Raw genomic sequence first — 44,219 nt, forward strand, 5'->3', positions numbered from 1 at the left:
CCCCTGCCGCCCCCGCGCCACCGGCGACGTCCGCCGGAGCGTGCTGTCCCGGGCGCAGTTGAGGGCGTGCGGGGTCTCCCCCGCGCGGGCCGCCGCGCGGTGCGGGGCCGACGGGCCGTGGCAGCGGACCCTGCCCGGTGTGTACGTCCTGCACCGGCGGCCGCTCACCGGCGACGAACGGCTGCGCGCCGCCCTGCTGTACGCCGGACGGCCGCCGGCCCCCGGCCGTCGGGGCGCGCCGGGCGGGGACCCGGGGGCCGGGTACGGCGAGGCGGTGGTCACCGGATTCGCCGCGCTCGCCCTGCACGGGTTCGCGGTCGCGCCGCCGCCCGGGGAGTGGTCCGGGATCGACGTGCTGGTGCCGCGCACCCGGCGGCTGCGCCCGGTCGGGTACGTGCGCCCGGTGCGTTCCGCGGCCGCGCCGCCGCCCGGGTGGGTGCGCGGTCTGCCCGTCGCCCCCGTGGAGCGGGCGCTCGCGGACGCGGTCGCCGGGCTCCGGGACCCGGCGGCCGTGCACCGCCTGCTCGTCGGGGCGGTCCGCGGCGGACACTGCGAACCGGGCGCCGCGGTGGACGAGTTGGGCCGGGCCGGGCTGCTGGGCCGTCCTCCCGTGGCGCGGGCCGCGGACGCGCTCCTCGCCGAGGACCGAGCCATGGCCGAAAGTCGACTTTACGACTTGGCGATCGACCACGATCTGCCGCAGCCCCTGTGGAACGTGTGGCTCCGCCTGCCCGGCGGTCCGGACCTCGGTGCCGTGGACGCCTACTGGCCCGAGCGGGCGGTCGCCGTGGAACTCGTCGCCGGTGCCCCGGGGCGCGGCGGGCCGGGCGCCGACGGCCGACGCCGGACGGAACGCGAGGCCCGACGGGCCGCGCACGCCGCCGAGCGGGAGCATCTGGAGCGGCTCGGGATCACCGTCGTCCGCCTCGCGCCGGAGGGGCTCCGCGACGCGGGGCAGCGGCAGGCGACCGTGGTGCGCACGGCACTGATGGCGGCAGCCGACCGGGAACCGGCGGCGCGCGTGGTGGTCCTGCCGCACCGATAGCCCGCCCGGGTGGCCGGGAGCGGAACCGTACATGGCGGAAACACGACCCACGGGCACCACTTATCCACCACTTCGTCCCTGATGGCACATCGGCACCAGTGGCGGGATTCTGCCATGTCCACATCTCACCACCCTCAACTCTCCACAAACCCCTGTCATTTACGAAAGGGTGAGCGGTCATCCGGTACCGAATTCCGGACTCTCTCTTCTCTATGCAGGGATGCTGATGACCACCGAGTCCCCCAGTTACATACCCGGGGCGAGACGTGCGGCCCGAGTGGCGGCCGCAGCCGGCCTGGTGGCCGCGCTGGCCGCCACCGGCGTCACCCCCGTCTTCGCCGCCGACGCACCCGACCCCGCCCCCGTCAAGGCCGCCGCCGAGGGCGCCACCGCCGACAAGCTCGGCGCGGCGGACGCCGACGTTCTGGCCAAGGCCAAGGCCAAGGGCGAGAAGAACGTCACGATGATGGTCGCCACCAAGCCCGGTGCGACCGAGCAGGTCACCAAGCAGCTCGACGCCGTCAAGGGGTCCGTGCTGGGACGTGCGTACGACAAGCTCGGCTACGTGCGGGCCACCGTGCCCACCGCGTCCGCCGACGCGGCCATCCGGGCGGCGGCCAAGCTGTCGTCCGTCCACGGCATCGATCTCAAGCAGGAGATCAAGCTGGACGACCCGACGCCCGCCGCCGACCGCGCGGCCGGTGCCAAGTCCCGGGTCAAGGCCACCGGTTCCTACCCGGCGCCGGGCAAGAAGACCCCGGCGAAGAACCCGTACAACCCGTCCTTCGAGACGGGCGCGGTCGACTTCGTCGAGCAGCACCCGAAGGCCGACGGCCGCGGGATCACCATCGGTGTCATCGACTCGGGCGTCGACCTCGGCCACCCGGCGCTGCAGAAGACCACCACGGGCGAGCGCAAGATCGTCGACTGGGTGACCGCCACCGACCCGGTGAGCGACGGCGACGGCACCTGGCTGCGGATGACGGACGCGGTGTCCGGCCCGACGTTCACCTACAAGGGCCTCACGTACAAGGCCCCCGAGGGGGACTACCGGATCAAGCTGTTCGCCGAGGCCGCCACCAAGGGCGGCGACATGGCGGGCGACCTGAACCGCGACGGCGACACCACCGACGTCTGGGCCGTGCTCTACGACCCGGTCACCGGCACCACCCGCGTCGACCTGAACGGCAACGCGGACTTCTCCGACGACACCGTCCTCAAGCCGTACAAGGAGAAGCACCAGGTCTCCTACTTCGGCAAGGACGACCCGCGGACCGACGTCGCCGAGCGCATCCCGTTCGTCGTCGAGACGCGCCAGGACGTCGTGTACAACGCCGCCGGCGACACCTCCGACTACGTCAACATCGGTGTCATCGAGAGCGAGCACGGCACCCACGTCGCGGGCATCACCGCCGCGAACGGCCTGTTCGGCGGCGAGATGAACGGCGCCGCGCCCGGCGCGAAGATCGTCTCCTCGCGCGCCTGCACCTGGTCCGGCGGCTGCACCAACATCGCGCTCACCGAGGGCATGATCGACCTCGTCGTGAACCGCGGCGTCGACGTCGTCAACATGTCGATCGGCGGCCTGCCGCCGCTCAACGACGGCAACAACGCCCGCTCGGAGCTGTACAAGCGGCTCATCGACATCTACGGCGTCCAGCTGGTCATCTCGGCCGGCAACGACGGTCCGGGCGTCAACACCATCGGTGACCCCGGTCTCGCCGACCACGTCATCTCCGTCGGTGCGTCGATCTCCAAGGAGACGTGGGCCGCCAACTACGGCTCGAACGTCACCAAGAAGTACGACATGCTGCCCTTCTCCTCGCGCGGTCCGCGTGAGGACGGCGGCTTCGCGCCGATCCTGACGGCCCCCGGCGCGTCCATCAACACCACCCAGACCTGGCTGCCCGGCGGCCCGGTCAAGGAGGCGGGCTACTCGCTTCCCGCGGGCTACTCCATGCTGCAGGGCACCTCGATGTCCTCGCCGCAGGCCGCGGGCGCGACCGCGCTGCTGCTGTCCGCCGCGAAGCAGCAGGGCATCGAGCTGCCGCCGGCCGACCTGCGGACCGCGCTGACCAGCACCGCCACCCACATCAAGGGTGTGCCCGCGCACGCCCAGGGCTCCGGTCTGATCGACATCGTCGGCGCCTGGAAGCAGATCGTGAAGCAGGGCTCCCCGGCGCACGAGTACACGGTGAAGGCCCCGGTCGACACCGCGATCGACTTCGCGCTGAAGACCCCCGGCTTCGGCACCGGTCTGTACGACCGCGAGGGCGGCCTGAAGACCGGTCAGAAGAAGACGTACGACGTCACGATCACCCGCACCACGGGCCCGGACAAGAACGTCAAGCACAAGCTGTCGTGGAAGAACAACGACGGCACCTTCAAGCTGCTCGGCTCGAAGACCGTCTCCCTGCCGCTCGACAAGCCGGTGACCGTCAAGGTCCAGGCGAAGCCGGGCAGCGCGGGCGTGCACAGCGCGATCCTGAAGGTGGACGACTCCAGGACCACCGGTGTGGACCAGCAGATCCTCACCACGGTGGTCGTGTCCAAGGAGCTCGTGAAGCCCGCCTACACGTTCAAGTCGTCCGGCTCGGTGCAGCGCAACAGCAGCGACTCGTACTTCGTGACCGTGCCGGAGGGCGCCAAGACCCTCGAGGTCTCGCTGGGCGCGCTGCGCTCGGGCAGCCAGACCCGCTTCATCTCCATCCACCCGTACGGCGTGCAGGTGGAGGACAGCTCCACGATCTACTGCTACCCGAACTACGAGAACCCGTCCAACACCTGCCGTCCGGACGTGCGCTCGTACAAGGACCCGCAGCCGGGCGTCTGGGAGATCGAGGTCGAGGCGCGGCGCACGTCGCCGCTGCTGGACAACCCGTACAAGCTGGACGTCTCGCTGCTCGGCGCGACCTTCGACCCCGCGGTGCAGACCATCGCCGAGGCGAAGGTCGGCACGCCGGCCGCAGTGAACTGGAAGGTCACCAACGAAGCGGGTGACCTGGAGGGCCGTCTGAAGGGCGGTTCGCTGGGCTCGGCCAAGGTCGACAAGCCGTCGATCAAGACGGGTGATGCCCAGGAGTACACGGTCACCATCGGTGAGGGCGTCGAGAAGCTGGACGTCGCCATCGGCGGCACCTCGGACGCCAACGCCGACCTGGACCTGTACGTCTACCAGGGCGACGAGGAGGTCGGTGCCTCCACCACGGCCGGCTCCGAGGAGGCGGTCAGCCTGGTGAAGCCCGCCGCGGGCACGTACACCGTCGTGATCGACGGCTACAGCGTCCCGGCCGGCACCACCACGTACGACTACCGCGACGTGTACTACTCGGCGTCGCTCGGCACGATCGAGGTCGACGAGTCGAAGGCCGTGAACCTGGCCAACGGCGCCTCGGCGCAGATCGACGCCAAGGTCTCGGTCGGCGGGGCCGCCCCCGAGGGCCGGCAGTTCTTCGGCGAGGTCAGCCTGGTGAACGGCCGCGGCACCGCCGCGGGCACCGGCAGCGTCGTGATCGAGAAGGTCACGCCGTAACGGTCACCGTGTGATCCGTGCGACACGCACGGCAGTGGGGCGGGCGCCCATCGGGGCTCCCGCCCCACTGCCGTGTCCGCCCGGCCGGGCGGTCGCTGTCCGAACCCCGGACAATGGATTGGACAAAGGAGCCGTGGACATACGCATCATGGATGCGGCAACCGTGCCAGTTCGTACGTTCGAAGGAGTCCCTGTGAAGGTCGGAATCGTCGGCGCCACCGGTCAGGTCGGCACAGTCATGCGCAGGATTCTGGCCGAGCGCGAGTTCCCGGCCGACGAACTGCGGCTCTTCGCCTCCGCCCGCTCCGCGGGCTCCACGATCGAGTGGCAGGGCCGGGAGATCACCGTCGAGGACGCCGCCGCGGCCGACTACACCGGTCTGGACATCGTGCTGTTCTCGGCCGGTGGCGCGACCTCGAAGGCACTCGCCGAGAAGGTCGCCTCGCAGGGCGCCGTGGTGATCGACAACTCCTCCGCCTGGCGCCGTGACCCCGAGGTCCCGCTGGTGGTCTCCGAGGTCAACCCGCACGCCGTCGCGAACCGTCCCAAGGGCATCATCGCCAACCCGAACTGCACCACGATGGCCGCCATGCCCGTGCTGCGCCCGCTGCACGACGAGGCCGGCCTCCAGTCGCTGGTCGTCGCCACCTACCAGGCCGTGTCCGGCTCCGGCCTGGCCGGCGTCGCCGAGCTGCACGGCCAGGTGACCGAGGTCGCCGCCGAGGCCGACGCGCTCACCCACGACGGCGAGGCCGTGAAGTTCCCCGAGCCGGGCGTCTACAAGCGTCCGATCGCCTTCAACGTGCTGCCGCTGGCCGGCTCGATCGTCGACGACGGCTCCTTCGAGACCGACGAGGAGCAGAAGCTCCGCAACGAGTCCCGCAAGATCCTGGAGATCCCGGAGCTGAAGGTGTCCGGCACCTGCGTCCGGGTGCCGGTCTTCTCCGGCCACTCCCTCCAGATCAACGCCCGCTTCGCCCGCCCGATCGGGGTGGAGCGCGCCCACGAGCTGCTGAAGGACGCCCCCGGCGTCGAGCTCTCCGAGATCCCCACCCCGCTCCAGGCGGCCGGCAAGGACGCCTCGTTCGTCGGCCGCATCCGGGTCGACGAGACCGTCGAGAACGGCCTCGCGCTCTTCGTCTCCAACGACAACCTGCGCAAGGGCGCCGCGCTGAACGCGGTGCAGATCGCGGAGCTGGTCGCGGCGGAGCTGAAGGGCTGACGCCGGACGCGTGGAAGGGCGGCCACCGGGTGCGGTTGCCGCCCTTTCGCATGCGTTCGTCCGGGTGCGCTCAGAGGGCGAGGTGGCGTCGCAGCGCGGCGTCGATCTCGGCCATGCGCCGGCGGGGGACGGTGCCGATCCGCTTCAGCACACGTTCCGGGGTGACGGCCCGGACCTGCTCGCACTGGGCCTTCGAGTCCTTCGGCAGACGGCACTCGTCGGCCCTGAGCAGGACCTGGAACGTGAGGACACGGGCGGTGTTCGACGTCAGGGGCACCACGGTGACGACGCCCCTGCCGTTGAGCTCGACCGACTGGTTGGCGGCGTTGTTGGACACGATCACGGCCGGCCTGACCTTGTTGGCCTCGCTCCCCCTGGCCGGCTCCAGATCGATCAGGTGGATGTCCCCCCTACGCATCCGCGATTCCGTCCCCGAGCGTGCGGTCCCAGAGCTCGGCGTCCTCGCTCGCGTCCCACTCCTCGAACGCCTCCGTGTACTCCGCCTCCAGTCCGGCGGCGCGCAGCAGCTCGATCGCGGCGTGGATCACCGCGGACCGGGAGTCGGCGTCGGTCTTCGTGGCGTACTCGTCGAGGAAGGCGACATCCTCCTGCGGCAGGCTCACACTGATCTTCATACCATTGATGCTACCGCCGGTGGCACCCGTATGGCCACTCCATCGGGGCCTGCGACGTGGAAGGATGACCGAAAACGTCACATACCAAGGAGATGACCGCGTGCCTGGCACGAATCTGACCCGCGAAGAGGCACAGGAGCGGGCGCGCCTGCTGACCGTGGACGCGTACGAGATCGATCTCGACCTCTCCGGAGCGCAGGAGGGCGGCACCTACCGGTCCGTGACCACCGTGCGCTTCGACTCCGCCGAAGCCGGTGCGGAGACGTTCATCGACCTGGTCGCGCCCGCCGTGCACGAGGTCGAGCTGAACGGGAAGTCGCTCGACGTCGCGGCCGTGTTCCGCGACTCCCGCATCGCGCTCCCGCACCTGGTCGCGGGCTCCAACGAGCTGAAGGTCGTCGCCGACTGCGCGTACACCAACACCGGCGAGGGCCTGCACCGCTTCGTCGACCCGGTCGACCAGCAGGCGTACCTCTACACCCAGTTCGAGGTGCCGGACGCCCGCCGGGTCTTCGCGAGCTTCGAGCAGCCCGACCTGAAGGCGACCTTCCGGTTCACCGTGAAGGCTCCGTCCGGCTGGACCGTGATCTCGAACTCGCCGACGCCCGAGCCGAAGGACGACGTCTGGTCCTTCGAGCCCACGCCGCGCATCTCGACGTACATCACGGCCCTGATCGTCGGCCCGTACCACTCGGTGCACAGCAGCTACGAGAAGGACGGCCAGTCCGTGCCGCTCGGCATCTACTGCCGTCCGTCGCTGGCCGAGTTCCTCGACGCGGACGCGGTCTTCGACGTCACGCGGCAGGGCTTCGACTGGTTCCAGGAGAAGTTCGACTACGCCTACCCGTTCGCCAAGTACGACCAGCTCTTCGTCCCGGAGTTCAACGCGGGCGCGATGGAGAACGCGGGCGCGGTCACCATCCGCGACCAGTACGTGTTCCGGTCGAAGGTGACGGACGCGGCGTACGAGACGCGGGCCGAGACCATCCTGCACGAGCTGGCCCACATGTGGTTCGGCGACCTCGTCACCATGGAGTGGTGGAACGACCTGTGGCTGAACGAGTCGTTCGCCACGTACACCTCGATCGCCTGCCAGGCGTACGCCGAGGGCTCGAAGTGGCCGCACTCCTGGACCACGTTCGCCAACTCCATGAAGACCTGGGCCTACCGCCAGGACCAGCTGCCGTCCACGCACCCGATCATGGCCGACATCCGTGACCTGGACGACGTGCTGGTCAACTTCGACGGCATCACGTACGCCAAGGGCGCCTCGGTCCTGAAGCAGCTGGTGGCGTACGTCGGCATGGAGGAGTTCTTCAAGGGCGTCCAGGCGTACTTCAAGGCGCACGCCTTCGGCAACACCCGGCTTTCGGACCTGCTGGGCGCGCTGGAGGAGACCTCCGGCCGCGACCTGAAGACCTGGTCGAAGGCATGGCTGGAGACCGCGGGCATCAACATCCTGCGCCCGGAGATCGGGACGGACGGGAACGGTCACGTCACGTCCTTCGCGGTCCTCCAGGAGGCCCCGGCCCTCCCCGCCGGTGCCAAGGGCGAGCCGACGCTGCGCCCGCACCGCATCGCCATCGGCTGCTACGACCTCGACGCCGCCGGCAAGCTGGTCCGCACGGACCGGATCGAGCTGGACGTCGACGGCCCGCGCACCGAGGTCCCGTTCCCGGCCGGCACCGCCCGCCCCGCCGTGATCCTGCTCAACGACGACGACCTGTCGTACGCGAAGGTCCGGCTCGACGAGGAGTCGCTGCGCGTCGTCACCGAGCACCTGGGCGACTTCACCGAGTCCCTGCCCCGGGCCCTGTGCTGGGCCTCCGCCTGGGACATGACCCGGGACGGCGAGCTGGCGACCCGGGACTACCTCGAACTGGTGCTCTCCGGGATCGGCAAGGAGTCGGACATCGGCGTCGTCCAGTCGCTGCACCGTCAGGTGAAGCTGGCGCTGGACCTGTACGCGGCGCCGGAGTGGCGCGAGGCCGGGCTGAGCCGGTGGACCGAGGCGACGCTGGCGCACCTGCGCGCGGCGGAGCCGGGCAGCGACCACCAGCTGGCCTGGGCCCGTGCCTTCGCGGCGACCGCCCGCACCCCGCAGCAGACGGATCTGCTGCAGGCGCTGCTGGACGGCCGGGAGGCGATCGAGGGCCTGGCCGTCGACACGGAGCTGCGCTGGGCGTTCGTCGAACGGCTCGCCGCGACCGGCCTCATGGAGGAGGACGGGATCGCCGCCGAGTACGAGCGGGACCGGACGGCGGCGGGCGAGCGCCACGCGGCGACCGCCCGTGCGGCCCGCCCCACCGAGGAGGCGAAGGCGGAGGCGTGGGCCTCGATCATCGAGTCCGACAAGCTGCCGAACTCCCTCCAGGAGGCGGTCATCGCCGGTTTCGTCCAGTCCGACCAGCGCGAACTGCTGGCCCCGTACACGGAGAAGTTCTTCGCGTCGGTCAAGGGCGTCTGGGACTCGCGCAGCCATGAGATGGCGCAGCAGATCGCGATCGGGCTCTACCCGTCCTTCCAGGTCGCGCAGGACACCCTGGACGCCACGGACGCCTGGCTGTCCTCGGCCGAGCCGAGCGCTGCCCTGCACCGGCTGATGTCGGAGTCCCGTTCGGGCGTGGAGCGCGCGCTCCGGGCCCGGGCGGCGGACGCGGCGGCGGCCACGGCGTAACGACCGTCGGCCGGTCGGCCACCCGCCCCGGACCGCTCGCCGGTCCGGGGCACCGCACGGTCCGGGGCACCCGGCCGGTCACTCCCCCGTGGAACCCGGCCGGGTGCCGCCGGGGTGGAGACCCGCCCGTCGGACGGGCGCCGTCGCGCAGCCGTCCGACGGGCGGGAGCGGGGGGCACGGAGCCGGGTCAGGCGCTCGACTCCTCGTGCCGGCGGGTCAGTTCGGCCGCGCCCGTCTCCGTCAGGCTGCCGTGCAGGCGCATCCGGGCGACGCCGCCGTCCGGGAAGGCGTCGAGCCGGACGTGGGTGACCACCGCCCGGGCCCGGAGCGGGAAGCGGTGCAGCGCGTCGGGCTGGAGCCGGGTGCGGGGGATGATCTCGAACCACTCGCCGGTCTCGCCGTTGCGGCCCTGGAGGGCGATCCAGCCGGCCGAGTTGCCCTTGAGGTAGGCCGTGTCGATCTCGACCGCGCGGACCGCTCCCTGGGCGGGGAGGCGGAAGCGGACCCAGTCGTTGGTGTCGCGGACCCGGCGGCGCCGGTTCTCCCAGCCGTCGTCCATCTTGCGCGAGGTGCCGGGCAGGATGATCTGGGTCGGCGAGGAGTAGAAGCGGTCCGACGCGTCCTCGTAGCTGCCGCCGTTCAGGACCGAGATCAGGTCGAACGTGCCGAGCGCGGCGAGCCAGGACGGATCGGGGACGACCTCGCCGTGGACGCGGAGGCGGGCGATGCCGCCGTCGGGGTGCTGGCACAGCCGTACGTGGGTGTAGCGGCGTCCGCCGGTGATCTCGAAGCCGTTGGCGGCGTGGCCGCGCACGGGGGTCGGCGGGACGATCTCCTCCCACTTCACGTCGTCGGCGAGGAGTTCCTCGGGGCCGGGGGTGCCCTCGACCGAGGTCGCCTGGATCGACACGCGCTGCGGGTAGTTGCCGCGGAAGTGGGCGGTGTCGACGACGATGCCGCGGATGATGCCGGGGGCGCCGAGCCGGATCAGGGCCCAGTCGTGCTCGTCCGGGGCGGGGAAGGGGTGGTCGGCGTCGGCGCCGCGCCTGCGGCGGGTCTCCCAGCCGTCCATGATCTTGCCCTTGTGGCCGAAGCGCTCGGGGTCGAAGACCGCGCGCTCCCGGAGCAGGAGGTTCTCCCGCTGGGCGAAGAACTCGTCGTTGGCGGCGATCACGCCCGCGCCGAGACGGCGGTCGGCGAGGTCGACGAGCTCGGTGAAGGGGAGGTCCGTGGTGCGGTAGTCGGCGTACGGGTCGCCGCCGCCGTACGGGGCCGCGTCGTTGGCGTGGGGATCGTCGTGGTGGTTCTCATCCTGGTCGAAGGTCATGCCCCCACTGTCGCGGCGAACGAACCATCAGGTCCATCGAATGTTTTTGCATCGTCTATTCAGTTGAAGTGAACGATTCGGCCGCCGCGGTGAGCGCCGCCAGGACCCGGGCCACCCCGGGGCCCCGTTCGGCGCCGTGCCGCACAGCCGCCGCCACGTGGCGGCGCGGCTGGTCGGCGTCGAGCGCGCGCATCACCACACCGTCCCGGACGCACCGCTGCGCCGAGGCCATGCGCGGGACCAGCGCGACGCCCATGCCCGCCTCGACCATGGCCAGGATCGCCGTCCAGCCGGAGGCGCTGTGCGCCTGTTCGGGCACGAATCCGGCGGCCTCGCACGCGGCGGTCGTGATCTGCGACCAGGGGCCCGAGCCGCCGAAGATCCACGGGTCGCCGGAGAGGTCCGCCAGGCGGAGGGCGGGCGCGGCGGCGAGGCGGTGGTCCGCGGGCAGCGCCACGTCCAGGCGGTCCGCGAGCAGGGGCAGCACGGTGAACCGGGGGTCGCGGGCGGTCGGGGCGTGCGCGGCGAGGGACAGCGCGAGGTCCACCTCGCCCGCGGCCAGGAGCTCGTACGCCTGCGCGGCCTCCGCCTCCCGCACCCGGACGCCGGGCCCCGGGCGGTCCTCGGCGCGCAGCCGCCGGACGGCGGGGACGACGAGGGCGGGCACCGCCGTGGAGAACGCCGCGATCCGCACCTCGCCGGCCTCACCGCGCAGATAGCCGGTCAGTTCGGCATCGGCGCGCTCCAGTTGGGCGAAGACGGCCTCGGTGTGGCGCAGGACGAGGTGGGCGGCGTCGGTGAGGCGGACCCGTCGGCCCCGGGCCTCCAGGAGCGGTACGCCGAGCTGCCTGGACAGGTTGGACAGTTGCTGCGAGACCGCGGACGGGGTCATCAGCAGGGCCTCCGCGGTGGCGGTGACCGTGCCCCGGTCGCGCAGGGTGCGCAGGATGCGGAGCTTCTTGAGGTCCCACTCGGTCATGGCCGAAACCTACCCGGCGCCCCACGGGCGGCACCGCGCCCGATCGGCCGGGGTCCGCACCGTGTTCCGGACACGCGTGTGCGCCGCGCGGTACGAGTACCCGCGGCGCACACGGAGGAGCGGGGGTGCCGGGTCCGGCCGCCGGGCCGCCGTACGGGGCGGTCCGTCGGCGTCCGAGACGGCCCGGACCTGCGGGTCCTAGGCCTGCTTCCTGGACTTGTCGAGGACCATGACCAGGCCCGTGATGACCAGGAACAGCACGATGGGTGCCACGACGTAGAGGCCGATGGTCTCCATCGCGCTCAGGCCGGGTCCCGGGTCGTCACCGTCGTCGCGGGTGAGCGCGAGCGCGGGGGACGACATGAGCAGCATCATCAGCGTCGTTCCGGCCGCGACGGCACCGGCGCGCATAGCGTTCTTCTTGTCCACGGTGCAAACGTAGCGAACGCCCTGGACGGGCGCGCGCCCGGGGGTGCCGTACGGGGTCGCGGACCGGCCCCGGGACCGGCGCGGGGTTCGGCGCGGGGCCGCTTTCCGGCCGGGCCCGCAGGTTTCCCGGGCCCTGCACGCTCGTTCCCCGGCCCTGGTACCGGGGCCGGGGCCGTCGCGGATTCGGCGGATTCATTCGCGGGCGGGCCCGTGCGGGGGGCGCGGCCCCTTCCGCAGGGGCGCGAGGACCTCCATCAGCCGGTGCAGCCGGGGCGCTGCGGCCAGTTCCTCCAGGGTGACCGGGTTTCCCTCCGCGTCGGCGACGGGCAGGCGCCAGTTGGGGTACTGGTCCCAGGTGCCGGGGAGGTTCTGCGGGCGGCGGTCGCCCAGCGCGTCGGGGAGCCAGACGCCGACCAGCCGGGCGGGGGTGCGCAGCAGGAAGCGGTGGACGGCGCGGACGGCGCCCTCCTCGTCGCTCTCGCCCTCGGGCAGCAGACCGAGGCGGGAGAGGTGTCCGAGCCATTCGGCGGTGTCGGTCGCGTCCGCCGCCGCCTCCACCGCCAGGGGGCGGGTGAGCAGGCCGAGGCGGTGGCGCAGCGTCACGTGGTCGCCGGCCAGCCGGGCGGCGGTGGACGGCAGGTCGTGGGTGGTGACCGTGGCCAGGCAGTCCTCGCGCCACCGCTCGGGGGCCAGGGGGCGGCCGGTGTCCGCCCAGTCCCGTTCGAACCAGAGCACGGAGGTGCCGAGGACGCCGCGCCGGGCCAGGGCCTCGCGGACCCCCGGTTCGACGGTGCCGAGGTCCTCCCCCAGGACGACCGCGCCGGCCCGGTGCGCCTCCAGGACGAGGACGGCGAGCATCGCCTCCGCGTCGTGGCCGACGTAGGTGCCCTCGGTGGGCGGGCGGCCCTCGGGCACCCACCAGAGCCGGAACAGGCCCATGACGTGGTCGATGCGCAGCGCGCCCGCGTGGGCGAGGAGCCCGCGCAGCAGTCCGCGGTACGGGGCGTAGCCGGAGGCGGCGAGGGCGTCGGGGCGCCAGGGCGGCAGGCCCCAGTCCTGGCCCCGGGCGTTGAAGGCGTCCGGGGGCGCGCCGACGGACATGCCGTGCGCGAGGGCGTCCTGCTGGGCCCAGCTGTCGGAGCCGCCGGGGTGCACACCGACGGCGAGGTCGTGGACGACGCCGACCGACATGCCCGCGTCCAGGGCGGCGCGCTGGGCCCCGGCGAGCTGGTCGTCGGTCAGCCAGGCGAGCCGGCAGTGGAAGTCGACCCGGTCCAGGAGTTCGCCGCGGGCGCGGGCGGTCTCCCGGGAGCGGGGGTCGCGGAGCGCGGCGGGCCAGGCGTGCCAGTCGGGACCGTGCACCTCGGCGAGGGCGCACCACAGGGCGTGGTCCTCCAGGGCCCGTCCCTGTTCGGCCAGGAAGTCGCAGTACGCGGCGCGGCGGCCCGGGGTGAGGGGCACCTCCCGTACCAGTTCGAGCGCTCGGCGCTTGAGTTCCCAGACGGCGTCGCGGTCGATCAGGGCGCCCTTGTACAGGACCGTGTCGGTGAGCGAGGCGGCGCTCTGGCGCAGGTCGTCGAGGGCACCGCGGTCGGCCACGTACCCGTACTCGGGGATGTCCTCGACGCGCAGGTGGACGGGGTCGGGGAAGCGCCGCGACGAGGGGCGGTACGGGGACGGGTCGGTGGGGTCGCCGGGCACGGCGGCGTGCAGCGGGTTGACCTGGACGAACCCGGCGCCGAGGGCCCGCCCGGACCAGGCCGCGAGATCGGCGAGGTCCCCGAGGTCGCCCATGCCCCAGGAGCGGGCGGAGAGCAGGGAGTAGAGCTGGACCAGGAAGCCGTGGCCGCGGGCGGGCGGGCGGGGCGGCCCGCGGCCACGGCTTCCTGGTCCAGCTCTACTCCCTGCTCTCCGCCCGCTCCTGGGGCATGGGCGACCTCGGGGACCTCGCCGATCTCGCGGCCTGGTCCGGGCGGGCCCTCGGCGCCCGGGGCGGGGCGACGACGAGCGTGCAGGCGGCGATACGGCCGCCCGGCGCGCGCACGGCCAGCCGGTGCACCCCGAGCGGCGGCTCCGTCCACCAGGCGGGCGTCACCGGCTGGTCCGTCCCGGCGTCATCCGCCCCGGCGGCCGATCGCGAACCGGCCGGTCGCGAAACGGCCGACCGCGGAACAGCCGGTTGAGAACCGGCCGGTCGCGAACCGACCGACTGCGAACCGGCCGGTTGCGAAACGACCGATCGCAGAACGGCTGACTGCGAAGCGGCCGGATCCGCTCGCCCGGCCGGATCCGTTCGCCCGGCCGGGACGTGCGTGCGCGGGACCGGGGGCGATCCGGGGTCCTCCAGTCGGATGTCGAGCGTGGTGCCGGGCGGCAGGGCGGTCAGGGCGGGCGGCAGCGGCTCCCCGGCCCACACCACCACGGTCGGCGGGAGCAGCCGGGAACGGGCCGCCGACTCGGCGGCGGCGAGCGATTCCCGTACCGCTTCGGGTGTGGTGGCGTCCACGCCGAGCGCGGCGAGCACGGCGACGACCGTGCCGTCGGGGACGGGGACCGCCGGTCCGGCGGACGGGGAGTGGGAGGTGGCGACGCCGTGCAGTGCGGCGAGCCGGGTCAAGCCCATGCGGACTCCTGGGGACTACGGGCCCCACACGCCGCCGGAGGTGGCCGGCTCGCTGGTCAGCGGAGCGTTGACGGCGAGCGGGGGTTCGCTGGTCAGGGGGGTGACGTCGGCGAGCGGCGGCTCGCTGGTCAGGGGTATCGCGTCACCGAGCGGCGGCTCGCTGGTCAGCGGTCCGGGGCCGGCGTCCGGGGCCGGATCGGTCGGCGGGACGGCGGCGGGGGAAGGGACCTGTCCGGAGAGGGCGGAGAGCAGAAGCTGCGCGGCGGCGGGCATGGCGGCCTCCTGGCCGTGGGGGAAGCAGGACACGGCAGGCCTACCCAGTGGGCTCTGCCACAGACGTAGGCGTTACCACAACGAGTTCAACGTGCTCCGGGTCACATTCCGTTCCCCCGGGGCCGTTTCCCCGTAAGTTGTTCGCCGTTTTCGGCCATCCGGCGTCATCCTTGAGGCCGTCCGCCCCCGGCCGACCACCCCTCACCCCAACCGCCGTACCGGGCATTTCCGGCACAACAACCACGCGCATTGACACCCTCGCACGCGGGTGGTGGGCTCGGAGCCCATCGGCGGGAACGAGGTGAGGAGAGCCATGCGGCTCACACGCAGGGGGCAGGCGACGGCCATCGCGGTGGCCGTGTTCGGCGGGCTGCTCTCCGCCCAGGCCCCGGCCGCCGTCGCGGCCCCTCCGGGGCCCGGCTCCTCCCCCGCCGCCACCACGCCCGACCGCGCGGACGGGACGCCGCCCGCCGTGTGGCCCCGGCCGCAGTCCGTCGAGGCCGCGGGCCGGTCCGTGCCGCTCACCTCCGAGGCCACCCTCGTCGCCGACGCGCACGCCGATCCGTACGCGGTCGACGCGTTGCGCCAGGTCCTGCGGGACGCGGGCGTGCGGACCGTCCACGAGTCCCTGCCCGGCCGCGGCCCGGTCGTCCGGCTGGGCGGCGGGAGCGCCCGGGACGCGCTGCGCGCCCTGCGCGCCCCCGCCCGCGGCGATCTGCCCTCCGGCGGCTACCGGATCGCGGTCGGCCGGACCGGGGGCCGGGACACCGTCGCCCTGGACGGCGTCGGCGAGGACGGCCTCTTCCACGGCGTGCAGACGCTGCGTCAGCTGATCCGGGACGGCGGCGTCGCCGGGGTGACCGTCCGGGACTGGCCGGCCACCGCCGTGCGCGGCATGGCCGAGGGCTTCTACGGGCAGCCGTGGTCCCGCGCGGAGCGGCTGGCGCAGATCGACTTCATGGGGCGCACGAAGCAGAACAGGTACCTGTACGCGGCGGGCGACGACCCGTACCGGCAGGCTCGCTGGCGGGACCCGTACCCGGCCGACCGGCGCGCCGACTTCCGGGCGCTGGCCGAGCGGGCGCGGGCGGCGCACGTGACGCTCGGCTGGGCCGTCTCGCCCGGCCAGGCCATGTGCATGTCGTCGTCCGCCGACGTGCGGGCGCTGACGAAGAAGCTCGACGCGATGTGGGCGCTGGGGGTGCGGGCCTTCCAGCTCCAGTTCCAGGACGTCAGCTACAGCGAGTGGCACTGCGACGCCGACGCCGACGCCTTCGGCCGGGGCCCCGAGGCCGCGGCCCGGGCGCAGGCGCGCGTGGCGAGCGCGGTGGCCCGGCACCTCGCGGACCGTCACCCGGACGCGCCGCCGCTGTCCGTGATGCCGACGGAGTTCTACCAGGACGGGGCGACCGAGTACCGCACGGCGCTCGCCGAGGAGCTGGACGACCGGGTCCAGGTGGCCTGGACCGGCGTCGGGGTCGTGCCGCGGACCATCACCGGCGGGGAACTGGCCGGGGCCCGCGCCGCGTTCCGGCACCCGCTGGTCACGCTGGACAACTACCCGGTCAACGACTACGCCCAGGACCGGCTCTTCCTCGGCCCGTACACCGGCCGGGACCCGGCGGTGGCGACCGGTTCCGCGGCGCTGATCGCCAACGCGATGGAGCAGTCCTCCGCCTCCCGCATCCCGCTGTTCACCGCCGCCGACTTCGCCTGGAACCCGCGGGGCTACCGGCCGCAGGAGTCCTGGCGGGCGGCGATCGACGACCTGGCGGGCGGCGACGCGCGCACCGGGGACGCGCTGCGCGCGCTGGCCGGGAACAGCGCCGCGTCCGTGCTGGGCGGTGACGAGTCGGCGTATCTGCGGCCGCTGCTGGCCGCGTTCTGGAAGTCCCGCACCGGCGAGGACGCCGCGGCGCGGGACGAGGCGGCCCGCGAGCTGCGGGCGGCGTTCACCGTGATGCGCCGGGCCCCGGAGCGGCTGGCGGACGTGGCGGACGGACGGCTGGGCGAGGAAGTGCGGCCGTGGAGCGAGCAGTTGTCCCGGTACGGCCGGGCGGGCGAGCTGGCCGTCGATCTGCTGGGCGCCCAGTCGCGCGGTGACGGCGCCGCCGCGTGGCGGGCGTCGCTGGCGCTGGAGCCGGTGCACAAGGCCGTGAAGGCGGGCGGCGCGACGGTCGGCAAGGGGGTCCTCGGGCCGTTCCTGGACCGGGTGCGCCGGGAGGCGGACGCCTGGACGGGCGCGGACCGCGACGCCGGTACGGTCTCGCGGACGTCGGACGGCTACACGGTCCGGCTAAACCGGCCCCGCCCGGTGGAGACGGTGACGGCGATGACCGCGCCGGGCAGCGGCTCGGTGGCCGGCGCGAAGCTGGAGGCCCATGTGCCCGGCGAGGGCTGGCGCACGCTCGGCACGCTGTCGGAGACCGGCTGGACCCAGACGACGGCCGAGGGGCTGCGGACCGACGCGATCCGGATCAGCCGCCCCGCGGAGGTCCCGGTGACGCCCTCCGTCGTCACGGGCTCCCTGCCGCCGTTCGTGCCCGGGAACCGGGCGGGCGACGGGGACGGCGGGAACACGTCGTCCCGGCCCCTGGACGTGCGGGCGCTCGTGCCCTGGTTCGGGGACGAGCCCGCCGCCCGGCTCGCTCTCGCGCGCGGCGAGACGGACGCCGTGATCGGCGGCGGCCCGCAGCGGGTCGAGGCGCACCTGGCCGCCCGGCGCCCCTCCGAGGTGCGGGGCGAGCTCACCGCGAAGGCGCCCGAGGGCATCGAGGTGAACGTCCCGAAGCGGACGAGGGTGCCGCGCGGTTCGCACACCGCCGTCCCCGTCGAGATCACGGTCCCGGCGGGCACCCCGGCCGGCGAGTACGAGGTGCCGATCGGCTTCGGCGACGAGCGCAGCACGCTCACCGTCCGGGCGTTCCCGCGCACCGGCGGCCCCGACCTGCTGCGCACCGCCACCGCCTCCTCGTCCGGCGACGAGACGCCCGACTTCCCGGCGTCGGCCGCCACGGACGGCGATCCGGGGACCCGCTGGTCCTCGCCCGTCGAGGACGGCGCCTGGTGGCAGGCGGAGCTGCCCCGGGCCACCCGGGTCGGCGAGGTGGTGCTGCACTGGCAGGACGCGTACGCCTCCCGCTACCGCGTCCAGGTCTCCCCCGACGGCCGCAACTGGCGCACGGCGGCCACCGTCCGGGAGGGCAGGGGCGGGCGCGAGTCGGTCCGGATGGACGCGAAGGACACCCGCTTCCTCAGGGTCCAGGGCGACGCCCGGGGCACCGAGTTCGGCTACTCGCTGTGGTCCGTGGAGGCGTACGCCGTCGCCGGCAGGGGATAGGGCTCACAGGCCCCGCCGCGCACCGCACGCCGCGGGCCCGGCACACGCCCGGACCGAAGCGTCCCGGTCCGGCGCGTCTCCGCCCGGCACACGCCCGGACCGGGGCGTCCCGGTCCGGGGCATCCCGACCCGGCGCACGCCCGGTCCGGGGCATCCCGATCCCGGTCCGGGGCATCCCGGACCGCCCCGGGGCCCCTTCCCGGCCCCGGGGACGACGAAGGCCCGGATCTCAGGCCGATATGCCGTCGATCCGGGCCATCGCGTCGTCCGCGCCGAACGGTTGCAAGTACGGCAACCAGCGCGGATCGCGATGTCCCGTGCCGATGATCCGCCAGGCGAGACCCGTGGGCGGGGCGGGTTGCTGGTGCAGCCGCCAGCCGAGCTCCGGCAGGTGCCGGTCCGCCTTGACGTGGTTGCAGCGGCGGCAGGCCGCCACCACGTTGTCCCAGGAGTGCTGTCCGCCGCGGCTGCGCGGAATCACGTGGTCGATGCTGGTCGCGGCGGCACCGCAGTACATGCAGCGTCCCCCGTCCCTGGCGAAGAGCGCCCTGCGGGTCAGCGGTACGGGCCCCCGGTACGGGACGCGTACGAACCGCTTCAGGCGGACGACGCTGGGGGCCGGAACGGCCCGGGTGGCACTGTGCATGAAGGCGCCGGACTCCTCTAGGCAGATGGCCTTGTTTTCGAGGACGAGGACGAGCGCGCGGCGGAGCGGTACGACGCCGAGTGGCTCGTACGACGCGTTGAGAACCAGGACATGCGGCACGGTGGATGCCTCCTTGTACGCCGGCGGCGCGTGGCTCGCGCCGGGACGATCCGATCTCAGTTTCTACTCCTGCCTGGTCGGAGCGCCACCACGTGCGGGTAACGGGCCGGAAGGATTTTTCCGCCGCGGGCTCCCCGCCGGCCGCCGCGGACCGCCGCCCGCGGCCCGGGCGCACGCCGGAGCGGAAGCTTCCGGCAGGGCCCCGGCGGCGGTCGCGCGTGGTGTGCGATCGGCCACATGCCGCCCCGGCGGACTGTGCCCCTCTGCCTCGTTCCGTCCTCCCGTTTCCCCTCGCGGGGTGCTTCTCCCGCCCCGGACGCGCCCCTGGACCACGCGCGATGCCCCGTTAGTGTGGTTGGTCTGCCGTAGTCCATCTGGAGGTTCCGCCGTGTCCCTGTCCGCCCTGGCAGCCGCAGCCCCGTCACCCGAGCCCGTCGGTTCGTTGGGCGAAGCCGCCGAACAGGCCGGCCACGCCGCGAGCTGGGTGGAGGAGAACTGGTCCACCTGGCTGAGCACCGGTCTGCGCATCGTTCTCATCGCGGCGATCGCGATCATGCTCCGCATCGCGGTCCGGCGCGCTCTCACCAAGCTCATAGACCGGATGAACCGCAGCGCCCAGGCGGTCGAGGGCACCACGCTGGGCGGGCTGCTGGTCAACGCGGAGCGCCGCCGCCAGCGCTCGGAGGCGATCGGTTCCGTACTCCGCTCGGTCGCGTCGTTCCTGATCCTCGGCACGGCCGTCCTGATGATCCTGGGCGCGTTCCAGATCAACCTGGCCCCGCTGCTGGCCTCCGCCGGTGTGGCCGGTGTGGCGATCGGTTTCGGCGCGCGCAACCTGGTCACCGACTTCCTGTCCGGCGTCTTCATGATCCTGGAGGACCAGTACGGGGTGGGCGACACCGTCGACGCGGGCATCGCCTCCGGCGAGGTCATCGAGGTCGGCCTGCGGGTCACGAAGTTGCGCGGCGCCGACGGCGAGATCTGGTACGTCCGCAACGGCGAGGTGAAGCGGATCGGCAACCTCAGCCAGGGCTGGTCCACGGCCGGCGTCGATGTGACGGTGCGTCCCACCGAGGACCTGGACCGGGTCCGTACGGTCATCACCGAGGCCGCCGCCGCCATGGCCAAGGAGGAACCCTGGTCCGAGCGGCTCTGGGGCCCGGTGGAGGTACTGGGTCTGGACGCCGTGCTCCTGGACTCGATGACGGTCCGGGTCTCCGCGAAGACGATGCCCGGCAAGTCGCTGGGCGTGGAGCGCGAGTTGCGCTGGCGGATCAAGCGGGCCTTCGACGAGGCGGGCATCCGCATCGTCGGCGGCGTCCCGGCCCAGGCCGAGGAGGCGGCCGCCCCCGACCCCTCGGCCTCCGTCGCGGCCCCGTCCGCCTACGCCTCGGCCACCTCGCCCCAGTCCCTGGCCACGGCTCCGATCAACCCGCCGCTGAACAAGGGGAAGTAGGCCCCCGGTCCGGGTCATGCCCCGCGTCCCGTGTCCCCGGCCGGTCGTCACCGGTGCCGGGGACACGGCGCGTCGGGGCGAGGGGCACGGTGCGCCGGGCGGAGACACGCCCATGCCCCGTCAACTGCGTCGACGCACGATGCGGTTGAGGGCGCGCCATCATGGACCCACATGTTCCGGAAGTGTCCCGGGTAACGCTTTGGTTGCCACCGGGGCTCCCCCATTGACGGCCCGGTTACGCGCGCATACGGTCCTCTCACCAAATAGGAAACTTTCCTAACAGAGGGCAGGTGCCGTACGCATGGCCGGAACCACACCGGGAACCCCCCGCGTTCTGCGCGCCATGAACGATCGGGCCGCCCTCGACCTGCTGCTGGAGCACGGGCCGCTCTCGCGGACCCGGATCGGAAAGCTGACGGGGCTGTCCAAGCCCACCGCCTCGCAGTTGCTGGCGCGGCTGGAGGCGGCCGGGCTGGTGGTCGCGACCGGGACCGTGGCCGGGCGTCCGGGGCCCAACGCGCAGTTGTACGGGGTAAATGCGCGGGCCGCCCATGTCGCGGGGCTGGACGTGACCGCCCGCCGGATCGTCGCCGCCGTCGCCGACGTGACCGGGCGGACCGTCGGGCAGTTCGAGCTGCGCACCCCCGGGAGGCGCGCCGACAGCGTGGTGCGGCAGGTGGCGGACGCGCTGGACGGGGCGGTCAAGGACGCCGGGCTCACCCGCTCCGACGTGCACCGGGTCGTCATCGGCACCCCCGGCGCCTTCGACCCCGGCACCGGGCGGCTGCGGTACGCCTCGCACCTGCCGGGCTGGCACTCCCCCACGCTGCTGGAGGAGCTGGCCGCCTTCCTGCCGATGCCGGTGGAGTACGAGAACGACGTGAACCTGGTCGCGGTGGCCGAGCAGCGCCTCGGTGCCGCGCGCGGGCACGAGGACTTCGTCCTGCTGTGGAACGAGGAGGGGCTCGGCGCCGCCCTCGTCATCAACGGACGGCTGCACCGGGGCTTCACCGGCGGCGCGGGCGAGGTCGGTTTCCTGCCGGTGCCGGGCGCCCCGCTGGTCCGCCAGGTCACCAAGGTGAACGCGGGCGGCTTCCAGGAGCTGGCGGGGGCACAGGTGCTGTCCCGGCTGGGCCGGGAGCTGGGCATCGACGACGAGCTGATCCGCTCCTCCGGCACCCACCACGAGGTCGCGGCCCGGCTGCTCGCCCGCGCCGCCGAAGCCGCGCAGGCCGGCGAGGACGGCCCGTACCCCCGGCTGCTCGATCTGTTCGCCACCGGGATCGCGACCGGTCTCGCCTCGATGATCGCCGTGCTGGACCCGGAGGTCGTCGTGCTGTCCGGCGAGGTGATCGCGGCCGGCGGGGAACCGCTGCGCGGCCGGCTGGAGTCCGAGCTTTCCGAACTGGCCGCCTCCCGGCCCCGGCTGATCGCCGGTGAGGTGACGCACCGTCCCGTGCTGCGCGGCGCGCTGGAGAGCGCCCTCATCACCACCCGTGACGAGGTCTTCGACACGTCCCGCTGACCCGCTCGTCCCTTTCCCGCCCCCATCCTTCACCGGGAGACACCTCCATGTCCGGAAACCGCCGGAAGTCGGCCGTCGCACTCGCCGCGACCGCCGCCATCTCTCTGTTCGCCTCGGCCTGTACCGGCCAGAGCGGCTCCGGTACCAGCGATGATCCGTCCAAGGAGACGACCATCACCTTCTGGCACGGCTGGATCAACCCGAGCGAGGCGAAGGCGATCCAGGCGACGGTCGACGCCTTCCGGAAGGAACACCCCAACATCCATGTGAAGGTCGTCGGCAACATGACCGACGACAAGATCAACCAGGCGCTGCGGGCGGGCGGTTCGAATGCCCCGGACGTCGTCTCCTCGTTCACCACGAACAACGTCGGCAAGTTCTGTTCGTCCAAGGCGTTCGTCGACCTGAACCCGTTCCTGAAGAAGGACGGCATCGACCCGGAGAAGACCTTCCCGAAGGCGATGAACGAGTACACGCAGTTCGACGGCGTGCGGTGCACCGTGCCGCTGCTCGGCGACGCCTACGGCCTCTACTACAACAAGGACGCGTTCGAGGAGGCCGGCATCACCGATCCGCCGCGGACCTGGTCCCAGCTGGCCGAGGTCGCCAAGAAGCTGACAAAGACCAGGGGCGACTCGTACGAGCGGCTCGGCTTCATGCCGAACTACCACGGCTACGAGACGACGACCGAGCACTACCTCGGCAGCTGGGACCCGAAGTACTTCGACGCGGACGGCAAGTCGAACATCGCGAAGGACCCGTCGTTCGCCGACATGCTGAGCACCCAGAAGAAGCTGGTCGACGACCTGGGCGGGTACGAGAAGCTGGAGAAGTTCCGCACCTCGCTCGGCGACGAATGGGGCGCCAAGCATCCGTTCCACACCGGCCAGGTGGCCATGCAACTGGACGGCGAGTGGCGGCTCGGGATGGCCGAGGAGGCCGAGCCGGGGTTCGAGATCGGCGTCGCCCCGATGCCCGTCGCCGACGACCGGGCCGACACCTACGGCAGGGGCTATCTGACCGGCACCATCGCCGGCATCGCCGCCACCTCGCAGAAGCAGAACGCGGCCTGGGAGCTGGTGAAGTTCATGACCACCGACACCGACGCGGTGGTGGACTTCGCCAACGCCATCCACAACGTGCCCTCCACCCTGGCGGCGCTGAAGTCGCCGAAGCTGAAGTACGACCCGCGCTTCAAGACCTTCCTGGACATCGCCGCGAACCCGGACAGCACCACCACCCCGCCCTCGGTGAACGGCGGCGCGTACCTGGTGTCCCTGCAGAACCTCGGGTTCGCCGTCGAGAAGGGCGAGCAGAAGGACATCGCGGCGGGCCTGAAGAAGACCGCCGCGGAGATCGACGCGGCGATCGAGCAGGCGAAGTAGTACCGCGATGAGCACGCACACGCTCCGTCCGAAGCGCCGTCACTCGACGCTCGCCACGAGACGCCGCCGTTCGGCGCTGCGGACCGCGGCCTTCATGTCGCCGTGGCTGATCGGGTTCTGCGTCTTCTTCGCCTACCCGCTGATCTCCACGGTCTACTTCTCCTTCACCAGCTACGACGGTTTCACGGCCCCCGAGTTCAGCGGGCTGAAGAACTGGTCGTTCGTCTTCAACGACTACCCGCTGTTCTGGCCGGCGCTGCGCAACACGCTCTGGCTGGTCGTGGTCATGGTCAGCTGCCGGGTGGTGTTCGGTCTCGGCGTCGGGCTGCTGATCACGAAGATCAAGACCGGCACCGGGGTCTTCCGCACCCTGTTCTACCTGCCCTACCTGGCCCCGCCCGTGGCGGCGACCCTCGGCTTCGTCTTCCTGCTCAACCCCGGCACCGGGCCGGTCAACTCGGTCCTCGGCGAGCTGGGGCTGCCCACGCCGGGCTGGTTCACCGACGCCACCTGGTCCAAGCCGGCCCTGACCGCGCTCGCGGTGTGGGGGGTGGGCGACCTGATGGTGATCTTCATGGCCGCGCTGCTCGACGTGCCGAAGGAGCAGTACGAGGCGGCGGAGCTGGACGGGGCGTCCTCGTTCCAGCGCTTCCGCTTCGTCACGCTGCCGAACATCTCGCCGATCATCATGTTCGCGGTGGTCACCGGGATCATCCAGACGATGCAGTACTACACCCAGCCGTTCGTGGCCGGGAAGGTCGCCTCCGGGGTGATGGGCGGCTCCGGACAGCAGTTCGAACCGGGCTATCCCGACAAGTCGACACTGACGCTTCCTCAGGTGATCTACAACCTCGGCTTCCAGCGCTTCGACTACGGCTCCGCCTGCGTGGTCGCGCTCGTTCTCTTCGTCCTCGCCATGGTGTTCACCGCACTGCTGATGCGGCGCCGCAGCGGGCTGATCCAGGCAGGTGGGTGACGTGGCGCAGGTTCTCGACCCCGTGAAGACGGCCGGACCGGTTCCCGGCACGGCCACGCCGTCCGAACGCACCGCGCGCCGCAAGGCGCTGCTGAACTGGATCGCCGTGCACGCGCTCGGCGTCGCGGCCGCGCTCTTCTTCGTGCTGCCGTTCGTCTTCCTGCTGCTCACCTCGCTGATGAGCGACCAGCAGACGCTGACCCGCGACCTGTGGCCGCACCCCTTCGAGTGGGGCAACTACCGGAAGGTCCTCGAAACCGACGGCTTCCTGCTCTGGTGGCGCAACACCCTGCTGTACGCGGGGCTCGGCACCGTCCTCACGGTCGTCTCCTCGCTGCCCGTGGCGTACGCGCTCGCCAAGTTCCGCTTCCGCGGCCGGCACCTGTCGCTGATGCTCGTCATCTCGATGATGATGCTGCCGCCGCAGGTCGTCGTCATCCCGATGTACCTGTTCTGGGCGAAGCAGCTGGACCTGTCCGGCACGCTCTGGCCGCTGATCATCCCGATGGCGTTCGGCGACGCGTTCTCCATCTTCCTGCTGCGGCAGTTCTTGCTGACCATCCCGGACGAGTACCTGGACGCCGCGAAGGTCGACGGCTGCGGCGAACTGCGCACCCTGCTCAAGGTCGTCGTGCCGATGGCCAAGCCGGGCATCGCCGCCGTCGCGCTCTTCCAGTTCTTCTACGCCTGGAACGACTACTTCGGGCCACAGATCTACGCCTCGGAGAACTCGACCGCCTGGACGCTCAGTTACGGGCTGGAGTCCTTCAAGAGCGCGCACCACACCGACTGGAACCTGACCATGGCCGCGACCGTACTGGTCATGGCCCCCGTGATCCTCGTCTTCTTCTTCGCCCAGAAGGCGTTTGTCGAGGGCGTCACACTGACCGGAGTAAAGGGCTGACCATGAAGCTCGCAGTAGTTGGTGGCGGGTCCACCTACACGCCTGAACTGATCGACGGCTTCGCCCGGCTGCGGGACACGCTGCCGATCGAGGAGCTGGTGCTCGTCGACCCGGCGACCGACCGGCTGGAACTCGTCGGCGGCCTCGCCCGGCGGATCTTCGCCAAGCAGGGCCACCCGGGGCGGATCGTCACGACCTCGGACCTCGACGCGGGCGTCGCCGACGCCGACGCGGTCCTGCTCCAGTTGCGCGTCGGCGGCCAGGCCGCCCGCAACCAGGACGAGACCTGGCCGCTGGAGTGCGGCTGCGTCGGCCAGGAGACCACCGGCGCCGGCGGCCTCGCCAAGGCGATGCGCACCGTGCCGGTCGTCCTGGACATCGCCGAACGGGTCCGTCGCACCAACCCGAACGCCTGGATCATCGACTTCACCAACCCGGTCGGCATCGTCACCCGGGCGCTGCTCCAGGCCGGTCACAAGGCCGTCGGCCTGTGCAACGTGGCGATCGGCTTCCAGCGGAAGTTCGCCCGGCTCCTCGACGTCACCCCCGCCGAGGTGCACCTCGACCACGTCGGGCTCAACCACCTGACGTGGGAGCTCGGGGTGCGCCTGGGCGGCCCGGACGGCGAGAACGTCCTGCCGAGGCTGCTCGCCGAGCACGGCGACACCGTCGCGGACGACCTGCGCATGCCCCGGGCGCTCGTCGACCGGCTCGGCGTCGTCCCCTCGTACTACCTGCGTTACTTCTACGCGCACGACGAGGTCGTCAAGGAGCTCGGCACCAAGCCGTCCCGCGCGGCCGAGGTCGCCGCGATGGAGAAGGAGCTCCTGGCCATGTACGGCGATCCGGCGCTGGACGAGAAGCCCGCGCTGCTCGCCAAGCGCGGCGGCGCCTTCTACTCGGAGGCCGCCGTGGACCTGGCGTCCTCGCTGCTCGGCTCGGGCGGTTCCGCGGTGCAGGTGGTCAACACGTACAACCGGGGGACGCTGCCGTTCCTGCCGGACGACGCGGTGATCGAGGTGCAGGCCCGGGTCGACGGCACGGGTGCCGCCCCGCTCGCCGTGCCGGAACTCGACCCGCTGTACGCCGGGCTGATCGCCGATGTGACGGCGTACGAGGACCTGGCCCTGGAGGCGGCCCTGCGCGGCGGCCGGGACCGGGTGTTCAAGGCCCTGCTCGCACATCCGCTGATCGGTCAGTTCGCCTACGCCGAGGCGCTCACCGACAAGCTGATCGCACACAACCGGGAGCATCTGGCGTGGGCGTGAACGCTTCGGTCCTCGCGATCGACGCGGGGAACAGCAAGACCGACGTGGCGCTGATCGCCGCTGACGGAACGATTCTGTCGACGGCCCGCGGCGGTGGTTTCCAGCCACCGGTCGTGGGTGTGGACGTGGCCGTGGACGATCTCGGCGCGATCGTCGACCGGGCGCTGGAGCGGGCCGGTGTGCCGGCCGGTGCCGTCGGGCACGTCTCGGCCTGCCTCGCCAACGCCGATCTCCCGGTGGAGGAGGAGCAGTTGGCGGCGGCGCTGCGCGCCCGCGGCTGGAGCCCGTCGGTCGAGGTGCGCAACGACACCTTCGCGATACTGCGCGCGGGGGTGGACGAGCCGCGGGGTGTGGCCGTCGTCTGCGGCGCGGGGATCAACTGCGTCGGCATGGTGCCGGACGGCCGGACCGCGCGGTTCCCCGCCATAGGCCGGATCTCCGGCGACTGGGGCGGTGGCGGCGGTCTGGCCGAGGAGGCGATGTGGGTCGCCGCGCGGGCCGAGGACGGCCGCGGCGGACCGACCGAGCTGGCCCGCACACTGCCCGGGCACTTCGGGCTGGACTCGATGTACGCGCTGATCGAGGCCCTGCACCTGGGCCGGATCGGGCCCGAGCGCCGGCACGAGCTGGCCCCGGTGCTCTTCGCGACCGCGGCGGACGGCGATCCGGCGGCGGTCGCGCTGGTGGACCGGATGGCGGACGAGGTCGTCGCGATGGCCTCGGTCGCGCTGGGCCGGCTCGGGCTGCTGGCCGAGGAGGCGCCGGTGGTGCTGGGCGGCAGTGTGCTGGCGGCCCGTCACCCGCGGCTGGACGGGGGGATCGCCGAACGTCTCGCGGCGCGCGCCCCGAGGGCACACATCCGGGTGGTGACGGAGCCTCCGGTGCTGGGGGCCGCGCTGCTGGGCCTGGACCACGTGGGCGCGAGCGCCGAGGTGCACGAGAGGCTGCGCGCGCAGTACTCCTGAATCCACAACTGCGTTCTCCCCGGGGGGCGTTCCGCGGCGCACGTCGTCGCGGGGCGCCCCTCGCGCGCGGGAACCGCACGGGAACCGTTCGCTCGCCCCGCACGTGTTCATGGGTGGGGAGAAGGGTCCGCCGCACGGACCGGGCCGCCGATCGGGCTTGATCGACGGCGCACGCCTTGATCGAATGCTGTGATCGTGTCACGGACCGGTGCGCGATCCAGGACGTTCCTGGTGCGGATGCGGTCCCTGCGGCCATACTTCTGGCCGGGCGACGGCTCCCCGGACCGGGCGGGGCCGGGCCACGTCGACGACCGAGGGGGAGGCCAGGTGACACACCCGCCGACCGTGCGCACCGCGCCGGAGGAGGCACGGGCGCAACCGTCCGTGCCCGTGACCGCCCCCGGACCGGGCCGGCGCGCGCCCTGGTCCGCGGCGACCGACCGGATGCGGGCCGCCGCCACGACCGAGCCGGGCAGGCTCCGGGTCATCGGGGCCGTACTGGCCCTGCTCGTCGTCGCGTTCGGGGGCGTGACGGTGCTGGAGGTCCAGGACCGGGCGGGGTCCGCCAACGACGTGGTGGAGCACAGCCAGCCGCTGAGCAGCCACGCAGCCGACATCTTCCAGTCCCTGGCCGCCGCCGACGCCGCGGTGACCGAGGGCTTCCTGGCCGGGCGGCAGGAACCCGCCGGTACCCGCAAGGATTACGACGAGGCCATCGGCAACACGTACAAGTGGCTGCAGGCCGCGGCGAGCGACACGAGCGCGTCGCGGGAGTCCAAGAAGCAGATCACCAAGCTCTACGAGGGACTTCCCCGGTACGTGCAGCTGGTCGAGCGGGCCCGCGACAACAACCGCCAGGGCTTCCCGCTGGGCGGCGCGTACCTCCGTTACGCGAACGACCAGATGACCGGGAAGCTGCTGCCGGCCGCCGAGCTCCTGTACGGGGCGGAGACCGAGCGGCTCGGCCGGGACCGCGACGAAGCCCGGAGCTGGCCGTTCCTCTCGACCGGGCTGGGCCTCGTGGCCCTGGGCGCGCTGTACTGGGCGCAGCGCCGCGACTGCCGCAGGACGAACCGGGTCTTCAACCGCGGACTGCTCGTCGCGACCGCCGCCTCCACCGTCGTCCTGCTGTGGCTGGTCGCGGGACACACGGTGGCCAGGTCCGAACTGCGCGACGCCGACGTGCACGGGCAGCAGTCCCTGGACGTGCTCAACACCGCGCGGATCAGCTCCCTGAAGGCGCGCGCCGACGAGAACCTCGCGCTGGTGGCCCGCGGCTCGGTACTCACCCCGCAGGGCAAGGACAAGTACGAGACGGACTTCACCACCGGTATGGCAGAACTCGACGAGCAGCTGAGGAAAGCCGAAAAGCTCGCCGAGGACACCGAGGGGAGAACCCCGGTGGGCAAGGCGCTCGCCGCCACCGAGGAGTGGAACCGGATTCACGAGGCCGCCCGCGAGAGCGAGAACGCGGGCGACTACGCGGGCGCGCGGCAGAAGATCGACCAGTCGAAGGCGTCGTCGTACAAGCAGGTGGGCGACACGCTGGAGACCGCGCGCAAGTACGAGGAGGGGCAGTTCCGGGAGGCCGCGAAGAACGGGCGCGGAGCACTGTCGCTGCTGCCGTTCGGGGCGGCCCTGCTCGCCCTGCTGGGGGCGGGCGCCGCGATCGCCGGTGTCAACCGCAGGGTCTCGGAGTACCGGTGAGAGGGGGAGCGATGACCAGGAAACGCACGACGGGCAACGCCGTCGGCAGGCTGCGCGGCTGGGGCGGTGTGACGGGCATGGCCGCGGCCTGCGCGGTGACGGCCTCGTTCACGCTGCTGCCGCTCTTCCTCAGCGGTTCCGGCGCGGCCGCCGACGCCTCCGGCCGGGTCCCGGGAACGACGGCGACGACGCACGTGACGCAGACCCGGGCCGCCGACTGCACGACGGACCCCTGGGCGGGCGTCTCCCCGGCCGGCGCGACCGACGACAAGCTGGAGGAGATCCGGGAGCGCGGCCACCTGATCGTGGGCGTCGACCAGAACAGCCTCTTCTGGGCGTCCCGCGACCCGGAGAGCGAAGAGAACGAGATCGTGGGCTTCGACATCGATCTGGCCCGGGCCATCGCCGCGGACATCCTGCCCGACGTGGCCGAGGAGAAGAGGGTGGTCTTCCGGGTCATCTCCACCCGCGACCGGGAGGGCATGCTGCAGAACGACGCCATCGACCTCGTGGTCCGTACGATGTCGATCAACTGCGAGAAGAAGGTCTCCTTCTCCCACCCCTACTTCGAGGCCGCACAGCGGATCATCGCCGCGAAGGACGACGGGGGGATCGACGGACTCAATTCCCTGGCCCGCAAGCGGGTGTGCACCGCCGACGGCTCCACCGCCCGCACGGAGCTGAAGAAGAGGGCGCCCGACGCGATCCAGGACCCCGGGCAGACCGGCCGCAAGGAGGACGAGAGCCGGCTCCACGTCCCCAACCAGCTGGACTGCCTGGTGCGGCTGCAGCTCGGCGAGGTCGACGCCGTGGTCACGGACGACGCGCTCGCGGCCGCGCAGGTCGCCCAGGACCCGGCGATCGAGTTCAAGGGCGACCCGTTCGCCGAGGAGTACTACGGCGTGGCGGCCAAGGAGGGCGCGACCGGCCTGGTGGCCCGCGTCAACCGGGTACTGGCCGACTACATCGAGGACGGCCGTTGGACGGACTCGTACGAGAAGTGGCTGGAGGAGAAGCTGCCCGGCAAGAAGCCGCCCGTGAAGCCCACGTCCGACGCCGGCTGACCGCACTGCCCGGTGCCGGGCGGCGCGACGGGGCAGACGTTATCGAGAAGGGCACTGGTGCCGGGCGTTCCGGGCCGTGTGCGAGTCCTCGGCCCGGAACGACGGGGCGGTGGCACTGAACCTGCCGGGCCCGTCCCGGCAGGAGGAGCGGAGAGGTGATCGATGGGCGTCGCGGGCCCCTTCCCCGACTACGCGGCCAGGCCCCCCGGCCCGGTCCTGGACCGGGACGAGGCGGACCGTGCGCTGGCCCGGCTCGGCGCGGAGCACGAGGCGATCGAGACCTCGCTCCTCGCCCTGCAGGACCATGCGGGCCGTCGGCTCCTGGAGGGCGCCGACCTGAGCGGTGTCACCAGGGAGCGCTGGGCCTCCACCGAACAGGCGATCACGCTGCTGTGGGGGTACTTCGACGCGTACACCGGAGCACTCGCCCGGGCGCGCGCGGTGCGGGCCCGCCGTCGCCATCCCAACCGGGACGACCTGATGGCCCTCACCGATCTGCTGCGCGGCCAGAGCGTCACCGTCGCGCACGCGGCGGCCCGCCCCGATCCGTCGATCGCCGGCCCGGCCAGGCTCTCCGAGCGGTTCACGCTGGAGGAGCTGGTCGCCCGGATGAACGAGCTGTACGCCCGTTCGCTGGACATGGTCGTCGCCTCCGACTCCGTGTGGTCCGCGCTGCCCGCCCGCATAGACCTGCTCGCCGCCGAGTTGCACCGCACCCGTTCGCTGGCGCACTCCGTGGGGGTGCGGCCCGGTGAGCATCCGGCGGGCGACGAACTGGAGGCGATCACCCAGGAGCTGGTTACGCTCCGGGTGCAGGTGGTCTCCGACCCGCTCGCGTTCTGGCTGTCGGGTCCGGGCAGTTCGGCGCCCGGCGGCGGCCGTCCCGACACGGCGCGCTACGACCGGGCGGCCCGTGCCCTGGACGACGTGCGCCGCGAGATCGAGGCGGTGCTCGCGGTCCGGCAGGACGCCGAGCAGCGGCTGGTCCAGCTGCGCGACGTCCTCTCCCGCGCGGACCGCACCCTGGCCGAGGCCCGTGCGGCGCGCGGCGAGGTGCTGGCGAAGATCGCCGCCACCGAGGTGCCCGCGGTCAGCGGCCCGGCGACCGTGCTCCAGGAGCGGCTGGTCGCCGCGTCGGAGTACCGCAGGCACGCCCAGTGGCACCGGCTCTCGCCGCTCCTGGAGACGCTGGAGCGCGAGGCCGAGGAGGAGCTGTTGCGGGCCCGGGAGTCGCTGACCGCGGTCACCGCCCCGCTGGCCGTGCGGGCGGAACTGCGCGGCAGACTCGACGCGTACAAGGCGAAGGTGGCCCGGCACGGCCTGGCCGAGGACCCGCTGCTGATCGAGCGGTACGACGCGGCGCGCCGGATGCTGTGGAGCGCGCCGTGCGATCTGCGGGTGGCCGGGCAGGCGGTGCTGCGCTACCAGGAGGCGGCGGCCGAGCTGCTGTCCCAGCGCGGGACACCGGGATCGGAGGGCCGGCGATGAGCGCCGGTGTGCACAGGACGCAGGAGCCGTCGCGGCGGCGGGGCGAGCAGGGGGACCGATGATGAGTACGAAGTGCCAGCGCCCCGCGTGCGAGGGCAGTTACGAGGACATGGGCGGCGGTGAGCTGTACTGCGACACCTGCGGTCTGGCCCCGGTCGTCTCGCCCGACGGGATGGTGAGTTCGCCGGCCACCGGGATCACGGCCGGCGGTGCGAGCGGTCGCGGCGGCTCCGGTTCGTCGTCCTCCTCGCGGTCCTCCCGCTCGTCCCGTTCGTCGTCCTCGCGGCGTTCGGTGTCGGGGCGGCTCTCGCACGGGGTGTCCGGCTCCGCCACGTCCCCGTCGGTTTCGGTGCGTGCCTCCGGCGCGTCGTCGAGCGCGTCCTCCCGGGGCCGGCTGGGCGTGGGCCTGGTCGAGGTGCCGGACGTGCCGCGCCCCGATCCGCGCTCCGCGGTGATGGAGAACCCGGAGGTGCCGGAGCGGAAGCGGTTCTGCTCGCGCTCCGACTGCGGGGCGCCGGTGGGCCGGTCCCGCGGCGACCGGGTGGGCCGTACGGAAGGGTTCTGCACCAAGTGCGGCCACCCGTACTCCTTCGTGCCCAAGCTCCGCGGGGGCGACATCGTGCATGGCCAGTACGAGGTGGCGGGCTGTCTGGCGCACGGCGGGCTCGGCTGGGTCTACCTCGCGGTCGACCGCGCGGTCTCCGACCGCTGGGTGGTGCTCAAGGGCCTGCTCGACACCGGTGACCAGGACGCCATGGAGGTCGCGATCTCCGAGCGCCGCTTCCTCGCCGAGATCGAGCACTCCAACATCGTCCGGATCTACAACTTCGTCGAGCACCTCGACCAGCGCACCGGCTCGCTCGACGGCTACATCGTGATGGAGTACGTCGGCGGCAAGTCGCTCAAGGACATCGCGAACGAGCGCCGCACCACCGACGGGAAGCGCGACCCGCTGCCGGTCGAGCAGGCGTGCGCGTACGGCATCGAGGCGCTGGAGGCGCTCGGCCACCTGCACAGCCGCAACCTGCTGTACTGCGACTTCAAGGTCGACAACGCGATCCAGACCGAGGACCAGCTGAAGCTGATCGACATGGGCGCGGTGCGTAGGATGGACGACGAGGATTCGGCCATCTACGGCACGGTGGGGTACCAGGCGCCGGAGGTCGCGGAGGTCGGCCCGTCGGTCGCCTCCGACCTGTACACGGTCGCCCGGACGCTCGCGGTGCTCAGCTTCGACTTCCAGGGCTACACCAACGTCTTCGTGGACTCGTTGCCGGAACCGGAGCACATCGAGGTGTTCCGGACCTACGAGTCGTTCTACCGGCTGCTGGTGCGGGCCACCGACCCGGACCCGGCGCGGCGGTTCGCCTCGGCGGCGGAGATGGCGGAGCAGCTGACGGGCGTGCTGCGCGAGGTGGTGGCGTTGCAGACGGGGCGCCCGCGCCCGGCGCTTTCGACGCTGTTCGGCACGGAAGTGCGGGTCACGGACACCCAGTTGTTCCCCGAGCAGGTGGAGGACGTGTCGCGGCTCGGCGCCCGGCCCGCCGCCCCGGCGCGCTCCGGCCGGGGCGCGGCGGCGCTGCCGCCCGCCGGCGGCGCACCGGCCGCGATTCCGTCCCCCCGGAACCCGGCGTCCGCGGCACCGGCACACGTGCCGGCCGGCTCCCCGACGGCCGGGCTCGACGTGCGGTCCGCCTCGCTGGCGCTGCCCGTGCCCCGGGTCGACACGAGCGACCCCAACGCGGGTTTCCTCGCCGGTCTGATGGCCACCGCCCCCGCCGAACTGATCAACGCCCTGCAGTCCGTGCCCTCGGCCTCGCTGGAGACCCGGCTGCGCGAACTGCGCGCCCGTCTGGAGCTGGGCGAACTCGACTCGGCGGGGCGGATGCTGACGGAGCTGGAGCGGCGGCACCCGGACGACTGGCGGGTCGTGTGGTACCGCGGCGTCACCTCGCTGGTGACCGGTGACCACGAGAACGCGGCGCTCTCCTTCGACGCGGTGTACGACGCGTTCCCCGGCGAGCCGGCGCCCAAGCTGGCGCTGGGGGTCTGCGCGGAGGTCCTGGGCCAGCTGGACAACGCCGCCGAGTACTACCGGCTGGTGTGGACGGCCGACCCGGGCTTCGTGAGCGCCGCGTTCGGCCTGGCGCGGGTGCGGCTCGCCACCGGGAACCGGGTGGGGGGCGTCGAGGCGCTGGAGTCCGTGCCGGAGGCGTCGATCCACTGCACGGCCGCCCGGGTCGCCGCGGTGCGCGCCCGGTTGCGCGGCCGGTCCCCGGACGAACCGCTGCTCGCCGACCTGACGGCCGCGGCGGACCAGGTGTCGGGGCTGGCCGGGCTCGGCCTGGACGCGGTGCGCCGGGAGCAGTTGTCGGTCGAGGTCCTGGGCACGGCGCTGGACTGGGTGCTCTCCGGCGGCCCCGCCGCCGCCCCGGGGGCCGGGCCGGGGACGCTGCTCGGCAGTGAACTGGACGAGCGCGGCCTGCGTTTCGGGCTGGAACGCTCGTACCGGATGCTCGCCCGGCTCGCTGAGCCCGGCGACGAGAGGATCGAACTGGTGGAACGGGCCAACCGCTTCCGCCCCCGGACGTGGGTGTGAAAATGTCGCAGAAGCCCCAGCCCCAGAAGTCCCAGGAGACGGCCCTGTCACCGTGCCCCGGCTGCACCGAGCCGGTGGAGCCGGGGGACCTGTTCTGCGGTGCGTGCGGGTACGACCTGTCGGCCGTGCCCGCCGCCCCGTCGGACCACCCGACGGTCGCCCTGGCCGTACCCGTGGCGGAGGGCGGCACGGCGGACGACGGTGCGGCGGAGACCGCCCCGGACGCCCCGGACGCCGAGGAGGCCCGCCCCGCCGGAACCCCGGCCGATTCGGGCGACTTCGAGCTGGCCGCCCCCGCGGCGGGCMCGGCCGACAGGTCGTACCCGCAGCCGCAGTTCTCGCAGTACCCGTCGGTGTCGACCCTGCCGGCCCGGCAGGCCACGCACAGCCGGCCACCGSCCGCCGGTGCGCCCGATCCCCGTACCGTCGTCGCGGACCCGGCGCCCGGGCCGGCGGCCGGTGGCCGGCTGTGCGTGGCCTGCCGGGCCGGCAGGGTCGACACCGACGGGTACTGCGAGAACTGCGGCCACGCCCAGCCCCGCGAGCGCGACCACATGGAGCAGGAACTCGGTTCGGTGGCCGCCGTCAGCGACCGGGGTCTTCGCCATCACCGCAACGAGGACTCGTTCGCGGTCTCGACCACCGCCCTGCCCGACGGCTCGCCCGCCGTCGTCGCGATCGTCTGCGACGGCGTCTCGTCGGCCAGCCGCCCCGACGAGGCGTCGGCCGCCGCGGCGAGCGCCGCCAACGAGTCGCTCCTGGAGTCGCTGCCGCGCGGCGTCCACCCGCAGCAGGCGATGCACGAGGCGATCGTCACGGCCGCCGAGGCGGTCAACGTCCTGGCCCGGCAGCCGGTTCGGGAGCAGGAGCAGCACCGCCACCAGAACGCCCCGGCGTGCACCCTGGTCGGCGCGGTCGTGGTGGGCGAGCTGCTGATCGTCGGCTGGGTCGGCGACAGCCGCGCCTACTGGGTGCCGGACGACCGCTCCCACCGGGCGGCCCGGCTGACCGAGGACGACTCCTGGGCCGCGCAGATGGTGGCGGCCGGGCTGATGAACGAGGCCGAGGCGTACGCGGACGAGCGCGCCCACGCCATCACGGGGTGGCTCGGCGCCGACGCGTACGAACTGGAGCCGCACACCGCGGCGTTCAAGCCCGACCGGTCCGGCCTCGTGGTGGTGTGCACGGACGGCCTGTGGAACTACGCGGAGTCGGCCGACGAGATGTCCGCGGTGGTGCCGGCCGACGCGAGCCGGCGCCCGCTGCACGGCGCCCAGGTGCTGGTCGGCCACGCCCTCGACGGCGGGGGCCACGACAACGTAACAGTGGCCCTGCTGCCGTTCGCCGTGCGACCGCAAGGGGCAGGATCGGCCTGCGCCACCGCATGAGCCCTGTTCCGTAACTCTTGACTCCGATTCCGTCCGTCCGATCCCCCACCGACGTCTTCGCCCGTTTTCCCTCTCCCAGCCGTCCTCATCCGATGCCTGGAGTACCGAGGAGCCGAACAGATGGCCAACTTCTCCAAGTCGAACGTGCCGCAGTTCTCCGTCGAGGTGTACCAGAACAAATATCTGCCGGAGGGCGGTCGTGAGGTCAACGCGATCGTCACGGTGACCTCGACCGGGGGCGGCACCACCGGCGGGGTCCCGCTGTCCAACGGCGCCGTGCCGTCCCCGCGCGTTCCGGGGCAGCCGTCGGGCGCCGCCGTGGTGATCATGGTCGACTGCTCGGGTTCGATGGACTATCCGCCGACGAAGATGCGCAACGCCCGCGACGCGACGGCCGCGGCCATCGACACCCTGCGCGACGGCACCTCGTTCGCGGTGATCGGCGGGACGCACGTCGCCAAGGAGGTCTACCCGGGCAACGGCAGGCTCGCCGTCGCCGACGCCCAGACCAGGGCGCAGGCGAAGGGGGCGCTGCGCGCGCTCAGCGCCGGCGGCGGCACGGCGATCGGCACCTGGCTGAAGCTGGCCGACCGGCTGCTCGGCGCGGCCGACGTGGCCATCCGGCACGGCATCCTGCTCACCGACGGCCGCAACGAGCACGAGTCGCCGCAGGACCTGCGGGCCGCGCTCGACGCCTGCGCGGGCCGCTTCACCTGTGACGCCCGCGGGGTCGGCACCGACTGGGAGGTGAAAGAGGTCACATCCGTCGCCTCCGCGCTGCTCGGCACGGCCGACATCGTCGCCGACCCGGCGGGGCTCGCCGCGGACTTCACGCAGATGATGGAGAACGCGATGGGCAAGGAGGTCGCGGACGTCGCGCTGCGTCTGTGGACACCCGTCGGGGTCGAGATCCAGTTCGTGAAGCAGGTCGCGCCCTCGGTCGTCGACCTGACCGACCGGCGCACCGAGGCGGGCCCCCGCGCCGGGGACTACCCCACGGGTTCCTGGGGCGACGAGTCCCGCGACTACCACGTGTGCGTACGGGTGCCACAGGCCGGAATCGGACAGGAGATGCTGGCCTCCCGGGTCTCGCTGGTCCTTCCCGAGTCGTCGGGCGGGGCGTCGCAGCCGCTCTCCCCGGGCCTGGTCCTGGCGGTGTGGACCGAGGACATGGCGATGTCCACCTCGATCAATCCGCAGGTCGCGCACTACACGGGCCAGGCGGAACTGGCCCAGGTCATCCAGCAGGGACTCGACGCCCGCAAGTCGGGCGACTACGACGGCGCGACCGCGAAACTGGGCCGTGCGGTGCAGCTGGCGTCGGCCTCCGGGAACGAGGACACTGCGAAACTGCTTTCGAAGGTGGTGGACGTCGTGGACGCCGCGACCGGTACTGTGCGACTGAAGGCAAAGGTCGCGGATGCCGACGAGATGACCCTCGAAACGCGCTCGACCAAGACCGTCCGCGTCAAGAAGTAGACGCGGGACAACCGCACGGCCACACGACCGGGCCGCCCGGCCGGAGCGATCCACCGGGTGGCTACGAGCAAGGACTACGCCGGCCCCGGGGCCGGCCAAGGAGAGGGGGAAGCGCCGACATGCCGACCTGCCCGAACGGACACCAGTCGGGTTCCGACGACTGGTGCGAGGTCTGCGGCCATCGCATGGCCGGCGCGCCCGCGGGTGCGCCCGCGGGCGCGGTGCCCCCGCCGCCTCCTCCGCCGCCCGCTCCCGGTTACGGCTTCCCTCCTGCGGGTGCCGGTTCCGACGCGACCCAGCAGGCGGAGCTCTGCCCGCAGTGCCGCACGCCCCGTGAGGCGATGGCGCCGTTCTGCGAGGAGTGCCGCTGGAACTTCCTCACGAACACCGCGACGTCGTACACGCCGCTGGCCCCGCAGGGCGTCACCGGCCCGCCGCCCGGCCTCAACCTGCCGCCCGGTTTCCAGGCGCAGCAGCCGCCCGTGCCCCCGCAGCAGCACGACCCGTTCCCGGGTTCGCGGCCCTCGCAGATGAACCGTCCGGCCGAGCCGCTGTCCGAGCAGGGCGGCCACCCCGGTGCTCCGGGGCCGGGTCCGCAGCCGGGTCCGCCCGGTCCGGGCCCGCAGTCGCCGCCGCCGGGTCTGGGCCCGCAGTCGCCTCCTCCGGGTCCTGGCCCGCAGTCGCCGCCGCCCGGTCCCGGTCCGCAGTCGCCCCTGCCTCCGCAGCCGTTCCAGCAGCAGGGTCCGCCGCCCCCGCCGTCCTTCCAGCAGGGTCCGCCGCCCCCGCCGTTCCAGCAGCAGTCCCCGCCGTCGTTCCAGCAGCAGTCGGCGCCGCCCGGCTTCGACCGGCCCGGTCCGCCGGCCCCGCAGCCGCCCGCGCCGCAGCCGCCGGAGAAGAGCGACGACGACTGGATGCTGTCGCCGCCGTCCCGGCCCCAGGGCCCGCAGCAGTCACCCGCGCCGCAGCAGGAGCAGTCGCCGTTCCCGGGCGCCGACCAGAACCGGCCGCCCGCGAGCTGGACCGCGGTCATCGCCCCGGACCGTGAGTACTTCCTGGCGATGATGCAGCGCAGCGGCCCCGAGGCGACCGGGCTGAACCTGCCCGCGTACTCCCCCGAGCAGCAGCTCCCGCTGTCCGGCAAGCAGGTCACCGTCGGCCGCCGTCGGCACAGCACCGGCGAGTCCCCCGACATCGACCTGTCCGTGCCGCCGGAGGACCCGGGCGTCTCGCACCAGCACGCGGTGCTGGTGCGTCAGCCCGACGGCGGCTGGGCCGTGGTCGACCAGAACTCCACCAACGGCACCACGCTCAACGGCGCCGAGGACCCGATCCAGCCCTATGTCCCCGTCCCGCTCAAGGACGGCGACCGGGTGCACATCGGGGCGTGGACGACGATCACGATCCGCCGGGACTGACCCGTACCGTCACGCGGTGGGCAGTGGCCAGGCGTACGGTCCCTCGGGGTCGTCCAGCCAGGCCCACTGCCGCCCGTGCGCGACCGTGATGCCGAACCTCTCCCGCCCCGGGTGCCGCTCGCGCTCCCAGAGGGAGAGGGCCTCGCGCGGGTCGAGGGTGTCCCCGGTCAGCGCCAGCAGGAACCGGAAGAGGTCGTTCCCGCCGACGTGCCTGGGCACCCTCCCGATGCGCGGGTACCTGGCCGGTACCGCCGACGCGCCGCGCAGCGGTACGAAGTAGGCGGCCGTGTGCAGGAACCGCCCCTCGGCACACCTGCCGTGCGCCGTCTCCCGCACCCGCAGCGCGATCAGCCCGGTGGCGAACGGTGCCAGGATCCGGGCGCCCGGCACGCACTGCGCCGGCCACGCCCACGGCACGCACGGCAGGGTGCAGGTCGCGATGATCCGGTCGTACGGGCCGCGTCCGGGGCAGCCCCGGGCGCCGTCCCCGGTGACCACCGCCGGGTGGTGTCCGGCCGCGGCCAGGTGCCGGCGGGCCGATTCGGTGATCTCCGGGTCGAGGTCGACGGTGGTCACGGCGTCGTCGCCGAGCCGGTGGGCGAGCAGGGCCGCGTTGTAGCCGCTGCCCGCGCCGACCTCCAGGACCCGCTGCCCCCCGCGCACGTCCAACTCCTCCAGCATCCGGGCCATCAGTGACGGCTGACTGCTCGACGAGATCAGTTCGCCGTCCCGGATGCGGGTGGCCAGCGCCCCGTCCTCGTACGCCCCGCGCAGCCAGCGGGCCCGCCGGTCCGGGTCGGGGTCCTCGCACCACAGGCGTTCCCGGCCGCCGTCGACGAAGTAGTACGGCACGAACAGGTGCCTGGGCACCTGCTCGAACGCGGCCCGCCAGGCCGGGTCCGCCAACGCCCCGCCGGCCACGATCCCGCGCACCATCGCCCGCCGCTCCTCGGCGGCGGCCTCGGCGAACGGGTCGGGGCGCACGTCCATACCTCCACCTTCCTGCGCCGGGGCCTCAAGGGCCAGGATTCCGGGGCGGTCCCGGGCTGCGGGGGGGGGTCCTAGGCCCCCGGTACTCGGCCGGTGCGTCTGCGACGATGGACGGGTGACAGAGATTCCGCGCGACACTCTTCAGGAGCAGACCTTCTACGAGCAGGTCGGCGGCGAGGCGACCTTCCGGCGTCTGGTGCACCTCTTCTACCAAGGGGTGGCCGAGGACCCGCTGCTGCGGCCGATGTATCCGGAGGAGGACCTCGGTCCGGCCGAGGACCGGTTCGCGCTGTTCCTGATCCAGTACTGGGGCGGGCCCCGCACCTACAGCGAGCGGCGCGGCCACCCCCGGCTGCGGATGCGGCACTCCCCCTTCCGGGTGGACCGGGCGGCGCACGACGCCTGGCTGGGCCACATGCGGGTGGCGCTCGACGAACTCGCGCTGGCGCCGGAGCACGACCGGCAGCTGTGGGACTACCTGACCTACGCCGCCGCCTCGATGATCAACGCCGAGGGCTGAACGCTCCCTTGTGCTCCGCCACCGACACCATGCGCGCATTTCGGTCGCCCTTCGCCGATTAACGATCACAATCGCATCAATTACGTAAGGAAGCGGTTTCCAAGAGCGCACGCGCCTTGAAAGCATGCCCAGAACGCCGGGGGGCGTGGGTGGAATGAGGGCCCAGGGGGGCGCGTGTGACGGGGTTCGTCTTTCTCCGGGTGAGGGCCCACCGGCTGCTGCTCACCGCGGCTGTTCTCGCCGTGCTGCTGACCACCTCGGTCCTGGCCGCACTCACCGCCTTCTCCGGCTCCGTCGGTGACGCCTCGCTCCGGCACGCGCTCACCCACCGGTCGGCGACCGCCGCCTCCCTGGTGATGTCCGCCCAGGTGCCGTCCGACCGACGGGAGGCGGCCGACGCGCTGGCCCGGCGCACGGCCCGCGACACCTTCCCCGGCCTTCCCGTGACCGTCCGGACACTGGAGGCGTCGGGGGCGTACGCGCTGCCGCAGGCCACCGGCGGCCGGGGCGACGAACCCGACCTCACCCACTTCGCCGCACTCGACCGCAGCCGGATCCGGGTCGTCGCGGGCCGCCCGCCCGCGCCCGGCGCCGGGAAGTCCGGCGGCCCCGTCCAGGTCGCCCTGCCGCATGCCGCCGCCGAGGCGCTGAAGCTGAAGCCCGGCTCGTCGATCGCCCTCACCGACCGGCTGACCGAGAAGTCGCTGCGCGTCCTGGTCACCGGCACGTACGAGGCCGTCGACCGGACCGATCCGTACTGGCAGCTGGACGAGCTCGGCGGGCGCGGCGTCCGCCGGGTCTCCTTCACGACGTACGGCCCGCTGCTCGCCGACCCCGCCGTGCTCGGCTCCGGGCGGACCAGCCCCGGCCGGCTGGCGTGGCTGGCCACCGCCGACTTCCGCGCCGTCACCACCGGGCAGACCGACGCCCTGCACGACGCCGCGACGGCGGCCCCGAAGAAGCTCCTGGCCGCACCGGAGTTCAAGAGCGGCGCCACCGCGCGGACCTCGCTCCCCCGGGTGCTGGAACAGATCGACCGGGCCCTGCTGGTCTCCCGCTCCACGCTGACGATCGTCGCCGTGCAGCTGGTGCTGCTCGCCGGTTACGCGCTGCTGCTGGTGGCCCGGCTGCTGAGCAGCGAGCGCGCCGGGGAGACCCGGCTGCTGCGGGCCCGGGGCGCCTCGCGCGGCCGGATCACGGCGCTCGCCGCGATCGAGGCGCTGCTGCTGGCGCTGCCCGCCGTGCTCGTCGCCCCGCTGCTCGCCGGGCCGCTGACCCGGCTGCTCGCGGGTCGCGGGGCGCTGTCCCGGATCGGGCTGCGGCTGGACACCGGCATCACCGGCACCGTCTGGCTGGTCGCCGGGGTCACCGCGCTCACCTGCGCGGTGGCCGTCGTGGCGCCCGTACTCACGGCCGGTGCCCAGGAGCGCCGCGGCGGCCGGCCCGCCGCGCTGCCCGGCCCGCTGCGGGCGGGCGCCGACATCGGTCTGCTGGTGATCGCGGCGGTGGCGTACTGGCAGCTGAACGGCCGGAGCACGCAGTCCGGCGGCGGTGCGCTGAGCGGGGACCGGCAGGGGGACCTCGGCATCGATCCGCTGCTGGTCGCCGCCCCCGCGCTGCTGCTGCTCGCGGGCACCGTGCTGACGCTGCGGCTGCTGCCGCCCGTGGCCCGGCTCGCCGAACGCCGGGCGGCCGGCGGCCGGGGGCTGATCGCGGCCCTGGCCGGCTGGCAGTTCAGCCGCCGCCCGATGCGCAACGCCGGGCCCGTGCTGCTGCTGGTCCTCGCGTCGGCGATGGGCATGCTGGCGATCGGACAGCGCGCCTCCTGGGACCGTTCGCAGGACGACCAGGCGGACTTCCGGGCGGGCGCCTCGCTGCGCGTGACGACCGGTGCCGTCGACGATCCGACGCGGGTGGGCACATACGCCCGGATGCCGGGGGTACGGGAGGCGGCGCCCGCGTTCCGCACGACCGCGGAGCTCTCCGACGAGCGCACCGCCGAGGTACTCGTCCTGGACACCGCGCGCGCCGACGAACACCTGCTGATCCGCGACGACCTGGGCGACCGGCCCCGGGAGCGGCTGTTCGACCCGCTCGACGCGCCGCGGCCCGTCCGGGTGGGGCTGCCGCTGCCGGAGAACAGCGAGCGGGTCCGGTTCGACGCGCGGATCGCGGTGACCGGGGCGCACGGCCGCCCGTCGGCGAAGGAGGCCGCGCCGCTGCTGTCCGTGCTGCTGGAGGACCGTTACGGCCTGCCCCACCGGGTGTCGGCCGGGGCCGTGCCCGCGGACGGGAAGCCGCATCCGGTGGCCTTCGCGGTGGCGGCCGCGGGCGACTTCTCCGTGACCGGGTTCGAACTGGGCGGCAGCCCGCCGACCGAAGCGAGCCGTTCGTACCGGGTGGAGATCGACGCGCTGCGGGCCGTGGCGGCCGACGGCACCGAGCGGCCGGTCCCGGTCCCCGACGGCTTCCGCTGGAACGCCGCGCTGGGCTTCGCCTTCTCCGGGGAGGAGACGGACGACGAACCGGTGGAGGCGACGGCCTCCGCGCGCACCCCGCTGGCCTTCGGCTACGACCTCGCGGCGGCCTACGACTCGTGGGGCGCGCCCGCCTACTCCGTACGGGCCACCGCGCCCCGCCCGAAGGCGCCCGTGCCGAACGCCGTCGTCACCGACGCGTACCTGAAGGCCGCCGGGGCGAAGAAGGGCCAGCACGTCGACATCACCCTGGCCGGGGAGAAGGTCCGGGTGCGGATCGCGGACGTGGTGCGGCGGCTGCCGACCATGGGCCCCGGCTCGGGCCCGGACGACTCCGGCCGGGTCCCGGCCCGGGACGGCGGGGCGATGCTGCTGGACCTGGAGGCCGTGAGCCAGGTCCTCGCCGAACGCTCCGCCCCGTTCACCGCCGACGAGTGGTGGCTGAGCACCGCCCCGGGCCGGACCGACGAGGTCGCCGCCGCGCTGCGGGCCCGGCCCGACACCGACCCGGCCCAGGTCCTGGTGCGCGACGAGATCGCGCGGGACCTGGTCGGCGACCCGCTGGGGGCCGGGCCGCAGTCCGCGCTGCCCGCCGTGGCGGTGGTCGCCGCGGCCCTGGCCTCGGTCGGTTTCGCGGTGAACGCGATCGGCGCGCAGCGGGAGCGGACCGGTGAGTTCGCCGTCCTGCGGGCGCTGGGCGCCCCGCGCCGCAGGCTGACCAGGATGATCGCCGCCGAGCAGGGGGTGCTGATCGCCATCGCGCTGCTGGTCGGGGCCGTGCTCGGGACCGTGCTCAACCGGGTCGTCGTACCGCTCATCGTGCTGACCGGACAGGCCACCGCACCGGTGCCCGACGTGCTGGTGCGGCTGCCCGCCGGACAGACCGCGGCGCTGCTGGCGGGTGTCGCCGCACTGCCGCTGGTGGTCGTCGTGGCGCTCGCCATGCGCCGCGGCGACCCCGCGACCTCGCTGCGTACCCAGGGGGACGACTGACATGACCACGCGTTCCGTCCCGGGCCGCACCAGCGCCGCCTGCGCCCCCTGGGTCCGTACCCGGCTGCGCGCCGCGCCCGGCACCGCCTGGGCGCTGGCGCTGCTGGTGCTGGTCACGTCGTTCCTCGCGGCCCTCTTCCCGCGCGCGGTGGAGCGCCAGGGGACCGATGGGCTGCGCCACGACATCACCGCCGCCGGCCCGGGGCACAGCGTCCTGGAGCTGGTCAGCCCGCAGCCCAGCCTCCAGATGGTCCCGGCCGAGCGCGAGGCGGCTGTGCGCGGCGCGGCGCTGAGGACCGTCCACGAGAAGACCCGCGCCGCGCTGCCCGCCGAGGTGCGGCCCGGTGCAGAGGAGTCCTCGTACGGCTTCGGCACCAGCAAGCCGCTGCTCGCGCAGGAGGCCTGGCTGCCCCGGCCCGAAGGACTCGACCCGCAGCTGAGCTACACCACCCTGTCGGACCTCCCCCGCCACGCCGCACTGCGCTCCGGGGCCTGGCCCACCGTGCGCGGCACGGTCACCGAGGACACCGGCGAGGTGGAGGGCGCGATCACCGAGGAGACGGCGAAGGCGCTGGGGGCGAAGCCCGGCTCGACGCTCTCCGTACCGACCCGGGCCGGGGAGCACCTGACCGTACGGATCACCGCCGTCATCACCCCCGAGGAACCCCGGAGCACCTACTGGTCGGCCGATCCGCTGTTGCGGACCCCGGCCCTGGTGCCCGAGCCGGTCCCGATCCCGCCCCCGCCGTCCCCGCCCCGCTACTACTGGAC

At 73.2% G+C, this 44,219-nt stretch carries 30 protein-coding genes and 2 pseudogenes; 22 read left to right on the plus strand and 10 right to left on the minus strand.

All coding sequences use genetic code 11. The features are described 5' to 3' along the window. The 3 genes from EAO76_RS09540 to EAO76_RS09550 all read left to right on the plus strand — a co-directional run. The coding region (locus EAO76_RS09540; protein WP_399461754.1) for a hypothetical protein at window positions 1–1,045 on the plus strand (1,045 nt) is incomplete at its 5' end. 220 nt (window positions 1,046–1,265) lie between these two features. Continuing rightward, on the plus strand, window positions 1,266–4,577 hold the full coding sequence (locus EAO76_RS09545; protein ID WP_187438514.1) for a S8 family serine peptidase: 3,312 nt from the start codon (window positions 1,266–1,268) through the stop codon (window positions 4,575–4,577). Window positions 4,578–4,770: 193 nt separating this feature from the next. After that, window positions 4,771–5,799, plus strand: coding sequence for an aspartate-semialdehyde dehydrogenase (locus EAO76_RS09550; protein ID WP_148835220.1), 1,029 nt, complete (start codon window positions 4,771–4,773; stop codon window positions 5,797–5,799). A 70-nt stretch (window positions 5,800–5,869) separates the two neighbouring features. On the opposite strand, the gene EAO76_RS09555 is transcribed toward EAO76_RS09550, so the two are convergent. Next, window positions 5,870–6,217, minus strand: a complete 348-nt coding sequence (locus tag EAO76_RS09555) for a type II toxin-antitoxin system PemK/MazF family toxin (protein WP_148835222.1) — start codon at window positions 6,215–6,217, stop codon at window positions 5,870–5,872. Next, the gene (locus tag EAO76_RS09560) at window positions 6,210–6,434 is read right to left on the minus strand and encodes a ribbon-helix-helix domain-containing protein (RefSeq protein WP_148835224.1); all 225 of its coding nucleotides are present in this window, start codon (window positions 6,432–6,434) and stop codon (window positions 6,210–6,212) included. The genes EAO76_RS09555 and EAO76_RS09560 overlap by 8 nt, the downstream gene beginning before the upstream one ends. Window positions 6,435–6,534: 100 nt before the next feature. Here EAO76_RS09560 and pepN point away from each other — a divergent pair, with 100 nt between their 5' ends. Then, window positions 6,535–9,111, plus strand: a complete 2,577-nt coding sequence (gene pepN, locus EAO76_RS09565; protein WP_148835226.1) for an aminopeptidase N — start codon at window positions 6,535–6,537, stop codon at window positions 9,109–9,111. 188 nt (window positions 9,112–9,299) lie between these two features. Here pepN and alc read toward each other — a convergent pair whose 3' ends face one another. The 6 genes and pseudogenes from alc to EAO76_RS09590 form a co-directional block, all read right to left on the minus strand. Then, window positions 9,300–10,439, minus strand: a complete 1,140-nt coding sequence (gene alc / locus EAO76_RS09570) for an allantoicase (protein ID WP_148835228.1) — start codon at window positions 10,437–10,439, stop codon at window positions 9,300–9,302. 55 nt (window positions 10,440–10,494) lie between these two features. Beyond that, window positions 10,495–11,418: a LysR substrate-binding domain-containing protein gene (locus EAO76_RS09575; RefSeq protein WP_148835230.1), complete on the minus strand. Its 924-nt coding sequence runs from the start codon at window positions 11,416–11,418 to the stop codon at window positions 10,495–10,497. A gap of 198 nt (window positions 11,419–11,616) precedes the next feature. Then, entirely contained in the window at window positions 11,617–11,847 is a 231-nt protein-coding gene (locus EAO76_RS09580; RefSeq protein ID WP_148835232.1) for a hypothetical protein, read from the minus strand. Window positions 11,848–12,039: 192 nt separating this feature from the next. Further along, a pseudogene (gene malQ / locus EAO76_RS09585) lies at window positions 12,040–13,713 on the minus strand (4-alpha-glucanotransferase); the annotation flags it as partial. Window positions 13,714–13,744: 31 nt separating this feature from the next. Continuing rightward, a complete protein-coding gene (locus EAO76_RS47525; RefSeq protein ID WP_399461759.1) occupies window positions 13,745–14,470 on the minus strand; it encodes a hypothetical protein in 726 nt (241 codons plus the stop codon). A gap of 15 nt (window positions 14,471–14,485) precedes the next feature. Next, entirely contained in the window at window positions 14,486–14,743 is a 258-nt protein-coding gene (locus EAO76_RS09590) for a hypothetical protein (protein ID WP_148835234.1), read from the minus strand. A 313-nt stretch (window positions 14,744–15,056) separates the two neighbouring features. Between EAO76_RS09590 and EAO76_RS09595 the strand changes: the two genes are divergently transcribed. After that, window positions 15,057–18,083, plus strand: a complete 3,027-nt coding sequence (locus EAO76_RS09595) for a beta-N-acetylglucosaminidase domain-containing protein (protein WP_148835236.1) — start codon at window positions 15,057–15,059, stop codon at window positions 18,081–18,083. Between the two features lie 229 nt (window positions 18,084–18,312). Here EAO76_RS09595 and EAO76_RS09600 read toward each other — a convergent pair whose 3' ends face one another. After that, a complete protein-coding gene (locus tag EAO76_RS09600; protein ID WP_148835238.1) occupies window positions 18,313–18,849 on the minus strand; it encodes an HNH endonuclease in 537 nt (178 codons plus the stop codon). A 388-nt stretch (window positions 18,850–19,237) separates the two neighbouring features. Here EAO76_RS09600 and EAO76_RS09605 point away from each other — a divergent pair, with 388 nt between their 5' ends. The 14 genes from EAO76_RS09605 (at window position 19,238) to EAO76_RS09670 (ending at window position 38,468) form a co-directional block, all read left to right on the plus strand. Continuing rightward, entirely contained in the window at window positions 19,238–20,305 is a 1,068-nt protein-coding gene (locus tag EAO76_RS09605; RefSeq protein WP_148835240.1) for a mechanosensitive ion channel family protein, read from the plus strand. A gap of 301 nt (window positions 20,306–20,606) precedes the next feature. Beyond that, window positions 20,607–21,830: an ROK family transcriptional regulator gene (locus EAO76_RS09610; RefSeq protein ID WP_148835242.1), complete on the plus strand. Its 1,224-nt coding sequence runs from the start codon at window positions 20,607–20,609 to the stop codon at window positions 21,828–21,830. A 47-nt stretch (window positions 21,831–21,877) separates the two neighbouring features. Then, window positions 21,878–23,215 (plus strand): ABC transporter substrate-binding protein, encoded by a 1,338-nt coding sequence (locus tag EAO76_RS09615; protein ID WP_148835244.1) that lies wholly within the window; start codon window positions 21,878–21,880, stop codon window positions 23,213–23,215. A 7-nt stretch (window positions 23,216–23,222) separates the two neighbouring features. Beyond that, window positions 23,223–24,191, plus strand: coding sequence for a carbohydrate ABC transporter permease (locus tag EAO76_RS09620; protein WP_148835246.1), 969 nt, complete (start codon window positions 23,223–23,225; stop codon window positions 24,189–24,191). A 1-nt stretch (window position 24,192) separates the two neighbouring features. Further along, window positions 24,193–25,095, plus strand: a complete 903-nt coding sequence (locus EAO76_RS09625; protein WP_148835248.1) for a carbohydrate ABC transporter permease — start codon at window positions 24,193–24,195, stop codon at window positions 25,093–25,095. Between the two features lie 2 nt (window positions 25,096–25,097). Further along, window positions 25,098–26,363, plus strand: coding sequence for a 6-phospho-beta-glucosidase (locus EAO76_RS09630; protein ID WP_148835250.1), 1,266 nt, complete (start codon window positions 25,098–25,100; stop codon window positions 26,361–26,363). Next, window positions 26,354–27,328: an N-acetylglucosamine kinase gene (locus EAO76_RS09635; protein ID WP_148835252.1), complete on the plus strand. Its 975-nt coding sequence runs from the start codon at window positions 26,354–26,356 to the stop codon at window positions 27,326–27,328. Before EAO76_RS09630 ends, EAO76_RS09635 begins: the two co-directional genes overlap by 10 nt. A 327-nt stretch (window positions 27,329–27,655) precedes the next feature. Further along, complete coding sequence (locus EAO76_RS09640; RefSeq protein WP_187438515.1) at window positions 27,656–29,035, plus strand: hypothetical protein; 1,380 nt, start codon at window positions 27,656–27,658, stop codon at window positions 29,033–29,035. An 11-nt stretch (window positions 29,036–29,046) separates the two neighbouring features. Continuing rightward, the gene (locus tag EAO76_RS09645) at window positions 29,047–30,099 is read left to right on the plus strand and encodes a glutamate ABC transporter substrate-binding protein (RefSeq protein WP_262375328.1); all 1,053 of its coding nucleotides are present in this window, start codon (window positions 29,047–29,049) and stop codon (window positions 30,097–30,099) included. Between the two features lie 162 nt (window positions 30,100–30,261). Continuing rightward, window positions 30,262–31,587: a hypothetical protein gene (locus EAO76_RS09650; RefSeq protein WP_148835255.1), complete on the plus strand. Its 1,326-nt coding sequence runs from the start codon at window positions 30,262–30,264 to the stop codon at window positions 31,585–31,587. Between the two features lie 61 nt (window positions 31,588–31,648). Next, window positions 31,649–34,186, plus strand: a complete 2,538-nt coding sequence (locus tag EAO76_RS09655; RefSeq protein WP_148835672.1) for a serine/threonine-protein kinase — start codon at window positions 31,649–31,651, stop codon at window positions 34,184–34,186. Between the two features lie 2 nt (window positions 34,187–34,188). Then, the gene (locus EAO76_RS09660; protein ID WP_148835257.1) at window positions 34,189–35,574 is read left to right on the plus strand and encodes a PP2C family serine/threonine-protein phosphatase; all 1,386 of its coding nucleotides are present in this window, start codon (window positions 34,189–34,191) and stop codon (window positions 35,572–35,574) included. Between the two features lie 120 nt (window positions 35,575–35,694). After that, entirely contained in the window at window positions 35,695–37,053 is a 1,359-nt protein-coding gene (locus tag EAO76_RS09665) for a VWA domain-containing protein (protein WP_148835259.1), read from the plus strand. Window positions 37,054–37,172: 119 nt separating this feature from the next. Continuing rightward, window positions 37,173–38,468 carry an FHA domain-containing protein gene (locus EAO76_RS09670; protein ID WP_148835261.1) on the plus strand — a complete coding sequence of 432 codons (1,296 nt, stop codon included), beginning with the start codon at window positions 37,173–37,175 and terminating at the stop codon, window positions 38,466–38,468. Between the two features lie 9 nt (window positions 38,469–38,477). Here the strand turns inward: EAO76_RS09670 and EAO76_RS09675 are convergent, their stop codons facing one another. Beyond that, window positions 38,478–39,458: a methyltransferase domain-containing protein gene (locus tag EAO76_RS09675; RefSeq protein WP_148835263.1), complete on the minus strand. Its 981-nt coding sequence runs from the start codon at window positions 39,456–39,458 to the stop codon at window positions 38,478–38,480. 115 nt (window positions 39,459–39,573) lie between these two features. Between EAO76_RS09675 and EAO76_RS09680 the strand changes: the two genes are divergently transcribed. The 3 genes and pseudogenes from EAO76_RS09680 to EAO76_RS44420 form a co-directional block, all read left to right on the plus strand. After that, the gene (locus tag EAO76_RS09680) at window positions 39,574–39,978 is read left to right on the plus strand and encodes a globin (RefSeq protein WP_148835265.1); all 405 of its coding nucleotides are present in this window, start codon (window positions 39,574–39,576) and stop codon (window positions 39,976–39,978) included. Between the two features lie 176 nt (window positions 39,979–40,154). Next, window positions 40,155–43,448 carry an ABC transporter permease gene (locus EAO76_RS09685; RefSeq protein WP_148835266.1) on the plus strand — a complete coding sequence of 1,098 codons (3,294 nt, stop codon included), beginning with the start codon at window positions 40,155–40,157 and terminating at the stop codon, window positions 43,446–43,448. Window position 43,449: 1 nt separating this feature from the next. Continuing rightward, window positions 43,450–44,219, plus strand: a pseudogene (locus EAO76_RS44420) (ABC transporter permease); the annotation flags it as partial.

The sequence above is a fragment of the Streptomyces sp. sk2.1 genome (genome assembly GCF_008120935.1).
Taxonomy (GTDB): domain Bacteria; phylum Actinomycetota; class Actinomycetes; order Streptomycetales; family Streptomycetaceae; genus Streptomyces.

Bases quoted from the DNA above. Each gene is read 5' to 3' on its own strand.
- EAO76_RS09545 (WP_187438514.1), top strand. From the start codon at position 1,266: ATGCTGATGACCACCGAGTCCCCCAGTTACATACCCGGGGCGAGACGT.
- EAO76_RS09555 (WP_148835222.1), bottom strand. From the start codon at position 6,217: ATGCGTAGGGGGGACATCCACCTGATCGATCTGGAGCCGGCCAGGGGG.
- EAO76_RS09560 (WP_148835224.1), bottom strand. From the start codon at position 6,434: ATGAAGATCAGTGTGAGCCTGCCGCAGGAGGATGTCGCCTTCCTCGAC.
- alc (WP_148835228.1), bottom strand. From the start codon at position 10,439: ATGACCTTCGACCAGGATGAGAACCACCACGACGATCCCCACGCCAAC.
- EAO76_RS09575 (WP_148835230.1), bottom strand. From the start codon at position 11,418: ATGACCGAGTGGGACCTCAAGAAGCTCCGCATCCTGCGCACCCTGCGC.
- EAO76_RS47525 (WP_399461759.1), bottom strand. From the start codon at position 14,470: ATGGGCTTGACCCGGCTCGCCGCACTGCACGGCGTCGCCACCTCCCAC.
- EAO76_RS09590 (WP_148835234.1), bottom strand. From the start codon at position 14,743: ATGCCCGCCGCCGCGCAGCTTCTGCTCTCCGCCCTCTCCGGACAGGTC.
- EAO76_RS09595 (WP_148835236.1), top strand. From the start codon at position 15,057: ATGCGGCTCACACGCAGGGGGCAGGCGACGGCCATCGCGGTGGCCGTG.
- EAO76_RS09610 (WP_148835242.1), top strand. From the start codon at position 20,607: ATGGCCGGAACCACACCGGGAACCCCCCGCGTTCTGCGCGCCATGAAC.
- EAO76_RS09615 (WP_148835244.1), top strand. From the start codon at position 21,878: ATGTCCGGAAACCGCCGGAAGTCGGCCGTCGCACTCGCCGCGACCGCC.
- EAO76_RS09620 (WP_148835246.1), top strand. From the start codon at position 23,223: ATGAGCACGCACACGCTCCGTCCGAAGCGCCGTCACTCGACGCTCGCC.
- EAO76_RS09630 (WP_148835250.1), top strand. From the start codon at position 25,098: ATGAAGCTCGCAGTAGTTGGTGGCGGGTCCACCTACACGCCTGAACTG.
- EAO76_RS09645 (WP_262375328.1), top strand. From the start codon at position 29,047: ATGACCAGGAAACGCACGACGGGCAACGCCGTCGGCAGGCTGCGCGGC.
- EAO76_RS09650 (WP_148835255.1), top strand. From the start codon at position 30,262: ATGGGCGTCGCGGGCCCCTTCCCCGACTACGCGGCCAGGCCCCCCGGC.
- EAO76_RS09655 (WP_148835672.1), top strand. From the start codon at position 31,649: ATGAGTACGAAGTGCCAGCGCCCCGCGTGCGAGGGCAGTTACGAGGAC.
- EAO76_RS09665 (WP_148835259.1), top strand. From the start codon at position 35,695: ATGGCCAACTTCTCCAAGTCGAACGTGCCGCAGTTCTCCGTCGAGGTG.
- EAO76_RS09670 (WP_148835261.1), top strand. From the start codon at position 37,173: ATGCCGACCTGCCCGAACGGACACCAGTCGGGTTCCGACGACTGGTGC.
- EAO76_RS09675 (WP_148835263.1), bottom strand. From the start codon at position 39,458: ATGGACGTGCGCCCCGACCCGTTCGCCGAGGCCGCCGCCGAGGAGCGG.